The sequence below is a fragment of the Flavobacterium columnare genome (assembly GCF_014844295.1).
Lineage (GTDB): Bacteria > Bacteroidota > Bacteroidia > Flavobacteriales > Flavobacteriaceae > Flavobacterium > Flavobacterium columnare.
Genome location: NZ_CP054494.1, coordinates 2,131,786 through 2,189,456, shown reverse-complemented (window position 1 = coordinate 2,189,456; position 57,671 = coordinate 2,131,786). Strand labels below are relative to the sequence as shown.

Below are 57,671 nucleotides of genomic sequence, written 5' to 3'. Positions count from 1 at the left end.
CACTTGATATGGCAAACAATATGCAATCAGCATCAAGAATGTGTTTTCCTGAAAGTTACCTTATCACAGACCGTTTCCATGTGGTAAAGTTGGTAATGGAAGCTCTCCAGCATTTAAGGATAAAATATCGCTGGGAGGAGATTGAAAAAGAGAATCAAGCTATCAAAAAAGCAAAGGAGCAAGCAATAAAATACATTCCAATAACTTTTGAAAACCAAGACACACCCAAACAACTATTGGCTCGATGTCGTTATATCATTGCCAAGAAACCCAACCAATGGACAGAAACCCAAAAAGTGCGAGCCCAAATATTGTTCCAACATTATCCTCTAATACATCAGGCATATAAACACACCCAAGAGTTTAGAAATATTTATGAATACACCTCAAAAGAAGAGGCTAAACAAAAAATATTGAATTGGATATCCAAAACCAAAGAATTAAAAATGACTGTCTTTAATACCGTTGCCAATAGTTTAAATTATCATTTGGAAACAATTGCAAACTTCTTCGTAAAAAGACATACAAACGCAAATGCTGAATCCTTTAACTCAAAAATAAAACTCTTTAGAGCTAATCAAAGAGGTGTGGTGGATACTAAATTCTTCCTCTTTAGAATGGAGAAACTTTTTGCTTAATCCCCAAAAAATTAATCTGAGCCGGATAATATAGGATAAATTAAAAAAACAAAGAAGATAAAAATTGCTGCATCTATTTTCACATATAATATTTTTATGAAACACAATTTGGTATAAAGTATAAAACGATTTATTAATTTATAAAACCTATTTAAAAAGCAAAGAGCTCGATATTTTATCGAGCTCTTTGCTTTTTAAATTAAATATTTTTTGATCAATATTTTTTAGAATCTATACTGAACAGCAAAATTCCAAGTTCTTCCAAGACCAAAAAAGGCTGTATTAGCTCCATTAATTCCTTTAAAATTTGAAGGAAAAAGAGTACCATAAGTTGAATTAGACCCTGGAACATTTTGGTTATTTAGATAACTTCTTGTGGATTCAGTTATATAAACTGTATCAAAAATATTATTCATAGATAAACCTACATTAACTAGATCATCATTATTAAGTCTTATTTTATACTTTAAACTCGTATCAAACAACAAGAAAGAAGGTAGTTTTAAATCATGTACTGCATAACTTTTTGGATACCAAATAGGATCATATTGTTCCGCCGGAGTATTACTGTAAAAATTATCATGGTATTTTCCTGTAAGTGTAAAAGACAATCTTCTAACAGGCTCTACTAGTACCGAAACACTACTCATCCACTCAGGAACACTTCCAATTCGTGTATCTTTTATATACAAATTTGTTGTTTGGCTATTTTCATACTCTGTATACTGTGCATCTTTAGTATACAAACCTTCTCCAAAGGAATGACTACTGTAAATTGTAAGTCTATCAAAAGGTTTGTAAGTTAAATCTAATTCAATTCCTGAATTTCTTTTACTTAAATCATGAGTAAAACCCGTTACACCGTAACCTGTTTCAAATAATTGTTCCGTTGAATTATCTAGAGAATTAGTATAAGCAACAAAGTTTAAATTAAAAGATTTGCTTAAAAAAGTATACCCTGCCTCAATTGATTTAAAGTTTTCGTTTTTAAAACCTTCTTTAATTTTATTCGTTTCAAAATCAAAAACATAATTTAAGATTGGAACTCTGGATACTAAACCACAATTAAACCAAATATTGTTTTTAGTGTTTATATTCCAGTTTGCACCGAATTTTACATTATACGCTTCTAAATTTACATGCTCAGAAGCTTCTGAACGATTTGTATTAAAGATATCGTATGTTACTTTACTGAAATCATTACCGCTATATCCTCCTTGAAGTAAGAAATTGAAATTTTTCAGATTTAACTGCAACTGTGAATACGCTCCATAATACAAAACTATGTTTTCTTTATAATAATCAATTTTTGTTGCGTTAATGGATTGGAAAGGATTCCATAAATTGTCTTTTAAAGAAAAAGTTTCTGTAGTAAAAATTGATTTGCTTTGTAATTGATTAATTAAATAACCATCAGCACCAAATAGGTCATTTAAATATTTTGTGTTTTTAGAGACAGATTTTCTAATATCAACACCAGCATCTAACTTAAATTTAGAAGTCAGGTTGAGTGAATAGTTCGCTAACCCACCATATATTTGGTTTCTAACAAAGTTTTCTGTCAGAGATACCCCAGAGGTCTTAGTGTTCCATTCACTAGAATTCAAGTATAATTTTTTACCATTTAAATTGTAAGGAATACGAGTATATCCTTCCGGTAAATCATTTTCATTGATACGTACATTAGGTACTAAACCTCTATTATAGGCTGCAATATAATTATAATCAATTGTGCTATTAGAGTTTAACAACTGACTATATTCATTAAAAATTTCGGTTCCTGTGTAATCTTTAAAAGAGGTATTTCCGTAAACACCATAGCCCTTTACAGCAAATATGTTTTTATCATTTATTTTATACTGCCATTCTAGAACCAAAGATGGTGTGTGATTTGTATTAGTATTTAAAGCAAGGTCTTTACCATTGTACTTATTATAAGTAGTATTATAGTTTGTATTTAAACCTAGAGCATTGGTACTATTATCTATAGTAGATATTCTGGTTCTAAAATCAATCCAACTTGGAGCACCTATTAATTTAAAAGTAAACCTGTGTTTATCTGTCTTATATCCCATACCTAGGTAATATCCTGTAGCATTAAAAGCTGTTCCAGGAAAATAACCTCCACTAGAGGTATTAGATAATGATAAATTAAGACCAAATCCCTTATCTAGGTTCCCTGTATTTAGATTCAAACTATATTTTCTATAATCATTATTTCCTGATTCTGCTAAGATATAGTTATCGTATTTTTTAAAAGGATCTCGTAATACGAAGTTAACGGTACCTGCAACGGACGCATTTACTAGTTTAGAGGATCCTAAACCTCTTTGAATCTGAATTGCATCTAAAGCATCGCTTGCAGGAGCGATAAACAACCAACTTACTTCACCACTTTCAAAATCTCTTAAAGAAATACCATCTAATAAAGGAGTTATATTATTCTGATTGTATCCTCTAAGACGAAGCCTACTTTTAGAATAACTTCCTCCTAAAGAGGTTGTATATACTCCAGGTAATAAAGCCGCTCTTTCTATAAAATCTTTATTACTATTATGATTGAATTCAGTACTTTCATAGATTGTATTGGTTGCTGTTGGCGATTTTCTTAAAAAAGCTAAGTCGACTAAAGCAGATTCTGATTCTAAATTTTTTAATAAGTCTTCTTCGAGATAAATAATCCCTACGTCTAACTTATTCTGTGTAAACTCTATAAACTTATAAGTAGTCTTATACCCTGGCAGTTTAAAGATTAATTTGCCTGTTTTTTCTTTTGTATTCAATACAAAATTACCCGATTTATCTGTATGAACTTGATGAATGTATTTTTTTTCGTCTGCACTTGCTAAAATTGCTTTTACAGAAAAAAGGTTGTCATCATTACTATTTCTAATAGTACCAAAAACCTTAAATTGAGCGAAATTGGCTTGATGAAATAGTAAACTCAAAAAGAGCAGGAGTTGTAATTTTTTATTCATAGGTTTATTTTTTTAATAAGAGATTAGGGTTTAATTTGTAAGTTTTTTAGTTAAATAATTAACCAATTTTACTTTGTTAGTATTCTTACAATATAAAATCTTTTTCTTTGAGTTTTCTTCTAAGTTTTTTAGGATAAAGGTCAAAAATTTATTTCCGATTGATAATTCGTATTTAGAATAATATGTAAGGACTTTATCTGCCTCTATATTTGCTGAAGCTAGTACTTGGTAACGGTCAAATTTTTTATCTAAACTAATCTGATGATTTTCTAAATCTTCGATTTTTAGTGGATTAAATTCTTGTTCTATGGTTCCTCCATTAAACAAAGCATAGGAAGCCCAAGCTAATTCTCCGCTGAGATAAATATTTTTCTTATCTCTCATTTCATCATTATAATAATATAGTTGTTTGATATTTTCATTTAACTTTAAAATTTCTGTTTTTTTTGAGTCATCATTTAAAAAAGCTAATTTTTGAAAATCGCTATTTGGTATAACAGTTACCTTAAAACCTTCTTTTTTTGTATAACTACAAAAAACTGTTTCATTGGCATTAATATGAATTAATGTCGCCTCATCTTTATCTTCGTTTTTAAGTAATCCTTCGAAAATATACTGACAACTTTTTTTATTATTTAAAAAATCAATTTTTGAGATATTTTTTAATGAAAGTTCTTTTTGAATATTAACCATTTCCACTTCAGAAAACAAATTTACATCACTAATCAAAAATAATTTATCTGATTCTACATTTTGTTCCAATTTGATTTTTTGAACATTCGTAGTTATTCCTGCTATTATTTTTTTTATTAGACTCGAACGATCCTCCTTAGGATCTACAACAATGGGATCTGACCAAAAACTTTTAAGTTTAAACTCAGCCGTAGCATCTGGTTTAGATTCAATAACAAGTACTTTTATTTCCTTGTTATTAAACTCAATACCTGCTATTTTTTTTTGAGCAAATCCTAAGGATGTTACTAAAAATATAATAAGTAAAAAAAATTTTTTTTTGATCATAATAAAGATTAAAAGACGATCTAAAAACAGCTAACATTAGCTTACTACTGCGTAGTAAACATTTTTTATTTTTTTAAGTATAACAATTATTTAAGCATAAACTTAAAACAAGTTAACTTACTAGATACCCTCTTTAATTAGTTAGTTACCATATTTTCTTTATCTTGTTGGATCTATCTACTATATAAGAAACCAACCAAGCTGTTTGTCCTTGTTTTGCGAAAAATAATTTTTTATCATTAATCCCTGGAATATCTTCTAAACAAACTAAAAGAAGAGCTGAACCAGATATTAGATGTTTCTGAGAATAAGTCTTCAAAACGCGCTCTACTTCTTTATTTTTTTTAGCTAATTCTTCAAATTTTTGAAAATTATTCTTTACAACGGCATCATAATTTATTACATCTTCTAAGGTAAAGCTGTTAAAATTATCCTTCGCTTCTCCCCCATTATAGAGTGTATAAAAAGCCCATACTGCACCACCTGACATATAAACATTTTGTTTTTCTAATGCTTGTGGTTTAGAATTATACATGGCTTTTATTTGTTCTCTTAGCATAGGCGTTACTCCGAATAATTTTTCGTTGTATTCCCCTATACTTTCGGTTTTTGTTTTCTTTTTAACTGTTTCCGTCAAGGTTATACTTCCATAATCAAATGAAAGAGGGAAGAAAACGAAATTATCATTATTAAAAGTGTCTACATACCCTCCTTTTGTATTTCCTCCTCCGATATCTAGAACCGTTGAATTTAGATAATTAACAGGAGGAATACATCCTTTTAGAAGCATTTTACCTTCTGCTTGTGCATCTATAAAATCAAGTTCTTTATTTGTTAATTTTTTTACGGCATCAACCAACTCTTTTGTATTAGATGCCATAGCTACTCCAGAGGATCCTACGATAAAGATATTTTGTTCAGTAACTTTAAATTCATTCTTTATTCTTAAATAGTTTCTATAAACTACCTCTGTCGCAATTTTTATGTCCTCAGGAGCTAATTTACCATCAATAGCAATTCCACGCGCAATACCGACATTTTCTGTCCAGAAGGATTTAATCTCATAATTTCCTTTTTTAATATTGTCTACATCTAGAACAGAAATCTTAATTCCTTTGCTTCCTATTTCAATTCCTCCGAAAAGACTATCATCATAAGATGCGAATGCAAATTGAGCAAAGATGAATGATAGTAATAAAAATATTTTTTTAACTCTCATAGTAAAAATATTATGTTGTTATTTTATAGTAAAAAACAGTACGCAATTTACACGTCTTTATTCATAAATTCATGTAGAAAGAAATCTACAAAAGACAATCTTGGTAAAGTTATACATAAATCATAAAAAAGCAATGTTTTATAAATAGTTTTAAAATCATTACTTTTTTAAATTTTGAATTATACCTTCATTATCTCTGCTTCTTTTACAGCGTAAAGTTCTTCCACTTTTTTAATATAAGCATCTGTTAACTTCTGAACGTTATCTTCTGCTGTTTTGCAAACATCTTCTGAAGTACCTTCTTTTTCTAATTTTTTAATGTCATTATTAGCTTCCTTACGGGCATTCCTAATGCCTATTTTTGCATCTTCAGCTTCTCCTTTTGCTTGTTTAGCTAACTCACGACGACGTTCTTCTGTTAGAGGCGGAACGGATATAATAATAGTATCTCCATTATTCATAGGATTAAAACCAATATTTGCAATCATAATGGCCCTTTCTATGGGTTGAAGCATATTTTTTTCCCAAGGTGTTACCGTTATAGTACGAGCATCAGGAGCGTTAATAGTAGCGACTTGAGAAAGAGGTGTTTGAGATCCATAATAATCTACAAAAATCCCTCCCAACATCTGTGGAGATGCTTTGCCTGCTCTAATGTTTAAAAATTCTTTTTCTAAATGTGCTAAAGAACCTTCCATTGATTCTTTTGTACTATCTAATATAAAATTAATTTCTTCTGTCATTTTTCTACAAATTTATTAATTCAATTTTACCCTAATAAATGAATTACAAAAACTAAATATTAACCACGGTTCCTATATTTTCTCCTTGGCATATTTTTAGTAAATTTCCTTCTTTATTCATATCAAACACAATTATAGGTAATTTATTTTCTTGGCTTAAAGTAAATGCTGTAGTATCCATTACATTTAATCCTTTTGCTAATACATCATTAAAAGAAATACAATCAAACTTTACTGCATCTGGATTTTTTTCTGGATCTGCATTGTATACTCCATCTACTCGAGTTCCTTTTAGTATTACGTCTGCATCTACCTCTATTCCTCTTAAAACAGCAGCGGTGTCAGTTGTAAAATACGGATTACCTGTACCTGCTCCAAAAATTACAATTCTGCCTTTTTCAAGATGTCTAACGGCTCTTCTTTTAATATAAGGTTCTGCTATGGCTTCTATCTTTAAAGCAGTTTGCAAGCGTGTTAGCATTCCTTTTTCTTCTAGAGCACTTTGTAACGCCATTCCATTTATAATAGTGGCTAGCATCCCCATATAATCTCCTTGTACTCTATCCATACCATTACTAGCTCCCGCAACACCTCGGAAGATATTACCTCCACCGATAACGATAGCTATTTCCACACCTAGGTCATGTATTTTTTTTATTTCCTCAGCGTATTCCGCTAATCTTTTGGGTTCTATTCCGTACTGGCGTTCACCCATTAAGGCTTCCCCACTTAATTTTAAGAGTATTCTTTTATATTTCATTACGCGTTAATTTGCTATGCAAATATAAAAAATTAAATCTTTATTTCTTTATTTTCGCGAGTAAAGCAATTTTAACAAAAACTATACAGAAGTTTTTTTTTTATTATTTTTATGACAAAAATCAGTTTTTGTATTTTTTTTAGCCGTAACTTTACTGTTGTAAATAAGCAAATTTGGATTTAATATGGATTTAGAAATCAAAAAACCTTTACCTCTAAATGAAGAGGTCGTTTGGGACACTACTAAAACTATTATGAGTAAAACTGACATTTATGGTACTATTGAATATGTGAATGAGGTCTTTGCAGAGGTTTCTGGTTATCAAGAATATGAGTTAGTAGGTCAACCTCATAATATTGTTAGACATCCTGATATGCCTCAAATAATTTTTAAAGTATTATGGGATAATATCAAAAAAGGCCACAAATTTCATGGAATCATCAAAAATCTTTCGAAATCAGGGCGTTATTATTGGGTGATAACCGATTTTGATTACGTAGTAGATGATAATGCTAATATCACTAAATACATTGCTAGGAGAAAAGCAGTCCCTAGTCAGGTCATTAAAAAAGTAGATGATTTATACACAAAGCTACTACAAATTGAGCAAGTAAGAGGAATTGATGGAAGCGAAAAATTCTTAACTGGATACTTAGAAGAATTAGGAATGACTTATGTTCAGCTAATAACCAAATTAATGATAGACGAAACTAATGAAGCTGAAGAAAAACAAGAATTAGAAGTAGCAAAAACAAATGATGACTTAGAGCATGTTCGCAGCGGATTTTTCTCTAAATTTTTTGCAACTAAACTTAACCTATTCTAATGTTTTATGGAATTTATAAAAAGAAATCGAATACATTTCAACTTAGAAATAAAGGTAATTGCCTTAATCACATTAATTAATAGAATGGGAGCCGTAGTGGTTCCCTTTTTATCAAAATATCTTAACGAAACACTGCATTTTTCCTATTCTCAAATAGGATGGATAATGGTTTGCTTTGGTATTGGTTCTTTAGTTGGTACTTTTACTAGTGGTCGTTTATCTGACAAAATAGGATCTTATCGGGTAATGATTTTTAGCCTTTTTACTAGTGGGATTATTTTCTTCATTCTTAAATATGTGAAGAGCTTTGAAGCCATCTGCTTCTTCGTTTTTCTATTAACCACGATTGCTGATATGTATCGTCCAGCCATGATGCTAACTGTTAACAATTACGTGAGTAAGGAAATGAAACTACAATCTCTTTCTCTAATTCGATCTGCCTCAAATTTAGGCTTAGTATTTGGTCCTGTAATTGGGGGATTAATTATATCGTATTGGAATTATGATATTCTTTTTTGGGTAGATGGAACCACCTGTCTTTTAGCTATTTTCATCTTTTCATTATTAGTAAAAGAGCGAAAGGTTCCGTTTGATCTAAATCTAGCAAAAACAACTCTAGATAAATTGGCTCCTGTAAAGGATATTCCTTTTATATTAAACTGGGGCATTGCAATGATTACAGGTTATTTATTTTTTCAAATATTTACTATTTTACCTTTGTTCCAGAAAAATTCTTTTCACTTAAACGATTTTACAACAGGAATGCTTTTCGGATTTAGCGGTCTTCTTTTCATACTTTTTGAAGTACGTTTGATTAATAAGATGCAAGTCAAAAAAGTAAATGAAACCCTAGCAATTGCAATTGGATTAGCGCTCTTTTCCTTAGGTTATTTTTCGTTATATTATATACACAATAGTTGGATTTTATGGTTTTTTATGGCACTTATGACTTTTGGGAATATGTTAACTTTTTCTTATGCAAGTGGCTTGGTGTTAAAAAGAAGTCATAAAAACCATGAAGGTATATTCATGTCGGCATTTCAAATGAGTTATGGCTTTGCCCATGTTTTAAGTTCAAAAACAGGTTTATCCGTTGTCCAATATCTGGGTTACGAAGCTAATTGGCTGATAAATTCAACAATAGCATTGGTAGGCGTTGGATTAACTTATTTCCTATATTTAACTTTAAAAAAGGAACAAATTTCTTTAAAAGAAAAGATTGCAAAACAATTGTTTAGTTAAATTCTTATTCGTATGATTATAGGTGTCCTAAAAAAGAATTACAAAAGATAGTCAATAAAAAATAGTACCGCCCTTTCTATCCCAATAACACATTCTCTTTTAGGACTCCTTTTTTACAAGTTAATACTTTTCTTGTGTTTATTTAACAATGCCTTTGTCATCGTTAAATTAGCTTCCGAAGCGTCCACTACAAGATAAATTAGAAACTCATGATTATTCGAAACATCAATAACATGATATTGTGAAGTCAAGGTAATAGTTATATCTTGTATTTGTTGATTTTGCTTTAGCGCATGAATTCCATTTAATTTAGCACGAACCATTTCTAAGATATAATTTGAATCAAGATCTATATTATAATCTCCTGAAACAGATTTTGAATGATAAATGATTCCTTTATAAATATCAAGAATACTAACAGCTATAAAGCCAGGTAGGTTTTTAGCAATAGAATCACTAAATTCTGTAAGTAGATCAGCCATTTTAAATTATTTTTTTGGGTAGCAAATGTAAGGAATATGATTTTTTTTTTGGGGCCTAAAATTTTGAATCATTTTTCATGATTTCTTTTTAATGTATTTTCTAATTAGGTAATGACTCAAATAGATTAAAGGTGTTAATAAAATTGCTAAGCTTAATTTGAATGTGTATCCTGTTAAGGCAGAGGATATAAAAGTTTGAAAATCTATTTTTCCTGGTAACCAAAAAGCAATCCCTAAAACAACAAAAGAATCTACAAGTTGAGATATCATTGTAGACCCTGTTGCTCGTAACCAAATTTTAGAATTTCCTGTTTTTTGTTTTACAAAATGAAAAACGCTCACATCTATTAATTGCGAAAAAACAAAAGCTATAACACTTCCTACTATAATCCACATACTTTGTCCGAATACTGCAATAAATTGAGCATCATCAACAGGACTAATTTCTTTAGCAGCAGGAATAGAAATAGCTAGAAAAAGCAGTAAAAACGCATAAACAATAAGACCTGCGGTTATATACGAAAGCTTACGAACTCCCTTTTCTCCAAAATACTCATTGATTAGATCTGTAGTTAAAAAAACGACAGGCCAAGGAAGTATACCAATACTCATTACAAATGGTCCTATTTCAATTAGTTTTCCTCCTATTAATTCTGCTACTACAGCATTCGTTATAAATATTCCTGCTAAAACAGTAAATAGTACTTGCTCTCGATTTTTAAACATATATGATGTAAATCTATAATATTAAGTTGGATAAAAAAAATTTGGCAGTCTATAAGACTACCAAATTTTTTTTACTTTTTTCGAATATTCTGCCACATAAGAAACCAACCAAGCAATATGCCCTTGTTTTGCAAAATACAATTTCTTTTCATCAATATTAGGTATTGCTTCGAGAGCAACTATTAATATATTACTTCCAGATATCAGATGTTTTTGCGAATATGTTTTTAATACACGATCTACTTCTGGATCTTTTTTAGCTAAATCTTCAAACTTTTTGAAATTGTTTTTTAGGATGGCGTCGTAATTAATTACATCTTCTAATTTGAATTCGGTAAAATTTTCTTTAGCCATACCGTTATAAAGTGTATAAAAAGCCCATACGGACCCTCCTGATAGATATATATTAGGTTTATCTAGAGCATTTTTCCCTGAATTATACATAGCTTTTACCTGATCTCTTAATTCAGGTAAAAAACCAAAGGATTTTTCGCTAAATTCGGAAAGTGTAGTATTTTTAGTTCTTTTATTAACTGCTTCCGTAAGAGTTATGGTTCCATAATTTAAACTAATAGGAAAGAAAACGAAATTTTCATTATTAAGAACATCTATATAACCTCCTTTTGTATTCCCTCCTCCTATATCTAAAACCATAGATGTTGCATAGTTTTCTGCAGGAATTAAGCCTCTCATTAACATTTTTCCTTCGTTATTAGCCGTAATAAATTCCAGATCCTTATTAATAACAGCTTTTATTTTTTCTGTTAACTCCTTTGTATTCTTTGCTTGTGCAACCCCTGAAGATCCCACTACAAAGATATTTTCTACAGGTACTTTAAATTCATTTTTTATCTTTAAAAAATCAGCTGTTACGATTTCAACAGCTCTTAATATATCTTCATTTAGCAAATTACCATCTATTGATATCCCTTTTGCTATACCAATATTGTCCGTCCAAAAAGATTTTATTTCATAATCCCCTTTTTTGATATTATCAACATCTATAACAGATACTTTAACCCCTTTGCCTCCAATTTCTATTCCACCATAAAGATTTTTACTCTGTGCTACAGACAAAGTAACACTTGCAAACAAAAAAAAATGGGTAATTAACTTTTTAATTTTCATACTCTTTAATTTCAACCTCAATTTTAAGAAAAATTAGATACAAAAGCAAAAATAATAGTAGAAATATTTCTATGCTTTTTATAGGATTTTACATCATTTCCTTTTTAAATTTGCATAACATTTAAACTTAACTTGTATATGAATTCAATTTTAAAGGACTTCAAAACTTTACCAAGAGAAGTTTGGTTTTTTTTCTTCATGATATTAATTAACAGAATGGGCGCAATGGTTGTTCCATTTATGTCCAAATATCTATATGAAGATTTAAAATTTAGCTACACAGAAATAGGAACCATTATGATGTGTTTTGGTGCTGGTTCTATTGTTGGCACTTTTCTTGTAGGAAAAATTTCTAAAAACATCAGTAGTTATAAACTAATGATTTACAGCATGTTTTTAAATGGTGTAATTTTATTTAGTTTACAATTCGTTAAGAATTTTTATTCTTTATGTTTTACCGTCTTTCTCTTAAATGTTGTCGCGGATATGTTTAGGCCTTCTATGATGGCTACTCTAAAAGATTTTGTTAAAAAAGAAGATCGAATTAAAGCGTTTTCTTTAATGAGAACAGCCTCTAATTTTGGTTTTATAATATCTCCTATCATTGCGGGTATCTCTATTGCCACGGTTGGTTATTGTTTATTATTTTATATTGATGGCGTATCCTCTATTATTGCCGTATTATTTTTTGTGAGTTTTGTAAAAGAAAAGAAGTTATTACACAAATTGACTTTCTCCAATCTTAGTGAAGAAAAATTCGTATTTCTAAAAGACAGGTTACTGCTACTACATTGTTTAATAACCGTTATTACAGGAATTATATTCTTTCAAATATTTTCTATTTTGCCACTATATTACACTGATGTATTAAAACTAGCCACTACTTTTAACACCTATACGTTGGTATTTTATGGATTGATTTTGTTTTTACTAGAAGTAGCAGTTGTATCCTATATCAAAAACAAGGGGATAAAAACATTAAATGCAATTCTCTATGGTTTACTTTTAATGGTTTTTGGTTATTTAGTTTTAGTTATTTTACAACAAACTATAGGCGTTTTCCTTGCATTATTTTTCATTAGTTTTGGCGTTATGCTTACTTTCCCATTTGCAGCTGATTTTGTGCTTGAACGTTCTTATAAGAAAATGGAGGCTAAATTTTTATCCTACTTTCAAATGTGTTATGGAATAGCTCAATTCTTAAGTGCCAAATTAAGTTTGTTTATAATTCATAAATTAGGATATAACACTAATTTTATTTTCAATATTTCATTAGGAATAATTGGAGCTTTACTTTCGTATATTTTGATTAACTTAGTGGTAAAAGAAAGAAAAGACAAAAAAGCTGCTATTGTAAATTCATTCTTTAAGTAATATTCAAAGTTTTAAATAAACTATTTATGCTTGGGGCAATCCATGAAGTAGGAATTCAAGAATTTGACAAAGTTGAAAGTATTATTTTAAAATCAGGTCTTGTCTTAGATGAGTTTTTAGGAGGAGGTAATGGACCTCTCCCTTTACTTCAATATAAATTAGAACGAAATCAATGTAAAATTTATATATACAAAATTGATACACAAATTGTTGGTTTTATTTTATTACTAACTAAAAGAAGCATTATTTCAAAATTAGCATACGATTGGCACATTGCTTATCTATATGTTGACGAAAGCATGAGAAGAAAAAAAATAGGTGAAGCATTATTAGATCACACGATACAATTTGCATCATCAACCAAAGCAAATGAATTATCATTATATACAACTAAAGATAATTTTTCTGCCATAAAATTATACAAGAAAAAAGGGTTTTTAGAAAGTAACTTCTTAGCTAACTACCTTACTTTTAAACTATTTTTAAATAGCTATAGATAAAATTTATATTTAAAAAAAGTAACATTAGACCCTAAAACTTTTTAAGTCACCTTCTTTAAGGTGACTTTTTTATAAAAATATTTTTGTATATTTGATTCACAGCAGACCTAATCATATCTCTAATGAAACCCTTTATCTTTTTTTTGTTCCTAGCAATTGCTACCTCTTCTTGTGGTCCTAAAAGACTCAAATGCGGTCCCAAACGCTGTGAAATTAATACCATCAAAAACAAATGGAATGAAAAAAACATTATTACTTGCTATATTCTTTACGTTTAACTTATCTGCACAAGAGAAGAAAAAAGAATTAAAAGACCAAAAAGTAGAAGCTTCTTGCGGACTATGTCAATTAGGAACTAAAGACAACGATTGTACTTTATCTATTCGTTATCAAAACAAAGTATATCCCGTTATTGGTACCAACATAGATGATCATGGAGACGCACATTCATACAATGGATTTTGTAATACAATAAGAAAAGCCAGAGTTTCAGGAACATTACACAAAGGAAAATTCCTAGCAAAAAAATTTATTTTAATTACTACAAATCAATAATTCTACTTTTTAAAGTCTAAAAAACAGAATCTATATTTAAATGTTACTTTTTTTTCAGAACTTTGCACACCTTTTTCGGTAATTTCCGAAAGATATGTTTTTAACAATGAAAAAGAAGATTGAAATTTTAGCTCCTGCAAAAGATTTAACTACAGGTATTGCCGCCATAAATGCTGGCGCAGATGCTGTGTATGTAGGTGCTCCTCAGTTTGGAGCACGTTCTAACGCAAACAACTCTATTGAAGATGTAGCTGCTTTAGTTCAGTACGCACACCTTTATAATGTTCAAGTTTTTGTAGTAATCAATACCATTATTTATGATGGTGAATTAGAAACTTGTCGTCAATTAATTTGGAAATTGTATGAAATAGGTGTTGATGCGCTTATCATTCAAGATATGGGACTATTAGAACTCGATCTCCCTCCTATCCCACTTCATGCAAGTACACAAGCCAACAACAGGGATCCTAAAAAAATTAAATTTTTAGCTGATGCAGGTATTCAGCGTGTGGTTTTAGCACGCGAATTAAATTTACATCAAATTAAAGAAATTAGTGAAGCTACTGATGTTGAATTAGAATTTTTTGTAACAGGTGCTTTATGTGTTTCATTCAGTGGAAATTGCTACATGAGTGTCGCTAACGGAGAACGCTCTGCCAACAGAGGATCCTGCGCACAAAACTGCCGCTTACCTTATAACTTAATTGATGGAAACGGTGAAACCTTAATTCGTAATAGCCATCTATTATCTATTAAAGATTTTGATGTAACAAATCAAATACCTAATCTAATAGAAGCGGGAATTTGCTCCTTTAAAATTGAAGGTCGTCTAAAAGATGTTGTATATGTAAAAAACAACGTCTCTTTTTTACGTAAAAAATTAGACGCTTTCTTAGCAGACAACAACAACAAATACACCAAAGCCTCTTCTGGAAGTTGTACCTACACCTTTGACTCAGAATTAACGCGTACCTTTAATCGTGGTTATACAGATTATTTTGTAAACGAAAGACACCAGTCCATTGGTTCTTGGGATAGTCCAAAATCCAAAGGACAGTACATTGGCAAACTCATCAAAACGGTTGGCAATTCGTATGTTATTGAAAATGGAGAATTATTAAATAACGGAGATGGTCTTTGCTATATTAATGAAGACAAAATAGCGGAAGGTATTTATGTAAACAAAGCCGAAAATGGCATCATTTATCCTAATGTACTTAAAGAGATAACAGCTGGAACCGAAATTTATCGTAACAATGATGCTGCTTTTATTAAATTGGTAGAAAGAGAAGACAGCGCGATCAGAAAAATAAGTACTTCATTATTACTAAAAGAAAATGAAAATGGTTTCGAGTTGGTTGCTACCGATGAAGACGGTAATATAAGTACTGTTCAATTAGTACACCCTAAAGAAAAAACTAAAAATGGGGAATCAATAGAAGAAAGCTTTAAAATAAATTTAGCCAAAACAGGATTTACTCCTTATACAGCAAATGAAATAACGATTGATTTTTCAGAAAACTGGTTTCTGCCAATTTCTAAAATCAATGAGATGCGTAGAAATGTGTATGAACAATTATCTACAATTCGTTTAGAAAATTACGATCGCAAGGAGTTTCAATTAGAAAAAACATCACACCCTTATCCTGAAACCAAATTAGATTTTACGTATAATGTAGCAAACAAAACCGCTCGTAAATTTTACGAACGTCATGGCGTTACTGAAATAGAAAAAGCTTTTGAATTGCAATGGGATCCAGGAAAATCACGCGTAATGACAACGAAATATTGCATTAAATACGAATTAGAACGTTGTCCTAAATACCATCGTGAAAACATGGATCAAAAACTTAAAGAACCTTTAGTCTTAAAACAAGGCGAATTAGAATACAAGTTAAAATTCAACTGTAAGCCTTGCGAAATGGAAATTTGGGAAAAAGATGCCGAATTTGAAATTGAAGAAGATCATTTTCATTGATATAAAAAACCGATGTTATAACAAGCATCGGTTTTTTTATTGAAAGAATAAACTTGTTTTTAACACAATGCAATCTATTCTTGATAATATTCTCAAATATGTTAGCTTAACCCCATAAGAACTAGAAATTTTTCCATCTAAAATACAAATGCAACGATTTAAAACTAAAAGACTTTTATTAATCCTTAAAAAATCGAGTACTATTTTAGATTTGAAGTCATTCTTATTTATACTAATTTCATAGAGTATAATCTGGTTTTATTTGCTTTTTTCTGGTGTTTTCTTTGTCCCTACAAAAGAACCTATTCATTGTAGTCTTCTTTTTCTTCTATGGATAAAATGTTGTGAGCCTCCATTTTCTTTTTAATAGGTAATTCCTGTGTTCTGTCCCCAACTTTAATATCTAAAAAACCGTAAGGTATCAAACTATCAGCATCGAGAATAAAACTAGGATGAATCAAGAAACGAAGATTTTTATCACTTGCATTGGTATACCTCATAAATTCATTTTTTTATTAGATTTTCATGTTGTATAGATTTATCTCATTTGCATTCCCTCTTGAATACATAAACTGGTTTTATCTTCAACACAATTAGCACAATTAGCACAATTAGAAGCCATATTTTGAACAATCTCTTTCTCCCTAGAACGATGATTTTATAAAAAAACACCGCTTTAGCCTCGAAATAAACTATCAGCTAATGATGTGTTGAATAAATCCTTTTAGAAAACAAGCAATTTTTGAATAGAATTAATCGCTTGTTTTTAATTCTTAAATATATCTTATCTGCGCTTTTGACTATAATATTTATAGTCAATCGGGAAGTTAAATAATAGCTTTTTACTAAATTATCAAGGAGTAACCACTTATTCTTGTTTAACCATAATATTTTTTTTTAATCATTGCATTTTCTTCATCATTACCCCCTTCTATTCAATATGTCTCTACATTATTAGCTGTTGTAAAATTAAAAGTATTAAACAATTTTTTTAATAGACATGAATGTTGTATGCTTATTATATCATCTATACCATGAATTAATTTTATTTTAGATTTTAGGCAGCCTTTTAAATTAGTCAAAGTATTAACTTTAATAAAGTTTATAAAATCTTTATTGGCTCTTGAAGCAATAGTTTTTAAGAAAAAAGCTGTAAAACACTACGCTCAGTATACCTTTCCGTAATTAAACCATGCTGTAACCACATCTGTATTGAATGCCCCTATTTTAGAAATGTTTTTATCAAACCCATAAACATAATAAGAAGTAATCGTCGAATGAATCGTTTAATTTGAATTGGCTAATGAATACATCATTTGATTGAATAAATCATAAGCCCCTGAACATGCTCCTGTATTTCTAATATTCATCCCACTAATAGGATTTCCTTCTATACTTAAAAAAAAAGAAATGGTCACATTAGCTCTTTCAAAAAAAGCATATAAAGACAAGTTCTTGTCATGATTTACCCCTATTAACAATTTCAAGACAGGAAGTCATCATATCTCTACTTTTATATCTAAAATTATATCATAAAAAAGGGATGCTGTATATCTCCAGAATCATTATATCCGATATAATCAGGAAAAATAGTTCTATAGCCCATAGCATAGAAGCAATTAAAAAGGGTTATGTCCTAGAGAGCTGTTATACACATCATTTTCACCAAACATAGTTCTATGTTGGTAACTTAAAACAGAAAAAACATCTGAATAACTTGTTCTTTGAGGAATCAACAACGTTCCTGAAGCAGTAATTCTCCCTTCATCACAATTTTTAGCAGCATAACTTACTCTGTATGCTTATACATCATACGTCACTAAAGGATCCAAGTCATTATTCTGAGACAGGAAATAATTTTATTTTCGTTTTACTAGACGATTTAACCTCTCTAAAAGATGTAGTTCCAATTTTTCTAGAAGAATAAGATAATTGATTCATGTTACTCTATTTCAGTTTTTTCCTTTCAATTTCTTGTTCAGAACAAGAAAGAAACAACCCGAACAGACCTAAATAAATTACAAAAAAGAGGCTTCTAATCATTTCCTATCTATATTAAAATTTTATATCGGCAAATACACCACCTTTTTGGTTTCAAAAAAATCTTCCGAAAAGAAATCTACTATGTTATATTGGATTGACTCTGGAAAATCTTGTAACTCTTCACTCAAATCACCTCCTTTTAAGTATAAAATTCCATTAGCCCTTTCGGGATGATTGTTGTTTTTCTTAGTTTTCCCTTTCACCCATTCTACAAAATCAGGCATATTAGTTACCGCACGACTTACAATAAAATCAAATTTATCGTTAACTGTATGTGCTCTTTTTTGTTCGGCCTTTACATTTTTTAGTCCAATACCTTCTGCAACCGCATTCACCACTTTTATTTTTTTAGCAATTACATCAATTAAATAAAATTGAGTTTCAGGGAACAAAATAGCCAAAGGGATTCCTGGAAATCCACCACCTGTTCCAACATCCAGAATCTTACTCCCTGCTTTAAATTCTTGAATTTTAGCAATTGCCATAGAATGCAAAATATGTTTTTCATACAGTTCATCAATATCTTTTCTAGAAATCACATTGATTTTAGAATTCCAATCTTTGTATAATGCCTCTAATGCTCGGAATTGACTAATTTGTGTTTCAGATAAGTCAGGGAAATATGTGAGGATTTGCTCCATTTTTATTTTTTTTGACAAAATTAAACAATTTACGGTTTAAAAATTCTCTCTTTTCGTTATCAATTCAATTTATTAATAATTAAATTTGAACACATTTTTATAATTATGCAGACAAAAGAACCTATTTTCTCTAGAACCGATTCGATGAAGTTCTTTAGAACCTTAAACACAAGAGTTAATAACTACTTTAAGGAAAATAATATACAAAAAACAGGAAACTGGAAACTTTATTTAAAAACAATTGTTATGTTTTCTATTTTCTTAACTCCCTACTTTTTTTTAATTGGTATGGAAATGCCTTTTTGGGTCTACCTATTGCTAAATGTAGTTATCGGAATAGGAATGGCTGGGGTAGGAATGAATGTAATGCACGATGGCAATCACGGCTCCTATTCCTCTAAACAATGGTTAAACAAAATAATGGGAGGAAGTATTTATATCTTGGCAGGAAATGTATACAATTGGCAAGTTCAGCACAATGTATTACATCATACCTATACTAATATTCCAGGCCATGATGAGGATTTAGAAGCAGGACGTATTTTGCGTTTTAGCAAGCAGGCAAAATGGCATCGTTTTCATAAATTTCAACATTATTACTCTATTTTTCTTTATGGTTTGTTAACTTTTAATTGGGCTATAACAACCGATTTTCTTCAGATGAAACGTTATTTAAAACGCAAACTATCTTATGGTGAATTTATAAACCCAGCTATTCGTTGGACAACCCTAATCATTACTAAAATTATTTATTTTTCTATTTGGTTGGTCATTCCTATAGTTTTAGGGATTACTTGGTGGAAAGTAGTTTTAGGTTTTGTGGTTATGCACTATACCGCTGGATTAATCTTAAGTGTTATCTTTCAATTAGCTCACGTAATAGAAGATACAGAAACACCTGTACCCAATGTAGAAGGCGAAATGGAAAATACTTGGGCTATTCATCAGTTGTTTACAACCGTTAATTTTGCACCTAAAAACTGGTTAATAAATTGGTATACAGGCGGTTTAAATCATCAGATTGAACACCATATATTCCCACATATTAGTCATATTCACTATAATAAAATTGCAGAAATAGTAAAACAAACAGCTAAAGAATGTAATTTACCATATTATGAGTATAAAACAACTAGAGCGGCCATTATTTCTCATTTTAGACATTTAAAAGAATTAGGACAAAAACCTCAATTAGCATAAAAAATCTTAGTCTTTAGTTATCCGTCCAAAGTGATTGGTAAATAATTAAGAATAATAAACTATTTAATTAACTTCTCACCTGTCAAAAAATAAGGATTGATAACTAAATAATATTTCAACACAATGAACAACATTTTATCAGAAAGAATTAATAGCCTAGCTGTTTCACAAACTTTAGCAATGGCTGCTTTAGCAAGAGAATTAAAAGCACAAGGAAAAGACATCATCAGTTTAAGTTTAGGCGAACCCGACTTTAACACACCTGATTTTATAAAAGAAGCTGCAAAACAAGCTATTGATGATAATTTTTCTGCATATCCACCAGTAGAAGGTTATTTAGATCTAAAAGAAGCTATATGTGCTAAATTTAAAAGAGACAATAATCTACACTATACACCTGCTCAAATTGTAGTTTCTACAGGAGCTAAGCAATCATTATACAATATTGCTCAAGTAATGTTAAACCATGGAGATGAGGTCGTTTTGCCAGCTCCTTACTGGGTATCCTATTTTGAAATAATCAAACTTTCTGGAGGTACACCTATAGAAGTACCTACTTCAGTAGCCTCTAATTTTAAAATAACTCCCGCTCAATTAGAAGCCGCCATCACTCCTAAAACGAAAATGATGTGGTTTAGCTCGCCTTGTAATCCTTCAGGTTCTATTTACAGTAAAGAAGAATTAGAAGCATTAGCAGAAATATTAAAAAAACATCCTAATATTTACGTAGTTTCAGATGAAATCTACGAACATATTAACTATACAGGCAATTATTACAGCATAGGTTCTATTCCAGGAATGGAAAACAATGTTATTACGGTAAATGGAGTGGCTAAAGCATTTGCCATGACAGGATGGAGAATGGGGTACATTGGAGCACCCGAATTTATTGCTAAAGCATGTACAAAAATGCAAGGGCAAGTTACTAGTGGGGCTAACACCATTGCTCAGCGCGCAACAAAAGCCGCCGTAGAAGCTAATCCAGAAGCTATCAAATATATGGTAGACTCTTTCGAAAAAAGAAGAGGAATTGTATATCAACTATTATCAGAAATTCCAGGATTTAAACTTACAATGCCAGAAGGTGCTTTTTATTTCTTTCCAGATGTTTCCGAATACTTTGGAAAAATCCTAAGAGGAAAAGAAATAAAAGACGCTAATGATTTTGCTATGTACTTATTAGCAGAAGCTAACGTAGCCACCGTAACAGGAGATGCTTTTGGGAACCCAAACTGTATTCGTTTATCTTACGCTACTAGCGAAGAACTCTTAAGAGAAGCAATTAAACGAATAAAAGAAGCTCTAGTTTAAATAAAATAAAAATAGGCTGTCCTGAAAATATCCAATAATTAATTAGTCACATCATCAATATGATGCGATTGGTTTTGATCCTATACTTGTTTGATCCTACACTGGTCAGGTAGAAGTAAATCAATAAGATAAAACAATTGGAATATTTTAAGACAGCCTCTATAATATCTATCCGTTTTTAGTTTATTCAGCTCACCTAGAATACAAGATAAACAAGAAGAATTATAATGTAAATCCTTCTTTAACGTCTATTTTTTTACTTCTATGATAGAGGCATAATGCCTCAATATAAAGTAATTCTCTTTTTCTACTCATTCTTTCATCACTCTTCTAATTGGTAGCAATAAGGTTACAAGACGAAGTGAGATAACGTAGTTATTTGGGTGCAAAAAGGCTATCTCTATGTCGTTTGATGAAAAAATAGAACAATATGTAAAACAAACTATATGGCACTAATAAAAGAAAATCATGCCAAAATAGACGGATAATTTTCAAGTGCTTTTTCTAGAATAAATTTCATTCTTTTACGCAAACGCTCTGGTTTTAATACTTTCATACTGGCACCAAACCCAAGAATGATACGTTCTAATTCAAAATTTTCTTTTAAAAATAAATTAACAATGATACTACCATCTTCATTTTGCTGAATAATGCGTTGTGTAGCATGAATCGGTTTAGTAATAACATAGGGTGCATTATAAGCATCCACCCAAAGCTGAATGACGCAAGCTTGCATGCCCTTATTTACCGTAACACCTACGACGTTTTTATAATAAGCATCAGCATCAAAAGAATAATCTAAATAAGGAATGCTAAAATCGTAATCAATTTTGATGATTCTATCTAAAGCCAAGTTTGAAATGGGTTGGCTTCCTTTTTTCTTCCCCACAACAAACCATCTATTATTAAATTCTTTTAAAATAAATGGATGAAAATTAAAAGTTTGCGCCTCTCTAGATTTGAATGATTTATAAGTAATAATTAAAACCACTTTTTTAACAATGGCTTGATAAATTGCATCCAAAAAATGCAACCCTTTCAAATTCTCATTTTTATCCAAATGAATGATGGGTTGCGTATGCGTTTTTTCAGCGTAAATTTTGTCTTCAAGACGTTGCAGTATATCCGAAACATCATTAAATAATGAAAAATCTTTAAATTGCTTCAACATCGAAACCGTTTCTGTTAAAACATTAATATCAGTTTCTGTTAACGGAATATCAGTAATACTAAAATCTTCATCCGCATAACGATAGTATTTCTTATCATAGACTTCGATAGGCGCATTGTAGCCTAGTTTTTCACTACGCATCAATTGGATATCCAATTGAATTGTGCGTTTGCTTACGGAGTTTTCCTTTCCTTCATATTCATACAACGCATCAGAACAGGCTTCTATTAAATCATCAAGTGTCCACATACGATATTTGTTTTGTAAACATTTATCGATGGTTTTATATCGAATTAGGGCGTTTTTGTTTTGAGCCATTTTTTTTCAGTATTCAGTGTTCCGTTATCAAAGCAATGCAATTTCTCTTTTAATATTTTCTCTTGCTTGTTTTTCATATTGCATTCGGAAAGTTTTTGTTAAATAGATGGTTTCTTTTTCCAAGAAATGCTCTAATGCTTTTTTTCGACCAGGATTGTACATAAAATTGGGGTAGATTCGATATTCTTTTCTGATTTGTTTAAAGTAAACTTCGTAATCTTTCCACTCTTTTGACAAGATTTTCAAATCAAAATCAATTAGCCAATTTATGTCTTCCACTAAACTATGTTCATGCAATTTTGTCGCCAATATCATTTCAAAAACCAAGTCCTTATTAATTTTTGCGTTTGTTGGTAAAATTGAAACAGCAAATTCCGCACTTTTTAATTCATTTTCTTTACTTGTAGCTTTATATATATAATCGTGATAAAAAATAGAATATAAAATTTCATGAGGAAATTGTAGGCAATCCTTATATTTTTCAAAACATACTATCATTTCTTGTAGGTGATTTAAGTTATGATAATGTCTTGATTTTTGTGTGTAACCCTTTTGTAAATTATCCCAATGTGAGGTTGTTTCTATCTGATTAAAGCCTATTTTAAGTAATAATTCGGAAAAGATATGTTCTAAATACATATTGTTGTTTTACCAAAAATAAAAACTAAATTTCACTACGCAAAATAACTACGCACTTAATTTAAAATCTTTGCAAAAGAAAATAATTAGCCTGATAGCTTCATCGAAAAATCATCAGGTTCACAAAAGAAAAAATTATGAATACACCAATAAACGGAAACGACTTACTAGCATTAGGTTTTCAATCTGGTTCAGCATTAGGAGTTGCATTAAAAATAAATAAAAAGCGATTAGGGTTTACTCGCGAAGAAATGATCGAAAATTATAAAAAAGTTTTGGAATCACCAGAAAACTACCTAGAAGATAAAAATTTCAGCACGTTGGCTTCGGCACTGATAGAACAAGCCAATGAAAAGCCTGAAGATTTCATTTCGTTAAATCCAACTCCAGAATCTTTTGCACTTTACGGAGAAAAACACATTGAGGAAGGCGCAAAAAAGCAAATGGAAATTGCCATGAAACTTCCTGTTACTGTGGCTGGTGCCTTAATGCCTGATGCACATCAAGGGTACGGTTTGCCTATTGGAGGAGTTTTAGCCACAAATAATGCGATAATTCCCTACGGTGTTGGTGTGGATATTGGTTGTCGAATGACATTATCAGTCTATGATATTCCAGAATTGTTTTATTATGAAAACGAAGCTAAATTTAAAAGAGAATTAGTTGCCCATTCTAAATTTGGTGCCGGTCATGGTTATCACGGACAATACAAAAGTGATCATCACGTATTAGAAAATAAAGCATTTAATGAAAATGCCTTTTTAAATAATTTAAAGGATAAAGCTTGGTCGCAATTAGGAACTTCTGGTGGTGGAAATCATTTTGTTGAATTTGGAATCATGGAATTTGAAAAAGACGATGCTGTTTTAAATATTCCAAAAGGAAAATATGTGGCGCTTTTAACACATTCAGGATCAAGAGGATTTGGAGCAACCATTGCGGGACATTATACAAAAATGGCAAAGCAAGTTTGTAAACTGCCCCACGAAGCGAAAAATTTAGCCTATTTAGATTTGAATTCTGAGTTAGGTCAAGAATATTGGATAGCCATGAATTTGGCAGGTAATTATGCCTCAGCATGTCACGAAATTATTCATGATAAAATAGGAAAAGCTTTAGGAGCAACGGTTTTAGCCAAAGTAGAAAACCATCATAATTTTGCTTGGAAAGAAATCTATAACGGAGAAGAAGTAATTGTACACCGAAAAGGAGCAACCCCTGCAGGAAAAGGAGTCATGGGAATTATTCCTGGAAGCATGACAGCACCAGGTTTTTTGGTTAGAGGAAAAGGAGATGAAAAAGCCATTAATTCGGCATCGCATGGTGCAGGCCGACAAATGAGCAGAACCCAAGCTATTAAAAGTATTACCCAAAGTGATATGCAAACCATTTTGAAAGATCACGGCGTAACCCTTATTGGTGCAGGTTTAGACGAAGCCCCTATGGCTTATAAAGATATCAACCAAGTGATGGCATCACAACAAGATTTAGTTGATGTGGTTGCAAAATTCACGCCTAAAATGGTTCGTATGGCCGATGACGGGAGTCGTGAGGATTAATTTTTACACCTGATAGGTTTCCAAAACCTGTCAGGTGTAACCAAATATGGAGGTTCAAATCCTCCCTTAGCAACAGTAAGACTTCGTAGTTTAAATTGGGAAAACATTTAGATAAATATTTAGAAACAAACCGCATATTTCTATACGGTTTTATAGTATTAATTTTATTAAATTTGAGAAACATGCAAACAAATATACTAAACAAACTAAAAGAAATCGAATTAGAAAAAGGAGTAGAAATCCTCTATGCGGTCGAATCAGGCAGTCGTGCTTGGGGCTTTGCCTCACCCGATAGTGATTATGACATTCGTTTTATCTACAAACACGATTTAGACTATTACCTATCCCTTTGGGAACAACCTGATACCATCGAGTTTATGACCACCGACAATTTAGACGGTAGCGGTTGGGACTTACGGAAAACCGTAAGGTTATTAGCAAAATCCAATGCACCTTTGTTGGAGTGGTTGTCTTCGCCTGTGGTGTATTATGAAAATGAAACATTTATAAACCAAATGCGAGCCTTGGCAAAAGATTGTTTTTCGCCAGTGGCGTGTTTGCATCATTATTTGGGAACCACCAAAAATTTCATGGAAGTATGCCAAGCCGAAGAAGTAAAACTCAAAAGTTATTTCTACGCTTTGCGTACGGCTCTAGCAGGAAAATGGATTATAGAAAAGAACCGTTTTCCGCCAGTAGATTTTATGGAATTATTGCCTATAGCACCACATAACCTACAAGAAAAAATAAAAGAATTAATGCAAATAAAAGCCAACCAAGACGAAAAGTATTTGCACCCAAAAGAGGTTTTGATTACTGATTTTTTGCAGGAAACGGTGGTTTTTAACCAAGAACATGCGAATAGTTTGGGAAGTGGTGAGAAGATGGCGGAGGAATTAGATGGGGTTTTTAGGGGAATGATAACTTATAAATAGATTTTTATGCCAAATAAAAAACATTTAAGACTTCTTTCAGAACAACAATTGGAAAAGGTCATTCGTATGAAGTTTAGCCCTTTTTATGTAAAAGAAAATGAAGAAGAAGAGGAAGAGTCAAAAAACTATTACCATGTAGCGCAAACGCTAAGAATAGATAGAGAAAGATTCTTTGCAAATCTTGCTATGAAAAATGATAGAAGAAGTAAAACATTAAATGTTCCGCATTATATAGACCATGTATTATTTACATTCCAGGGACAATTTGTAATTAGTGATTTTTTCAAAATATATTATAATAATTTTGGTTTAGAAGCAGTAGCATTTTATGATTTTGGGAAAAAAGGGCTATTTGCAATTATTGACCGTGTTAAGTTTAAAGTATTTTTAAATGAAGTACATAAATTCATTCAAAAAGAATTAGAACACAAAACAGAATTGGAATATGAAAATTATGTATTGTATATTGCTTCATTCAAATTATTACAAATAAGAGAAATTGTAAAATTTCGTTTAGATCAAATGCAAGGTTTGGTCTATTTATCATTAATGAATGTACCATTAAATTATAGGTTAAAAACGGACATTCTAAAAAGATTATTTACCTATTTAGATGATAAATCAATAGTATTCAAATTTGACGAACCTAATGATAGATTGGAATTAAACAATCCTACACCTGAAATTCTTCAAGAAATTATCGAAAACTTTGATATTATTGAAAGCGCTACAAATTCAGCTTTCACTACTGTTCGCCCAGGAGAGTTTAATACTGTAACACGTGAGCAAGGTATCAATATAGTTAATGCAAATGAAGATTTACCAATTATTGGAATCATAGATACTGGAATTAGCTCAACTTCAGCAATTGCTCCATTATTGATTAATGACAGAACTTTTACATTAAATGGAGACCCATTTATTGATACAGCAAATTTTCAAAGAAATGGTCATGGTACACCAGTAGCGGGTTTAGCTACTTTAGGTAAAATCAATCATCTTAATAAACTTAACCAAGATGTCATCGCAGATGCTAAAGCATTATCAATAAAAATATCAAATAGCGGAACTGGTTTCATTTCTGAAATTGAATTAGTAAATATGCTTTACGAGGTTAAAGTCAAATATCCACAAATCAAAATATTTACATTAACAACTTGTTACGATAGACATAAAACAACAAACGAAACTTTTTCAGATTATACTTTTCTATTAGATAAGTTTGCTTATGAAACGGATAGTTTAATATTCATTTGTACAGCGAATAATAATGATGCTATTAATGATAATAGTTCTTACGATTTAGGATACTTTCATTCTGAAAAAACTAATATATGTACACCTGCCGATAGTATGAATAATTTAACTGTAGGAGCAGCAGCAGATAATATCGCCAATGGACCATTTTGTGGGATTGCAGATGGTAAAGAATTTCCATCCTTATTTTCAAGAAAAGGAAATATAGATTTAAGCTTAATTTTTTCAAGAAACAAGTCCAACAAAAATTATTTCAAACCAGACGTAATTGAAAGTGGGGGTGATTTAGGTTACTATAATGCAACAAGTTTGGATTATATGGATGATGCAATGATTGATTTAATTTCTGCAAGACCTGAAATCGGATTATTTAAAGACGTGGGAACCAGTTTTTCGACTCCATTAGTAGCCAACATAGCGGCTAAAATTCAAAAACAATATCCAGAATTACACCCACAAACAATAAAAGCTTTAATAATTAATTCAGCTTCGTTGAATAAGATTCCTTTTGATGCTTCGGTTTCAAAACTAAAGAATCGTGTTGCAGGGCATGGCTACATTGATAATTTCAAAAGTCTTTTTTCAAATGAAAATTCTGCAACATTAATATTGGAGGACAATATTTGTGATGACAAATTAAAAGTCTATCCAATCAATTTTCCGCAATACTTAACTCAAACCGATTTAGGAAAACAAAGAGGTATTGTAAAAGTTACTGCAACGCTATGCTTTAGCTTTTTACCATTAAAAAATAATCAACTGTCTTACAATCCTATACATATTGCTTTTTCAATTTTCAAAAATCACGAAGCGGAAGATATAATTAAGTCAAATGTTGAAGTAGATTCTAAATTAAAAGCAGGATTGACTTGGTCACAAAATGGAAGATATAAATCAAAACCAATTCCATATGCTAACACTCAAAAATTAGAATTAAATGTAAACGTTAGTGACTTAGTAAATGAAGAAAATACATTCAAATTGGCAGTTCATTGTTTAGTTACAGACCAAATTATTGGAGAATTACCAGCAGGTTATCCAAAAGAATTTCCATTTTCATTAGTAATTAATATCGAAGAAACAACAAGAAATCAAACAGGATTACTATATGATGAAATACAAGTTGTTAATAATCTTGAAGTAATTGGAGATTTAGATGCAGATACTACAATTGAAATAGATTCATTAGATGTTTAATGAATCTATTTCAATTGCTATTAAATTTTTCCAAATAGTAGTATCTATATAAGTAACTAAGCTTTTTGATTGTCCAACAGAAGCAAATAATGATTTTTTTATAGCATTAATCAAAGTCTTTTGAATACTATAGTAAGATAATCCTTTGCAGTCCTTAATAATTTTAGTTACTTCACTTTTATTCTTAAAGGCAAACTTTCCATCTTTTAGAGTAAGATTGATAAGCTCCTTGATTTCTTTTTCCGTTGGCAAGCTAAAAGTGATAATGTTATCAAAACGTCTCAACAAGGCATCATCTAACATGTCTTTTTGATTGGTAGCAGCTATAACTATACTACTTTGTGGTAAATAGTCAAATAATTGTAAAATAGTATTTACAACACGTTTCATTTCACCATGGTCTTGACTATAATCTCTAATCTTACCTATACTATCAAATTCATCAAGGAAAATTATACAATCTTCCAAAGCTGCTTTTTTAAATATCTTAGATAAGTTTTTACTTGTTTCACCAAGTTTAGAAGATACGACGGCTCCTAAATTAAGAACAATCATCATTTTCTTTAATTCACCAGCAATAACATAAGAAGCTAATGTTTTTCCACAACCAGATGAACCATGTAACAACAATTTATTGGATACAGGTAAGTTAAATTGTTGAAGTAAATCAAGCCTATGGTGTTCCTCAATAAAAAACTCAAGTTCTTGCTTTACTTTATCTTCAATCACAATGTTAGACAAAGAATAATCAGAAGTTATCTTCTCCAAAATTAAATCTGAAACTTCTTTGTCTTCTAATCGATTAAAATATTGGTCACTACCTACTTTAGTTATACTGTTATGTTTTTGTAAACGAATAGAATCTTTTAAAATAGATTGTAATTGAATAGCAAAGTTTAACTTCTTAGTGTTTTTAGAGTGTTCAATCAATTCGTTTAATACAGTCAATAACTTTTCCTGATCGTTTTCTAGACCATATTTAGCAATATCCTTTATGTAATCAAATTGACTCATTATTACAACAAAAGTACATTTTTTTTATAAATAGGTTTAAATTTGATTAAAAAATAAGAATCTAAATTACCAATGACCATCCAAGACCTCCGCTCCCAAAACCTCATCCTCCTCGAAGTCATTTCGGGAAGTAAATCGTTTGGGTTAGACACACCCTCATCAGATACCGATATCAAAGGCGTATTTTATTTACCTAAAGACAAATTCTTTGGGTTGGAATATATTCCGCAAATTAGTAACGAAACCAACGATATTGTGTACTATGAATTGGGTAGATTTGTGGAACTGTTGCTCAAAAACAATCCGAATATTCTTGAAATTCTAGCCACTCCAGAAGATTGTATTTTATACAAACATCCTATCATGGAGCAATTACGATTAGAAGACTTTTTATCTAAATTGTGCAAAGACACATTTACAGGTTATGCCATAACTCAAATTAAAAAGGCAAAGACCCTTAAAAAGAAAATCGTTAACCCAATGAAAAAAGAACGAAAATCATTGTTGGATTTTTGTTTTATACTACAAGGTCCTACTACAATTCCGTTAAAAGAATGGTGCAAAACCAATACTTTTTTACAAGAACATTGTGGCTTACTCAATATCCCCCATTCAAAAGGAATATATGCCGTTTTTTATGACAAAAATCAAACCTTTCAATACAAAGGAATCATAGCAAACGAAAGGACAAATAAACTCCTCCTTTCCCCTATTCCAAAAGAAGAAAAACCAATAGGCTACTTATATTATAATCAAGAAGCCTATTCAGTGTACTGTAAAGAATATAAAGCATACTGGAACTGGGTAGAAAAACGTAATAAGGCACGTTATCATGCAAATGAACAGCATGGCAAGCATTATGATAGTAAGAACATGATGCACACCATTAGGTTATTACAATCCGCATTACAAATAGGTAAAACCGCTCGTCTTACGATTCGAGTTAGTAATAGGGAAGAATTATTAGCCATAAAAACAGGATCAATTAATTATGATCAATTAATGCAATCCGCTGAAACTCTTTTACAAGCCATAGAAGAGGTTTATGATAACGTAAATTTGAAAGAAAAACCTAATTATAACCAAGCAGAAGACCTACTTATTAAAATGCGAAATACACTATATACCTAATTTTTTTAGATTTTTTTAACAATTAGGTACAGTTCTTGTTGTAGACATACTAACTAAAAACAATAGATTATGAGCGAAACAAGAAATTCCTTTGGAAGAAATCCTATAACTCGTAAATGCCAAAATCGTAACCCAAGAGTAGACCTTACTGCTATGGTAAGTATTTCTTTTTTATTAATTGTGTTCTTTATGTTGACCTCTTTTTTATCACGTCCGAACGGATTAAGTTTAGGAATGCCTAGCAAAAGAAAATGTATTTATGATAGATGTCCAACCACTGCCTATAATAGAGAATGTACCATATTATTAAAAGAGGATGCTATTATTTTATATCAAGGTCTTTTAGAATCACCTCTTGAAAAACCAAAAAGGTTTTCATATAAAAATAACGGTTTAGCAAAAGAAGTAATGCGTAAAAACACTCTCATACAAAAACAATCGGGTAATTCTAAAAAAGGACTTATTCTTTTAGTAAAATCATCTAAACAATCCAATTATGGAAATTTAGTGCACGTATTAGATCAATTAACGATAGCTAAAACAGCTATTTATAATGTTATGGATATTACACCGGCAGAAGAACTATTTTTAAAAGACAAATAAACTTCGCTTTTTTAAAAATCATTATACATCTGCTCTATAAAAACCTCAAAACAATCCATCTGTTTAAACAAATTGGTCCTAAAACCATATTAAGGATCTATTTCATATACCATCAAACAGATATTCAAATGTTTTGAATCTACGGCATTATAAACAATCCTTTTTAAAATAAAAATATTCCCAGCGTCCTCACCAAAAGGACGCTTTTTTTATACTGAAAGTCTACCTCATCTATACTTATAAAAGATACATACAAAACACGAATAAGTTTCTTTTAATACCTAGTTTACTCCTGTCTTAAGAATATATATATTATTATTCTAGCCCTTGCTTTTAATCTAAAAAAGAACCTATAGAACATTATTTAAAAACTACGCAAAATAATTACGTAGTTTGTTTTGAATCTTTGTTCAACGAAAAAAGTTCTTAGAAATATAAAAAATATGTATCAAAATATCAAACAAGTCCAGTTGGGTGTTTCTGTATAGCACTAATGTGGTAAGAGTTACGCTTGCTGCGTATTACAACTTACTATGCAACTTGATTTGATGGTTTAAGTATTTGCCAAAAAATACTGATTTTGTAGGTTCGAATCCTATTTCTTCCTTTAGCTGAAGAATGGCGGATTCTGTAATCAAAAGCATCGGTTCGAATCCGATACGCAATTCATTGCGTTAGCTCAGTTGGTTAGAGCACTACATTTTTTATGTAGCATTATTGAAAGAGTAGGAATCTCTCTTTAAAAAGATTCTCAATTCAAAAAAATGTTCTGAACGGAACAAGTTTATACCTCTTTATACAATTTATCCAATAAATAGGTATAAACACTTTAGAAAAAGCTTGAATTAGGCACGTTTTTACGGAACGATTGATTAGCTTTTAGATTAAAATGTATGCTTTTTTTAATACAAAAAAAGAGTACTAAAATAATTTGAAACCTTTTAAATGAGGACAGTAAAACTACTTATTTCCGCTTTGATAAAAGCCCTTCCGTTCAAACATTTTTAAACCCATATTAAAAATTTATTATAGATAAAATGACTTTGGATTAAAAAAATACTTCATTTTTTATCTTCAATGTAGTAACACTACAGTTGCGGAAAAAAATCTGTGCCTTTTTATTCTTTGCCCTTTTGTCTTCATTATAAAATCCAATACATCATCTAAGTCAAACACAGATAAAAAAATAAAATATGATACAAAAAATTAACATCAAAACCTTTCAAGTAGGTTTGGTTTTTAAAAATGATAAACTAACAAAAGTCTTGACAGAAGGAAAACACTTTTTGTTTGGAACACAATTACAAGTACTCTATTTTGATATGCGCACTCCGTTTGAAACCACATGGGATCTAGATCTTTTATTAACAAACGATTCCTTAGCTCAAATGTTAGAAGTGGTTGAGGTAGCGGATTATGATGTAGTATTGCAATTTGTTAATAAGAATTTTCAAAGTGTTTTAAAAAAAGGAAAATACGCTTTTTGGAAAGGAATTTACCATTATCAGTTTATGACTTATAACATGATGAATGAGTTTATACCGCCAACGAATTTAGATTTGTTATTAGAACATCCAGATTTAGCAACTTTACTAAATATAATAACAGTTAAGGATAACGAAATCGTTTTGCAATACGTAAATGATAATTTCAAAGAAGTTTTAACCGCTGGTAAATACGCCTTTTGGAAAAGTTGTACCCAATATGATTTTAAATGGTTTGATTTGAATGCAACTGAAACGATTGAAAAAATAGATAAAAAATTATTAGAGCATCCTAAAATAAGATCCTTTGTTCAAAAAATAGAAGTTTTAAATTATGAAAAAGGCTTATTATTTATTAATGGAAAATGGACTGAAGTTTTAGAATCTGGAATTTATAATTTTTGGAACAACGGAAATCTATTAGAAGTAAAAGTAGCAGACCTCCGTCAACAACAAATGGAAATTTCAGGGCAAGAAATACTGACTAAAGACAAAGCAAATTTAAGAATTAACTTTTTTGTGAAATACCAAGTTACAACTATTGAAAAAGCCTTAATAGCTAATAAAGATTACGAAAAGCAATTGTATATTGTAATGCAATTAGCCTTAAGAGCGTACGTAGGCGGATTTACCTTAGATGAATTGTTGACTAAAAAAGAGGAAATCACACAAACTCTTTTAGTAGAAACCAAAACAAAAGTAGAACCATTAGGCGTTGAAATTTTGGATGCAGGTATTCGAGATGTAATTTTACCAGGAGATATGAAAGAAATCATGAACCAAGTTTTAGTTGCCGAAAAAAAAGCCCAAGCAAACATGATTATGAGACGTGAAGAAACGGCTTCTATGAGAAGTATGTTAAACACAGCTAAATTAATGGAAGAAAACGAAATGTTATGGAAATTAAAAGAAATGGAATACGTCGAAAAAATAGCAGATAAAATAGGTGAAATTACGATTTCAGGAAGCGGAAATATTATAGGACAACTGAAAGAAATTTTTGTAAAATAATATATTCTTTACTATCACGCAAATATAAAAATTAGCGTGATAGTTTTCAGCCATAAGAGGATACGATTAAGCAGAAAAAGTGGCTATTTCTTTATTGATTTTGTTTACTAATCCTACTAATACTTTGCCTGGCCCTACTTCCGTAAAACTAGTTGCCCCATCTGCAATCATCTGGTTTACAGACTGAGTCCATTTGACAGCACCTGTTAACTGAGCAATTAAGTTCTTCTTAATTTCAGTTGGATCGCTTACCGCGTTAGCCGTTACATTTTGATATACAGGACAGGAAGGAGTATTAAAAGGAGTTGCCTCAATAGCCGCGGCTAATTTTTCTCTTGCAGGTTCCATCATAGGAGAGTGAAAAGCTCCTCCTACAGGTAAAATTAAGGCTCGTTTTGCACCTGCTTCTTTCATTTTCTCACAAGCTATTTCTACAGCTTTTAATTCGCCTGAAATAACCAACTGCCCAGGACAGTTGTAATTAGCAGCAACTACCACACCGTCTATAGAAGCACAAATATCCTCAACAACGGGATCTTCTAGGTTTAAAACCGCTGCCATTGTAGAAGGAGTAATTTCACACGCTTCTTGCATAGCTAAGGCACGTTGCGAAACTAATTTTAATCCATCTTCAAATGACAATGTTCCATTAGCTACTAAAGCAGAAAATTCGCCTAATGAATGCCCTGCTACCATATCAGGTTTTACATCTAAAACTTTGGCTAAAATGACTGAATGTAAAAAAACAGCAGGTTGCGTTACTTTCGTTTCTTTTAATTCTTCTGTAGTCCCTTCAAACATAATGTCTGTAATACGGAAGCCTAAAATTTCATTCGCTTTTTCAAATAATTCTTTCGCTAATTCGGAAGATTCGTATAAATCTTTACCCATTCCGGTAAATTGTGCTCCTTGACCTGGAAAAACGTATGCTTTCATTAAAATATTTTTTTATGTTTAAATGTAGAATTATTGAAAATAATTCGAAACAAAAATACATAAAATTATTGAAACCAATTTTTGTAACTATTCTCTATGAATTGCGTCTAACAGCTAATCAAAAAAATGTGTATGAATCATTTTATAAAAGGATTTATCCTAATTGTATTGGGTTGCCTACTTGTTTATTTTAATTTACCAGTATTAAATTACGGTTTTGTTGAACTTCCTTTTTTACTTTTAATTTTAGTTTTTGTATGGATGATTCTTTCTACAAAACTTCAGATTTCTCGCGATGGAAAGCAAGTTAAAATGATAAATCTACCTTCAAGTATATGGTTGTATGTTATAGGAATACTGTTAGTATATCTATTTATATTCCCTATTTTTAGTTCCCGTTTGATACAAACTAAAAAACATCAAGAATTAATAGGTAAAGTAGCTAATGGCGATAAAATTTCAAAACATATAGCCCCTATTTCATTAAATGAAATTCGTGTAGTAGATGAAGATCTTGCCTATTTATTAGGCGAAAAAATACTAGGCTCGCAACCTGCTTTAGGAAGTCAAGTACATTTAGGCGAATTTTATATTCAAAAAATAAACAATAAATTGTACTGGGTTGCTCCTTTACTTCATTCTGGTTTTTTTAAATGGTTAAATAATACAGAAGGAACCGCTGGTTATGTAATGGTTTCAGCAACAAATGAACGCGATGTACAATTGGTACAAAATAATAGTGGAAAACCTATTAAAATTAAATATCAACCAAGTGCTTATTTGGGCAATGAAATACGCAGACATATTTATTTTAATGGCTATACGTCTACTGGATTAACAGATTTTACTTTTGAAGTAGATGATACAGGAAAACCATTTTGGGTGGTAACTAAATATGATAAAAAAATAGGATTTACGGGAAATGATGCTACTGGTGTCTTGGTAGTAGATGCACAGACAGGCATTATAAAAGAATATACTATAGCCAATACCCCTCAATGGGTAGATCGTATACAACCCATTGGCTTTATTGAAGACCAATTAAATGACTGGGGCGAGTTAGTACATGGCTATTGGAATTTTTCTAATGCAGATAAACTAAAAATTACCGAAGGGATGAGCTTAGTGTATGGTAAAGATAATAAGTCCTATTGGTACACGGGTTTAACTTCTGTAGGAAAAGATGAATCATCTGTAGGGTTTGTATTAGTAGATACTCGTACTAAACAAGCTACATTTTATAAACAAAGTGGAGCAACGGAATTTGCCGCACAAAATTCAGCCCAAGGAAAAGTACAGGAGAAAGGATATAACGCGTCATTACCTATTCCGTATAATATTAACAATATCCCTACTTACGTTATGACGTTAAAAGATAGAGGCGGTTTAGTAAAAATGTTTGCTATGGTTTCTATTCATGATTATACTATTGTTGGCGTAGGAAATACGATGCGTGAAACTCTAATGGCTTATAAAAATGCTTATAATATGTCAGGTGATGGGATAAAATTAGAAACCGCAACAGATAAAAAAACGGTTAAATCCGCAGTAACTCGTATACAAAACGATGTGAAAAATGGCAATAGTTTTTACTACTTTACCATACAAGGAGAAAATAAAATATTTATTGGTTCTTCACAGTTGTCTAATCAATTACCCATTACACGCGTAGGAGATCAAGTAGAAATTACTTATGATGCAGACAATGAAGAAGTCATAGATGTCTCTAGTTTTAAAAATTTTTCGTTAGAAAAATAAAGAATAACTCCAAACAGAGTAATATTACAACGTTTAATTTTTGATTTCAATCTTAAGGAGAACTTAAGCGATCCGAGTTATCATCTGATTAATTTTGGCGGTTCTCCTTTGGCTTGTCTAGGGAAAAATGAGGAATGAAGTTTCAGAATTAATAGACTCTTTTAAAACGGTCTGTAATTTAAAAGACTAATAAACACTATTCTCCCATGAAGTATTTTTCATTAGGATTCTTGTCATCCCGACATAAGGAGGGATCCGATAAAGTGAGCAACGCAACGTTTTTTTTTAAAATTCTGGTTATGATACTCCCCTTTCATGAAGTGTTTTTGATTGGGATTATGCGACTCCTCCTACCGTCGGAGTAACAAATGGGGCTGAAAATAAAACCTAAGAGGTTAAAATAACATTATCTCATTTTTTAAAATTTCATCATAATATCCTGTCTTTTCGGAATTAGAAACAGGGTCAAAAACTACCGTTTGGGTCTTTTTTACTCGCTCTCGTAGAATTTTAAAATGAAATCTTAAAAAGTGGGTGCCTAAAAGTAATCGTTTAACGTCTAGCTTGTTACTTCGGCGACAGGAGAAGCACATTATTAGTACTATGTAATTTCTCCTTTTAGTGTCGAAATAACAAGATTGCCCTCTTTTTTTAGGACACCCTCTTTTATGTTTGATTATCCTAAGAAAGGATATCTATAATCTACTGGTGTTACAAAAGTTTCTTTGATTGTTCTAGGAGAAACCCAACGTAATAAGTTTTGCGCAGAACCTGCTTTATCATTGGTTCCAGAAGCTCTAGCTCCTCCAAATGGTTGCATTCCTACTACTGCTCCTGTTGGTTTATCATTAATATAGAAGTTACCCGCACAGTTTTGCAACGCTATTGTGGCTTCTTCAATGGCATAACGACAACCACTGAAAACGGCACCTGTTAACGCATATTCTGAGGTAGCATCTACTAATTTTAAAGTATCTGTCCAAGCGGCATCTTCATATACATAAATAGTCAATACTGGACCGAATAATTCGGTTTCCATAGTTGCGTATTTTGGGTTTGTTGTTAAGATAACCGTTGGTTCTACGAAATATCCTTTTGATTTATCATACCCTCCACCAAAAATAACTTCTGCATCGGCATCAGCCTTAGCTTGGTCAATATATTTGGCTAATTTATCAAATGATCCTTCATGAATAACTGCCGTTACAAAGTTGGAGAAATCTTCTGGCGAACCTTGCTTGAATGTTGCTAATTCTTTGCCCATTTCTTCTTTGATAGCAGACCATAAAGAAGCTGGAAAATAGGCTCTTGAAGCGGCTGAACACTTTTGTCCTTGAAATTCAAAGGCACCACGTAATGTATTAGCTACTACTTGTTTTACATTAGCTGTAGGATGTACTAAAACGAAATCTTTCCCTCCGGTTTCTCCTACAATTCTCGGATATGTTTTATAGGTATGGATGTTTTCTCCGATTTTCTTCCATAATTCTTTAAAGATAAACGTAGAACCTGTATAGTGAATACCCGCAAAATCAGGAGAGGCTAATATTGTGTCTGTTACCATTACAGGATCACCAAAAACGACATTGATTACACCGTCTGGCACGCCTGCTTCTTTAAAAACATCAATGATTATTTTTGCTGAAAAAACTTGGCTATCGGATGGTTTCCAAACTACTACATTCCCCATTAAAGCTGCACTTGCAGGCAAATTAGCCGCAATAGCTGTAAAGTTAAAAGGGGTAATAGCATATACGAACCCCTCTAACGGACGGTACTCTACACGATTCCATACGGACGAATCAGAAGCGGGTTGATCTTTATAGATTTGCACCATAAATTCTACATTATAACGCAAGAAATCTATTAATTCGCAAGCCGCATCAATTTCGGCTTGATGAATTGTTTTGGATTGTGCAATCATAGTAGCTGCATTAATTTTTGCACGGTAAGGCCCTGCAATTAATTCAGCCGCTTTTAAAAAGATAGCCGCTCTTTGCTCCCATGCCATGTTAGCCCATTTTGTACGGCTTTCTAAAGCATTGGTAATAGCTTTTTGTACGTGTTCTTTCTCTGCTAGATGATAGGTTCCTACTACATGTTGGTGATCATGTGGTGGAGTCATATTGCGTGTATTACCTGTACGAATTTCTTCGCTACCGATATATAGAGGAACATCTACTTTTGAATTCCACATTTCTTGATAAGCTGCTAATACAGCAGCTCTCTCTGGAGAATTTGGAGCGTACGATTTTACGGGTTCATTAACCGCTTTTGGTACGTTAAAAAATCCTTTAAGCATTGTATTTTTATTGTTTAAATTATACGTTCATTTTATGTAATACTAACAAAAATACAAAATGCCTTTTAAAAAAGGCATCGTATCTCTTTTTTTTTAAATTTTATAAAATTAAACTGTATTTTATGTACACCAAACTAACTTAGCGCAAAAGGTGCATTTAAGTAAAAAACAGGTATTACAACATTAAATTTTTTTGTAGTAGCAAAATTAATCATCGTAAAATATCCTGTCATACTACCATGTGGGGAAGAAAGTAGACATCCTGAACTATAGGTATACTTTTCTCCTGACTTGAGTATGGGTTTTTCTCCTACTACTCCTTCTCCTTCTACGGTTTCGTGATAATTGAGTGCATCGTATATATCCCAATGACGAGATAGAAGTTGTACTTGGTCTTTACTATGATTTTCTATGGTAATATGATATGAAAATGCAAAATGCACAGACTGGTTTTTGAAATAAGTTCCTTCAAAAATTGTCTCTACCGAAATTTTGATCCCTTTTGTAACTTGAGTAACCATTTTACCTTTTGTTGTAAGCGCAAATTTAGCAAAAAATAAAAACATCTTTGTTTTTAATATTTGTTAAATTTAATTAGTAATATTTTGTGAACTTGCTTCTCCTACGCCTATTATTCGATCAAAACGTTCTCCGTTAGCTCGATAATATACAAAAACCTGGTATTTATTTTCTGTTTGATAATAATTTCCGTCAATGGCGTTCTTATAATCTATTTGATTTTTTGGGTTTATTAAGGTATAATTATAGTTTACAAATCCTTGTTTAATCATAATGGCTTTTTCATACATTTCTTTACTTGCATTATAGTCCATTTTGTTTTCATCTGTCATTTGATAATTGTTAAATAAGCCTGTTACATAAATAGTGGCATCTTTTGGATAATTAGGTGCAAATAAGGAAAAGTAAACCCAAGTATAATCTGTTTCTACATCATTATTGTCTCGTGCAAAAATGTTTCTATTCTGAAAAATTCCGTTGATATCAGGAAAAAAGGTATATCCTTTATCTTTTCTTACTTCATTAGAATATAACAAGGTTTTGTACAAACCTGAATTTGAATCTACCCTTGCTATATTGTTGGTAGGTGTTTTTATGTCTTTATTATCGTAATAATAATATTCATTTCCTGCCCAAAATTGTGTTTCAGCGTTGTAACGATAGATCAATTCATTACCAATGGTATATTGTGGTTTTATATTGTATTTAGCCGTATTCCATCGCCCATTTTGAATGAGTGCAATTTTTATATTTTGTAATGGATTTTGAAAAAGGATATTTTTAGATTTTATGGCAAATTCAACATTGTGTTTTTCTGCTATATCATTTAGAGTCCTGGAGCGTTTGATTTGAATGGGGACTTCTACTCTTTTTTCATAAATTATAAACTTTCTTGAAAAGATTATTTCTTTATTTTTATTTAAAATAGAAAGTATGTAATTCCCGCTTTTTATAATTTGACAAAAATTATTCGGAAAATTCAAACGATAATGGGAATAACCTTGTAGGGTATTGAATGAATTTTGATAGTCTTGAATTCGTTGATTATCATTCCCATTTAAATATTCATTTCTAGTTAGATCGGATATTTCCCAATCGTAATTGCAGTGAGTTAAGGTAAAATAATAGTCTTCTTCATTCCCGTGTAAATCATCAAAACTAAATTCAAAATCTTCTCCTAATTCAAAAAAAGGAAACACTACATGATCCCCTTGTTTAAATGCAATGGTTTTAATATTAAATGGCGCAACATTTTCAACTAGTTGACACCAAGCACAATGATTAAAAAGCAATACTATGAAGAGGGAAATTGATTTCATGGTTTATGGTTTAATTAAAACTACATTAATTTGCATAATTGGAAACTAAATTACTATTTTAAACCTATTATTGTTTAATTTATTGCAAGAAATATGCTAAATTTTCGGTTATTGATTCGGGGATAACACTTTCATCAATAATACTGTCAGATAATTCTTTTTTATTTTGTTGCAATTGTAATATTTTTTCTTCAATTGTATTTTGTGTGATAAAACGAACGACATTTACTTTGTTTTCTTGTCCGATTCTATGAGCTCTTGCTATGGCTTGTTTTTCTGCAAAAGGATTCCACCAAGGATCTAATAAAATGATATAAGAAGCTTTTGTTAAATTAAGTCCTACTCCTCCTGCTTTTAGGGAAATAAAGAAGAATACGATCTCTTCATCTGTTTGAAACTGTCTTACACTATTTTCTCTTTGTTCTACGGATGTAGTGCCTGTTAATGAACAAAAACGAATATTATTTTGAACACACCAATCTTCATAAATAGCTAAATGACTTACAAACGAGCTAAATATTAAGGTTTTATTCTTTGCTTTTGCCAAAGTATCTAAATATCCAGTTACATCATAAAACTTACCCGATGCCATTGTTAGAGTGGGATCAACTAACTTAGGATGATTGCTCCATTGGCGTAGTTTCATTAGCACATTTAATATATGTATCATAGAAGATGAATCTTCTAATTTAAGGAGGTAGTTACGAGCTTTGGATTTTTCTTCTTCGTATTGTTTTTCTTGTTCTTCATCCATTTGGCAGTATACTACTTGTTCTATTAAGTCGGGAAGATCTTTTAATACTTCTGTCTTGGTTCTTCTTAGGATATAAGGATTGATAATATTTTTTAGCTCACCTATTTTACTTTCATCTTTATATTTTTCAATTGGTTTTTTAAAATATTGATCAAAAAAAGGAAATTCACCTAATATAGATGGATTTATAAATTGCATTTGTGACCACAGATCTGCTAATGAATTTTCAATAGGTGTACCACTTAACGAAATTCTATGTTCTGCTTGTAAGGTGGTTAAGGCTTTGAATATTTTAGAATTTCGGTTTTTTATTTGTTGGCTTTCATCTACGATTAAATAATGAAAAGGGATTTTTTGTAGTGATACGCTGTCTCTACTTAGTATAGAGAAGCTGGTAAATATAAGATCGTAACGATTTAACTTTTTCCCCAATATCTTTCTATCTGTTCCTACGTATTTTATACATTTGAAATGGGGTGCAAATTTTTTAGCTTCATTGTACCAGTTGAATACTAATGAGGAGGGCACTACAACTAATGCTTTTAATGGTTCTGCTTCTTGTGTTTTTGAATCCGCAAATAGATCCATTTCAGAGGTTGCAACTGATGCTTCTGATCGTTCGTTTTCTTGTACTGCAATAAGTAAGGCTAATGTTTGTAAGGTTTTACCCAACCCCATATCATCTGCTAGACAAGCTCCTACTCCGTTTGTATAATGATTCAAAAGCCATTGTACCCCTTGAATTTGATACGGTCTTAAAGTGGCTTTTAACAAATTCGAAGGCTCATAAATTAAGGTTTGTTTTGAGGTGTTTTCTGTTTCTAAAATAACATCTTCTAAATTTAAATTCTGGAAATGACTTTTAGGCAAACTAATCCCTCCATCCGTTTGCTTTGTTCCAAATTGAGCTAGTGTGCCATAGCGTTTCATCCATTCACTAGGAATAATAAAGTACGTTCCATCTGGGAGTAAAAACCATTGATTTCCATTTTTAATATTAGATACAATATCTGAAAAAGGGAAATTATGAGTTCCACAGGAAATAGTCATCTTCAGATCAAACCAATCGGCTTGTTCAGTACTTTGTAAAGAAAGTGTTATTTTATTGGTTTGAATTTTTTTATGATCAATTAAAAATGGATCTAAAAGGAAGCCTAGTGCTTGTAAATTTTCTTTTTGTTTCAAGATAAATTCTATACTATCTAATTCGGCAGAGGAATTAGATAAATAAAAGTTTCCTTCTCTGTTTTTTTCAAATCCAAAGTCAATTAATTTTTTTTCTATTACTAACTCTTTTGAGAAATCTCTTTTATATTGAATTACTTTTACGGCATCATCTGCTTCAAATGCTATAGAAGAATCTTGTTTTTTATCCATATTCGATGAAAAAACATATCCTTTGTAATCAAAGAGAATCTGAATAAAAAACTGTTTATTTAAAAAATCATGATTTCCTTTTAAATCATAAGAGACTATTTCATCAAAAGTGTCAATTATAAAACCTTCGGTTTCTATTGTTACTTTTTTTATGATATCACTAATAAATTTTTTAAAATACTCCGTTTCCATTCGTTTAGGAATGTGTACCGATTGATTTTTCAGGAATGGTTTTAACTTTAATCCATCTATTTCTGGAATTAAAATTAGCTGTTTGTTAAAAACAATCCAGCAAGGAAATTGAGTTAAGATACTTATATCGTTTTGATAGGGATGTACTGTTTTTCCTTTATCAGTTAGAGTAAGTGTATACACGATTCCTTCTTCATTTTTAGTAAAATGTAATTGAGCAGGCATTGTTTTATTAGTAAAATGCACCTGATTAATATAAAACTCTTTTTTTGAATTTAAGTTTACACTAAAGGGGAGTTCTAAATCTTGAATAGCCTTTAAAATAGCTTCTGTTTTTCTATTTAAGTACTCTTGTAAAAGTTTTTTGATAGTCTTATCTTCTTTTAGTAAACTTAATGAAGTTATTTTTTTATTCTTTGTAAATTTTTTAAGAATATTTTCTGTTTTCAAATCAATTACTAGAAGCCATAATTTCTTTTCTTCTGAACTTAATTCTTTTGAAATGCTTTTTAAAGTTTCTTCATTGGCTGTTTTAAAAACATACAAAGGAAGTTGGTTTGTATTGATTAAATACAAAAAGGGAACCCAACGTTCTTCTGCTTCATTCCATGATAAATCGAGTGCTAACGAAAAAGACATTCTTTTTAAATTTATAATTGTTATTATTCTATAATTTAAAAAGGAGGAATCTCATCATTTTCAACAAGACTCCTCCTTTTAGATAATTTATTTTTCTTTTTATTTAAAACAAACAGGAATAATTTCTCCTTTTGCTAAACAATATTTTTGAACCAATGAGTCTTCTAATGTTTTGGTATAATCTATTTCTTTAACAGTAAAACCTATGCTTCTTAATTTATCAAAATAGTCTAGCCCATATACACGCACATGATCATATTGTCCGAATATTTTTGCACGTTCTTTTGGATCTGTTATTGTATCATCAGCAAAGGTAGTTTGTCGTGAATAATCCTGTGGAATCTGAAAAATCCCCATTCCTCCTGGTTTAAGTACACGATATAATTCTTGCATGGCTTTTGTGTCATCTGGAATATGTTCTAAAACATGATTACAAAAAATAATGTCATACGAATTATCTTTAAACGGAAGATTGCATATATCTGCTTTTACATCAGCTAATGGCGAAAACAAATCGGTAGTAACATATTCTATATTCGTTTGTTTTTTAAACCGTTTGTAGAACTCTTGTTCTGGAGCAAAATGCAATACTTTTTTTTTATTCTTAGCTATAAAAAAATCAGTTTCATTTTGAAGGTATAACCACAACAAACGGTGTCTTTCTAATGAAAGTGTACTAGGTGAAAGAACATTATTCCTTTGATTACCATAACCATAGGGAAGAAACATTCTGAAACTTTTTCCGTCTATAGGATCTGTAAATTGGTTTCCTTTTAATACAAATGCTAATATAGGGCGTACTATAAAACTAATTCTTATCAGAATTGGTCTTGGGATTACATTTAAAAAGAATTTAAATATTTTTTTCATTTTTTGTTTTATGCTAATTTAAAATCGTAGTACCGTTTTGTTTGAACTAAAAACATGTATGAATGTTATTTTGTTTTCATAAAAATTATTAGTTTGGATACTGTTTTCTAAATATATTTTTAGTATTTTTTGATTGTTTGAAAAATTTTAGAAACAACTTCCGTAATTTTTTTCCAATTATGAGTCAGATTGCAAACTCTTTCATCTTTAAATTCAATTAAAAAAACATTACCTTCTTAACCATCTAAAGCGTCAACTGTACTGTTATTAAGAGATCTAATTATCCCATTTATAACATTTTTTTATTCCACGAGATTTTTTACAGAACGAGTATGGTCTTGATGTTGTTTGTTCAAACTTAACTCTAAAATCGTTTTACTAAGAATAGTCTCATCTAATACCAATTTTATTTCTTTATTGAAGCTCGTTTTCTAGAACAGATATTTCAACAAAAATATTTTTTTATACCATCACTATCAAGTTCTAAATTAGCAAAAAAAATTAACAGATTCTATCCAACTTTTGTCTATTGATTTTGTTTGGAATACATCAATGAAGAACTATCGAATTTGTTAATTTCTTGAAAAAATCAATGATAATAATATGTTATCAATAATAAATTCCCTTCATCAAAAGAATTTTTACCTTGATTAAATCCTTTGATTATTGAGTACACAACTTTACTTACAGTACTTTTACTAGAATCATTTTGTCCAGCTATTAAGGTAATTCTGTCTATAGTTATATCCGCCTTTCTATTATAGCAATATTTTAGAATTTTAACTTCATTGTATTTTACTTAAAAACAATATTTATTTTTTAAATTTGATATAGAAAGATTTGAAGGAATCATCAAATCACTAATTTATTGGCTCTAAACTCATCCTCTTCATTAGTTTGTATACCTAATGCTTGATAAATGTATGCAAAGGTTGAAAGGAGTTCAGGTTTTCCATCAATTATGGCTACATCGTGTTCAAAATGGGCAGAAGGTTTACCATCAGCAGTCGTAATAGTCCAGCCATCTTTATGTTGTTTGATATTTTTAGTTCCCATATTAACCATAGGTTCTATAGCCACTACCATTCCTTCTTGCAATAGTTTACCTCGTCCTTTTTTACCATAATTAGGCATTTCGGGTGCTTCGTGCATTGTTTCCCCTATACCATGCCCTACCAGTTCACGAACCACACCGTAACCATGACTTTCACAATATTTTTGGATTGCATGACCAACATCTTCTGTTCTGTTTCCTGCTTTTAATTCACGAATACCAATATACAGTGATTCTTTTGTGGTTTTTAAAAGCATTTTAGTGGCTAGATCCACCTCTCCTACTTCAAAAGTATAGGCATGATCTCCATAAAACCCATTTTTTAAGGCTCCACAATCTACTGAAATAATATCGCCCTCTTCTAAAGGCTTATCCGTTGGAATTCCGTGAACTACCTGTGAATTCGGACTCATACAAAGTGAATTTGGAAAACCATACATTCCTAAGAATGCAGGTGTAGCACCGTGGTCACGAATAAAGGTTTCTGCTAATTTATCTAAATATAAGGTACTTACTCCAGGCTTGATTTCTGAAGCTAACATCCCTAACGTTTTTGACACAATTAAAGCACTTTCTCGCATTAATTCTATCTGCTCTCGTGTTTTTACTATTATTTTACTCATTTCTTCAAAGTAAGTGTGCAAAAATACAATAATAGTTTAATAAACGATCTAATTTTAGGCATGAGATTTATCATATTACGATCCTTACTAAATACTTAGATTTGGGGGTAAAATTTTAGGTTATGAGTAAATATGTATCCGCAGCGGAAGCTGTAAAAGTAGTTAAGTCTGGTCATCGAGTTTATGTACAAGCGGCGGCGGCTACACCCAGTGTGTTAACAAAGGCTTTATCAGAAAGAGCATCAGAACTAAAAAATGTAGAAATATGTCATTTGCATACAGAAGGAGAGGCACCGTATGCGGACCCTTCTCTATCGGCTAGTTTTCATGTTAATTCTTTCTTTATAGGCGCTAATGTACGTCATACGTTAAAGGAAGGCAATGGCTCTTATACGCCTGTTTTTTTGAGTGAATTACCTAATTTATTCCGAAAAAAGGTAGTTCTATTAGATGTTGTTTTTATTCACGTATCGCCACCAGACAAACATGGCTATTGTTCATTAGGTACTTCTGTGGAAGCTACTTTAGCAGCTATAGAAAATGCCAAAATTGTTGTTGCTCAAGTAAATCCTCAAATGCCAAGAACTTTTGGAGATGGAATCCTACACGAAACCGAAATAGATTATATGGTAGAGGTCAATCATCCTATATTTGGTCATAAGATAGCTCCTATTTCGGCTGAAGAAGAAAAAATAGGAAGTTATGTAGCTAGTCTGATAGAAAACAAAAGCACCTTACAAATGGGCATTGGTTCTATCCCTAATGCTGTATTATCTAAACTTACAAATCATAAAGATTTAGGATTACATACTGAAATGTTTAGTGACGGGGTAATTGACTTAATTGAAAAAGATATTATTAATTGTAATTACAAAGGGATATTACAAAGAAGGGTATTAGCTACTTTTTTAATAGGTTCTCAACGATTGTATGATTTTGTAAATGACAATCCTTTTATTGAAATGAAAGAATCTTCATTTGTAAATGACACGGCTAGAATACGAAAAAACAAAAGAATGGTAGCTATTAATTCAGCTATTGAGGTGGATTTAACGGGGCAAGTTTGTGCTGATTCTATAGGAATGAAAATGTATTCAGGAGTGGGTGGACAAATGGACTTTATTCGTGGAGCTTCACTTAGTGAAGAAGGAAAAGCAATTATTGCCTTACCTTCTATTACTAAGAAAGGGGAGAGTAGAATTGTTCCGTTCTTAAAACAAGGAGCTGGTGTAGTAACTACTCGTTCACATGTGCAATATATTATTACAGAAAATGGCATAGCGGACCTATACGGAAAAACGCTCAAACAGCGCGTAAATGAAATGGTAAAAATTGCACATCCTACCCATCAAGAACGCATTGAAAAAGAATACACAAACTATTTAAAAACTATATAATAATTAAAGAAAGAAGGTGTCCAAAAAATAGATAATCTGTTATCTAACGTTGTTCAGTCGTCTTACTCTAACCAACCCAAAGGAAACCTAGGCAAAACAAAATTACATACTTTTGATAATGAAATGCCTCTTTCCCTCAGAGTAACAAACTAAATCTTGATTCTTTACTTTTTAGGACACCCTCTTGATTCTTCACTTTGCTTATAATTATTAAAAATAAACATTTTACACCAACTACTCCCCAAAAATTTCAGGTAAAAGGAAGCTTTATTTGCTTAGAAACTTTTTTCAAAATACCACTATTCTCTGGGTTCATAATTTCAAATACTATAAGTCTCTTTTATCTTTACTCTTTCTAAACTAAGATTTATTCTTTGTTTCTAGCTTTTTTTTTTATTAATTTGTACTGATGAGATTGCTATATATCATATTATCCGTTTATTTCCTCATATTGTCAGGGTTGCCTTGTCTCGATATGATAGAAGATGAACGATCTATGGCTCAATCTATCACAACTAATCTACAGGATAAAAATCATTCGCATACTGATGATGATTTGTGTTCCCCTTTTTGTGTATGCAATTGTTGCGGTACTCAAATATTAGTCTACCAATCAATTATTTCCTACGATTTTGAAACCTTTTCTATTATAAATACTAAAAATAAAGAATCACTTTACAAGTCGGTTTTTTATACTAATTTCTACAACAGTATTTGGCAACCACCCAAAATAGTATAATAAGTTTTATAGTGTAGCGTAGTTAAGAACTACGCAAATACTTTTCTAATAGCAACTCTTTTGTTTGCTCATTATTAACTTATTATATATTTTCGATGTTAGATAAAATTATACAATTCAGTATAAAGAACAAGTTTCTTATACTGCTTTTTACCATTATATTATTAGCTTGGGGAAGCTATTCGGTAAAACAATTACCTCTTGATGCCCTACCAGATGTAACAAATAATCAGGTACAAATTATTACTACCGCCCCGACTCTTGCTAGTCAAGAAGTAGAACAATTAATCACATATCCTTTAGAACGATCTGTAAAAACGATCCCTAAAATTGTAGAATTACGCAGTATTTCACGATTTGGACTATCTGTTGTAACGGTTGTTTTTAAAGATGACGTTGATATTTATTGGGCTCGTGAACAGATTTTTCAACGCTTAAAAGAAGCACAAGAAAACATCCCTGATTATGCGGGTTCTCCTAGTTTAGCTCCTATTTCTACAGGACTTGGCGAAATTTATCAATATGATGTATATGCTAAAAAAGGGTATGAAAACAAATACGACGCCATACAATTACGAACGATTCAAGATTGGATCATTGTACCTCAACTACAAGGTATAGAAGGCGTTGCAGAAGTTAGCACTTGGGGAGGCAAATTAAAACAGTATGAAATAGCTGTTAATCCTAACACCCTTAATAGCTTAGGCGTTACTATTTCAGAAATTTTTCAAGCTCTTGAAAAAAACAATCAAAATACAGGAGGCGCTTATATTGAAAAAGATCAATACGCCTACTTCATTCGTGGTGTAGGAATGGCTACAGGCATTCAAGATCTACAAAACGTTGTAGTAAAAAATCGTAATGGCGCTCCTGTATTAATTCGTGATGTAGCTACAGTACGCGAAGGTATTGCGTTACGATACGGAGCTTCAACTAAAGATGGGAAAGGCGAAATTGTTAGCGGATTAGCCCTAATGCTTAAGGGCGAAAATTCAAGTGCCGTGGTTAATCGTGTGAAAGAAAAAATGGAACAAATTAACAAAACACTTCCAGAAGGTGTCGTAGCTGAAGCTTTTATTGACCGAGGAAAACTCGTAGACAATGCCGTTGGAACAATTACCAAAAATCTGATAGAAGGTGCTCTTATAGTTATTTTTGTATTAATTCTGTTCTTGGGTAATCTGCGTGCAGGACTCATTGTAGCTTCTGTAATCCCTCTATCAATGCTTTTTGCAGTAATTCTAATGAATTATTTTGGAATAAGTGGTAACCTAATGAGTTTAGGAGCTATAGATTTTGGAATTATTGTAGATGGAGCGGTAATTATTGTAGAAGCCACAATGCATCATTTACTTCTTACTAAACGAAAAAAACCTCTTACTCAATCCGAAATGGATGAAGAAGTTTATCAATCTGCTTCAAAAATTAGAAGTAGTGCTGCTTTTGGCGAAATGATTATCTTAATTGTGTATTTACCCATTCTTGCCTTAATAGGTACTGAGGGAAAAATGTTTAGACCCATGGCTATGACCGTTGGATTTGCTGTTATTGGAGCATTTACTTTATCCCTTACTTACGTACCTATGATGTCTGCTTTATTTTTATCAAAAAACACAGAACATAAAGAAAATTTTAGCGATCGAATGATGGCATGGCTAGAAAGCAAATACATTCCCATCCTTGAAAAAGCGTTAACTTTTAAAAAAATAATTTTAGGGATAGCTATCGGACTCTTTGCCTTTACCTTATTAACTTTTCAAAACATGGGAGGCGAATTTATACCTACCATTGAAGAAGGGGATTTAGCTATAAATGCTACTATTATGACCGGAAGTTCTTTATCTCAAATGGTGGAAACAACCACAAAATATGAACAACTATTAAAAGCCAAATTCCCTGAAATTAAAACCATTGTAACGAAAATAGGAAGTGGCGAAATTCCAACCGACCCAATGCCTATAGAAAGTGGGGATTTGATTATTGTTCTAAAAGATAAAAGCGAATGGGTAACCGCTGATAATTGGGAAGATTTAGCGAACATGATGAAGGAGGAAATGGAAGCTATTCCAGGCGCAAACATCGAAATATCTCAACCAATTCAAATGCGTTTTAATGAGTTAATGACCGGAAGTCGTAGCGATATTGCTATTAAAATTTTTGGCGATGACCTAGAAGTATTAGATGTAAAAGCAAAAGAGCTGATTTCTAAAATTAATACTATTGAAGGAATTGGCGACCTGAAAGCCGAAAAAGTAAGTGGTTTACCACAAATAACTATAAAATATGACTACAATAAAATAGCTTTATACGGTTTGAATATAACAGATATTAACAAAATCATCCGCGCCTCTTTTGCTGGTGAAAGTTCTGGCAAAATTTACGAAAACAGTAAGCGTTTTGATGTTGTTGTCAGACTAGACAAAAACTTCAGAACAGATATAACGGATGTTAATAACTTATTTATTCCATTAAACAGTGGACAACAAGTACCTCTCTCTCAAGTTGCATCAATAACCTACGAACAAGGTCCAGTACAAGTTTCTCGAGAAAACGGAAAAAGAAGAATTACCGTTGGCCTGAACGTAAGAGGTCGTGACATTAAGAGTGTCGTAGAGGAAATCCAACTAAAAGTAAATAAAAACTTTAAACTTCCTCCTGGTTACTTTATAACCTATGGCGGACAATTTGAAAATCTAGTAGAAGCAAACAAACGTTTGTCAGTAGCATTACCTATAGCTCTCGCATTAATTATGGTTTTATTATATTTTACATTTAACAGTATTAAGCAATCTTTGCTAATCTTTACAGCCATTCCTCTTTCTGCTATTGGAGGCGTTTTTGCTCTTTGGTTACGAGGAATGCCTTTTAGTATTTCTGCGGGCATTGGCTTTATAGCGTTATTTGGTATAGCCGTTTTAAACGGAATTGTACTTATTTCGTACTTTAATCAGCTTAAAACAGAAGGAATTAGCGATCCTGTTAAACGTGTGTTTTTAGGTACTAAAACAAGATTACGTCCTGTACTTATGACTGCCGCAGTAGCTTCATTAGGTTTTATGCCAATGGCTCTTTCTAGTAGTGGTGGAGCGGAGGTACAAAAACCTCTAGCAACTGTAGTTATTGGAGGCTTAATTTCAGCCACTTTATTAACCTTAATTGTTTTACCTATTCTTTATTTAGTATTTGAAAAGGGAATCAAACACAATAAAAACATAACTACCACTTTTATCCCTAGTATCTTATTTCTTTTTAGCACACTAAGTTTTGGACAAAACACACAAAACATCACGCTATCAGGAGCTATTGAATTAGCTAAAAAAAATAATACTGAATTAAAAATTGCCGATAAGGAAATTGAAAAACAAAAAATATTGAAAAAAGCCGCTTTTCAACCCGATCCTCTACAAGTTCAGTATCAAGGAGGGCAATTTAATGCTAAAGAATTTGACCATAATGTTACTATTCAACAATATTTCCCTATTGGAGGCATTACTAAAGCAAACAAACAATTACAAGATGAGTTGGCTAAATTAGCTGAAAAACGAAAAGCAATTACGGAATATGAATTAGAAAAAGCTGTAACACTTGCTTTTTATCAATATCTCTATGGCATTGCTACTCAAAAATTAAATACCGATCTAAATAATATTTATACTAATTTTTTAAAAAATGCAGAGCTCAGACACAAAACAGGCGAAACAGGCAGCATAGAAGTTATTAGCGCTCAAGCCAAAATGAAAGAAATTGAAACTCAAAAAAAACAGATCATTCATGATTTATCTATTTACTTAAAACAGTTACAATTTTTTTTACAAACAGAAGAAACAATCACCCCTGATGTTCTAACTCCTTTAGAATACAAATTAGTATCAAACGAAAGTAACAAGATAGAAAATCTAGTTACAGACTATTATAAGCAACAAATTCTAGTAAACCAAAAAGAAACGGCTGTATACAAAGCACTAACAATTCCTAAAATAGGAATTGGTTATTTTTTTCAAACTATTCAGTTACAATCTCCTTTTCAAGGTTTTACAGCAGGCCTACAAATTCCATTATTTGGAAATGTTAATATTTCAAAGGCAAAAGCTTCTGAAATAAATGCCGCACAATCAGAATTATCGTTAAATAAGAGCAAATTAATCATTCAGTTGCAAAACCAAGAACTAATAGAAACCTATGAAAAGCATAAAAAAAGCTTGCAATATTATCAAAAAGAAGGTTTACAATATGCAGAACAAATCATTATAGCTGCACAAAAAAGTTATGCAAATGGAGATTTAAGTTACTGGTCTTATATTAATTTTTTAAACCAAGCAATTGATATTAAAAGACAAGCTATAGAAGTAACAAACGCTTACAACCAAAGTGCTATTTCTCTACAATACCCATCAATTCCTAACAACTAATAGATATTAAAATGAACAATATAAAATCACGATTAAAATTTTTCTTACTTATCAATACTTTTATTTTAATTCTCCTTACTTCTTGTAAAGAAAACAAAACAGATGGATCTAATGAAGAAAAAAAATCAGAAAATGAAGTAGCTTTAACTCTAGTTCAATACAAAACCATTGGCATTGAAATAGGTAAGATAGAACATAAAAATCTAAATAGTGCTATAAAAGCAAGTGGTTATACAACTGTTCCTCCACAAAACAAAGCAGATGTTTCTACTTTAATCAATGGTGTCATAAAAGACATTTTTGTTCTAGAAGGTACTTATGTAACAAAAGGAAAAGTTCTAGCTACTATTCAAAACTTAGAAGTAACTAAAATTCAAGAAGATTACCAAACTGCTATAGCTAATATTGAATACTTACAATTAGAATACAATCGTCAGAAAACCTTAAGTGATGAAGATGTAAATCCTAAAAAAACTTTTCAAGAAGTAAAATCAAAATTAGCTGTCGAAAGAGCCAAAGCACAAGCTGCAAAAAACAAATTACAAGCTTTAAACATAAGTTTAAAAGGAAGCACTTCTCTAATTCCTATTCTGGCTCCCATTAGTGGTTATGTTGGAAAAATAAATATCACTAAGGGGTCTTTTGCTGACACAGGATTAGCCTTATTTGAAGTTGTTAACAACAGTGAAATGCATCTAGATCTTAATGTATACGAAAAAGATTTAGATAAAATTGCAATAGGTCAAGAAGTTGATTTCATCTTGACCAATCAATCCAACCGAATCATCAAAGGAAAAATATTTGGCATCAACAAATCATTTTCCAATGAAAGTAAAACCGTTGCTGTACATGCTAAAATCAACTCTAGTGACAGTAAAGAACTAATTACGGGAATGTATGTTAACGCCAATATAAACGTTACCAATCAAACCGTTCAAGCTTTACCTAAAGATGCAGTAGTTAGAAACGGTGAAAAATATTACATCTATCTCCAAGAAGATTCTCATCAAGAAAATCCAAAAGAAACACATCAAAATAAAGAAGAGGAAGAAAATGAAATTCACTTTAAAGCAATAGAGGTCGTTCCAGGTCCTACCGATTTAGGCTATACTGAAATAAAACTGATTGACCCCGTTCCTAGTACTGCTAAAGTTGTTACAAAAGGAGCTTTTTATTTATTATCACAATCTAAAGGTGGAGGAGAACACGAACATTAAAATTTATACAAATGAAAAATCATAATAAACACAATCCCAACAAAAAACAAACTTGCTGTACCCTAAAGGACGATGTACATCAACATTCCGATAACAAATCGGAATGTTGTACTCCTGAAAAAAATCATTCGGATAATGATGGTCATAACCATGATACCAACATTGTGCCTTTTAATTTGTTTTTCCCTATTATCGTTTCATTCGTTTTATTACTAATTGCTATTGGCTTAGATAATTATATTCCTCAATTATGGTTTACGGAGTGGTTAAGGATAAGTTGGTACCTGTTAGCTTATTTGCCTGTAGGTTTTCCTGTTTTAAAAGAAGCTTTTGAAAACATTGCTAAAGGCAACTTTTTCTCAGAATTTTTACTAATGTCTATTGCTACAGTAGGCGCATTTGCTATAAATGAATTTCCAGAAGGCGTAGCCGTCATGCTATTCTATTCAGTAGGTGAAGTGTTTCAAACCTTGGCTGTAACCAGAGCTAAAGCCAATATTAAGTCATTATTAGACCAAAGACCTGATGAAGTAACTATTATTGAAAATAATAGCTCAAAAACAATAAAAGCTTCCCAAGCAAAAATTGGAGACATTATACTATTAAAACCAGGTGAAAAATTAGGTTTAGATGGCGAACTCCTTTCTGAAAAAACATCTTTTGACACAGCCGCTCTTACTGGTGAAAGCAAACCCAATACCAAAACAAAAGGAGAAACTGTTTTAGCAGGAATGATAAATCTAAATAGCGTTGCACAAATTAGAGTTACAACGGATTACAAGGATAGCAAACTATCAAAAATCCTTGAATTAGTACAAAACGCTACTACCCAAAAGGCTCCAACCGAATTATTCATTAGAAAATTTGCTAAAATTTACACTCCAATTGTGGTTCTTTTAGCGATTCTAATTTGTAGTATCCCCATCTGTTTTGTTTCTAATTATGTATTTAGCGATTGGTTATACAGAGCATTAGTCTTCTTGGTTATTTCATGCCCATGTGCTTTGGTTATAAGCATTCCTCTAGGCTATTTTGGAGGAATTGGAGCTGCTTCTAAAAACGGAATTTTATTCAAAGGAAGTAATTTTTTAGATAGTATAGCGGACATCCAAAATGTAGTAATGGATAAAACAGGAACTATGACCGAAGGGGTTTTTAAAGTACAAGAAGTTTCTTTTAATTCTAATTCTAATAAAGATAAAATCCTACAAATGGTGAATGCTCTCGAAAGTCAAAGTACACATCCTGTAGCTACTGCTATTCATGAATTTGTTGGTCCAATTGACTCTAACATTGCATTGAAAGATGTTGAAGAAATAGCGGGACATGGATTAAGAGCCATTGTTGATGGAAAAGAATTGTTAGTAGGAAATTTTAAATTAATGGACAAATTTAACATTACATATAATATAAATCCCGAATATATTATCTATACTCTAATTGCAGTGGCTTATGACAATAATTTTATAGGTTATCTAACAATAGCCGATAATATCAAAAAAGATGCACAACTCACCATTAATAAACTCAAAACCTTAGGTGTCAGAACTACAATGCTTAGTGGCGATAAAAGTACAGTGGTAAAATTTGTAGCCTCTAAATTAGGAATTACTAAATCATTTGGTGATTTATTACCCGAAGATAAAGTAAATAAGGTAAAAGAAATTATAGCCCAAAATGAAACCGTTGCTTTTGTGGGTGATGGTGTAAATGATGCCCCTGTAATTGCGCTAAGCAACATTGGGATAGCCATGGGAGGTTTAGGAAGCGATGCTGCCATAGAAACCGCAGATATAGTTATTCAAGATGATATGCCAAGTAAAATTCCAATGGCAATAGAAATAGGAAAACAGACAAAAAAAATTGTTTGGCAAAATATTAGTTTAGCATTTCTGGTAAAAGGTCTGGTTTTAATCCTTGGTGCTGGTGGCTTAGCTACTATGTGGGAGGCTGTTTTTGCCGATGTGGGTGTTGCCTTATTAGCTATTTTAAATGCTATTAGAATTCAACAAATGAAATTTACAGCATACTAATAAGTCTGAAAATACCAACCCAAAAAGTGCCTACATTGTATTTTTTACATCATATTTACTCGTATATCCTTCCAAGGAACACATCTAAGAGATCATAATATTTAAGAATACTTTTATAGAATAATATTAAAAAAACCATTTATAAAAATGCCCCAAAATAGTGTCTCCCTTTTTGGGGCATGTTCATTATAACGGGGTTTTTCGTTTTATCCCAGATTATGCGTTCGCCTTTGTCATGAAGATAAAAAGGACAAAGAAGGTAAAATGCTCGGAAATTTTTTACCGCAACGGTCTTCTTTTTACATTCAGGACAAAAAATGGAGTATATTGTTTAGATTCAAAGTCCTTTTTATCTGTAATAAATTTCTAATACGTAATCTGGTTTATAACATTAGTCCCTTTTATTCAAAAATATTTATCTTCTTAATAAACAAAACAAATACAAGTTTAAAACAGTATTTTTGTTGTTTAAAAATCATCTAACAAACTCATAGATACGTTTTTTATAATAAAAAATAAAAAAAACTACAAATTGTCAAATTAAGCTTATTCTAAGTGTTTCAATGAATTATAGAAAAACCAAATATATCAATCTATAAAAAAAATAAAAAAAAATATTTTTAATAAAAAAAATACATATATTGTAAAAAAATAAACATAAACTAAAAAACATTATTTTTTACTTAATCTATAATAAACATTAAAATCCGAATTAAAAAGGGTCTTACTAAAAAATGTATGTGATGAAAAAGATATTGTTTTTATTCATGCCGTTGCTGAACATAAATATTAGTTCTGCTCAATCTGAGTCCAAAACAATAGACCCTAGATTTGTGGGGTGTTGGGAAGGTTCGGAAGTTGAACAATTAGAAAAAGGGATTAGTAAACACTGGAAAACTTGTCGTTTTTCTAATGGTAGCTGTGTGTTTTCTTTTGTTTCTATAGACGAAAAAGATAATGTAAATGAAGCAACTTATAAAGGAATATGGTGGATTGAAAATGGTAGATTTTATGAAATCATTAATGAATATAAAGAGGCAGATGAGTATGAGTTTGAATTTGTAGGAGAGAGTATACGATTTACAGGCACCAAAGTTTCAGGCTATAAAAACACCTATTACACATTTATGGATCATAAAATAGATTAAATTCAATTATCGTTGAAACTAAGAAATAAATTATATAAAAAAACTGTCCCAAAGTACACTCTTATTATTTACTTCAAAGGGAGAATTGCATAATACAAATAACAACACCTCCCCTCACCAAAGCAACAAGCTAAATAGTAAGTTATTACTTTTCAGACAGTTTCTTTTTTTTATAAAATTAAATTTTTTTACGCATTCTAGCAACAGGTATATCTAATTGTTCACGATACTTAGCCACTGTCCTCCTTGCAATAGGATAACCACGCTCCTTTAATATAACCGCTAGTTGATCATCCGGAAGAGGCTTATTTTTATCTTCTTCCTTAATAACTTGCTGAAGGATTTTCTTAATTTCTATCGTTGAAACTTCTTCTCCTTGATCATTCATCATTGCCTCACTAAAAAAATCTTTAAGCAATTTGGTACCATAAGGCGTGTCAACAAATTTACTATTGGCAACACGAGAAACTGTAGATATATCTAAACCAATCATATCTGCAATATCTTTTAGAATCATTGGTTTTAACTTCGTTTCATCTCCCTCTAAAAAATATTCTTTTTGAAAAAGCATAATAGCATTCATGGTAACATACAAAGTTTCTTGACGTTGTTTGATAGCATCAATAAACCATTTGGCAGAATCTAATTTTTGTTTAATAAACTGAACCGCATCGCGTTGTGCATTGGATTTATCTTTAGAAT

At 31.2% G+C, this 57,671-nt stretch carries 44 protein-coding genes (2 of these 44 only partly in view); 22 read left to right on the top strand and 22 right to left on the bottom strand.

Annotated elements, in window-relative coordinates; translation table 11 throughout:
* Positions 1 to 638, top strand: partial view of an ISAon1 family transposase gene (locus HUE53_RS09490; protein ID WP_317171812.1) — the 3' portion only. It extends 322 nt beyond the left edge of the window; only the last 638 of its 960 coding nucleotides appear in the window; its start codon lies off the left edge, out of view; its stop codon occupies positions 636 to 638.
* Between the two features lie 224 nt (positions 639 to 862).
* Here the strand turns inward: HUE53_RS09490 and HUE53_RS09485 are convergent, their stop codons facing one another.
* The 5 genes from HUE53_RS09485 to pyrH form a co-directional block, all read right to left on the bottom strand.
* Entirely contained in the window at positions 863 to 3,616 is a 2,754-nt protein-coding gene (locus HUE53_RS09485) for a TonB-dependent receptor plug domain-containing protein (RefSeq protein WP_065213754.1), read from the bottom strand.
* A 30-nt stretch (positions 3,617 to 3,646) separates the two neighbouring features.
* A complete protein-coding gene (locus tag HUE53_RS09480; protein WP_192188438.1) occupies positions 3,647 to 4,636 on the bottom strand; it encodes a hypothetical protein in 990 nt (329 codons plus the stop codon).
* Between the two features lie 145 nt (positions 4,637 to 4,781).
* The gene (locus HUE53_RS09475; RefSeq protein WP_014164761.1) at positions 4,782 to 5,855 is read right to left on the bottom strand and encodes a Ppx/GppA phosphatase family protein; all 1,074 of its coding nucleotides are present in this window, start codon (positions 5,853 to 5,855) and stop codon (positions 4,782 to 4,784) included.
* Positions 5,856 to 6,034: 179 nt separating this feature from the next.
* Positions 6,035 to 6,598 carry a ribosome recycling factor gene (gene frr, locus HUE53_RS09470; protein ID WP_014164760.1) on the bottom strand — a complete coding sequence of 188 codons (564 nt, stop codon included), beginning with the start codon at positions 6,596 to 6,598 and terminating at the stop codon, positions 6,035 to 6,037.
* 52 nt (positions 6,599 to 6,650) lie between these two features.
* Positions 6,651 to 7,358, bottom strand: coding sequence for a UMP kinase (gene pyrH / locus HUE53_RS09465; protein WP_014164759.1), 708 nt, complete (start codon positions 7,356 to 7,358; stop codon positions 6,651 to 6,653).
* A gap of 184 nt (positions 7,359 to 7,542) precedes the next feature.
* Between pyrH and HUE53_RS09460 the strand changes: the two genes are divergently transcribed.
* Both HUE53_RS09460 and HUE53_RS09455 read left to right on the top strand, forming a co-directional pair.
* Positions 7,543 to 8,184 carry a PAS domain-containing protein gene (locus HUE53_RS09460; protein WP_107317313.1) on the top strand — a complete coding sequence of 214 codons (642 nt, stop codon included), beginning with the start codon at positions 7,543 to 7,545 and terminating at the stop codon, positions 8,182 to 8,184.
* A 6-nt stretch (positions 8,185 to 8,190) separates the two neighbouring features.
* Positions 8,191 to 9,426 carry an MFS transporter gene (locus HUE53_RS09455; RefSeq protein WP_014164757.1) on the top strand — a complete coding sequence of 412 codons (1,236 nt, stop codon included), beginning with the start codon at positions 8,191 to 8,193 and terminating at the stop codon, positions 9,424 to 9,426.
* Between the two features lie 113 nt (positions 9,427 to 9,539).
* On the opposite strand, the gene HUE53_RS09450 is transcribed toward HUE53_RS09455, so the two are convergent.
* From HUE53_RS09450 to HUE53_RS09440, 3 genes are all read right to left on the bottom strand, one after another.
* Positions 9,540 to 9,908, bottom strand: a complete 369-nt coding sequence (locus tag HUE53_RS09450; RefSeq protein WP_014164756.1) for a hypothetical protein — start codon at positions 9,906 to 9,908, stop codon at positions 9,540 to 9,542.
* 75 nt (positions 9,909 to 9,983) lie between these two features.
* The gene (locus tag HUE53_RS09445; RefSeq protein WP_014164755.1) at positions 9,984 to 10,634 is read right to left on the bottom strand and encodes a queuosine precursor transporter; all 651 of its coding nucleotides are present in this window, start codon (positions 10,632 to 10,634) and stop codon (positions 9,984 to 9,986) included.
* A gap of 57 nt (positions 10,635 to 10,691) precedes the next feature.
* Positions 10,692 to 11,762, bottom strand: coding sequence for a Ppx/GppA phosphatase family protein (locus tag HUE53_RS09440; RefSeq protein ID WP_014164754.1), 1,071 nt, complete (start codon positions 11,760 to 11,762; stop codon positions 10,692 to 10,694).
* A 138-nt stretch (positions 11,763 to 11,900) separates the two neighbouring features.
* Between HUE53_RS09440 and HUE53_RS09435 the strand changes: the two genes are divergently transcribed.
* The 4 genes from HUE53_RS09435 (at position 11,901) to HUE53_RS09420 (ending at position 16,169) form a co-directional block, all read left to right on the top strand.
* Positions 11,901 to 13,136 (top strand): MFS transporter, encoded by a 1,236-nt coding sequence (locus tag HUE53_RS09435; RefSeq protein ID WP_014164753.1) that lies wholly within the window; start codon positions 11,901 to 11,903, stop codon positions 13,134 to 13,136.
* Between the two features lie 26 nt (positions 13,137 to 13,162).
* Entirely contained in the window at positions 13,163 to 13,636 is a 474-nt protein-coding gene (locus HUE53_RS09430; protein WP_014164752.1) for a GNAT family N-acetyltransferase, read from the top strand.
* A 237-nt stretch (positions 13,637 to 13,873) separates the two neighbouring features.
* The gene (locus HUE53_RS09425) at positions 13,874 to 14,191 is read left to right on the top strand and encodes a DUF6370 family protein (protein ID WP_065213756.1); all 318 of its coding nucleotides are present in this window, start codon (positions 13,874 to 13,876) and stop codon (positions 14,189 to 14,191) included.
* A gap of 106 nt (positions 14,192 to 14,297) precedes the next feature.
* Positions 14,298 to 16,169: a peptidase U32 family protein gene (locus HUE53_RS09420; RefSeq protein ID WP_014164750.1), complete on the top strand. Its 1,872-nt coding sequence runs from the start codon at positions 14,298 to 14,300 to the stop codon at positions 16,167 to 16,169.
* A 302-nt stretch (positions 16,170 to 16,471) separates the two neighbouring features.
* Here HUE53_RS09420 and HUE53_RS09415 read toward each other — a convergent pair whose 3' ends face one another.
* From HUE53_RS09415 to rsmG, 3 genes are all read right to left on the bottom strand, one after another.
* Positions 16,472 to 16,669, bottom strand: coding sequence for a hypothetical protein (locus HUE53_RS09415; protein ID WP_192188437.1), 198 nt, complete (start codon positions 16,667 to 16,669; stop codon positions 16,472 to 16,474).
* Between the two features lie 786 nt (positions 16,670 to 17,455).
* Complete coding sequence (locus HUE53_RS09410) at positions 17,456 to 17,650, bottom strand: hypothetical protein (RefSeq protein WP_123906879.1); 195 nt, start codon at positions 17,648 to 17,650, stop codon at positions 17,456 to 17,458.
* 582 nt (positions 17,651 to 18,232) lie between these two features.
* Positions 18,233 to 18,853: a 16S rRNA (guanine(527)-N(7))-methyltransferase RsmG gene (gene rsmG, locus HUE53_RS09405; protein ID WP_041253171.1), complete on the bottom strand. Its 621-nt coding sequence runs from the start codon at positions 18,851 to 18,853 to the stop codon at positions 18,233 to 18,235.
* Positions 18,854 to 18,958: 105 nt separating this feature from the next.
* Here rsmG and HUE53_RS09400 point away from each other — a divergent pair, with 105 nt between their 5' ends.
* Both HUE53_RS09400 and HUE53_RS09395 read left to right on the top strand, forming a co-directional pair.
* Positions 18,959 to 20,053, top strand: coding sequence for a fatty acid desaturase family protein (locus HUE53_RS09400; protein ID WP_014164746.1), 1,095 nt, complete (start codon positions 18,959 to 18,961; stop codon positions 20,051 to 20,053).
* 123 nt (positions 20,054 to 20,176) lie between these two features.
* Positions 20,177 to 21,364 (top strand): pyridoxal phosphate-dependent aminotransferase, encoded by a 1,188-nt coding sequence (locus tag HUE53_RS09395; protein WP_014164745.1) that lies wholly within the window; start codon positions 20,177 to 20,179, stop codon positions 21,362 to 21,364.
* Positions 21,365 to 21,830: 466 nt separating this feature from the next.
* On the opposite strand, the gene HUE53_RS09390 is transcribed toward HUE53_RS09395, so the two are convergent.
* Together HUE53_RS09390 and HUE53_RS09385 are read right to left on the bottom strand one after the other, a co-directional pair.
* Positions 21,831 to 22,853, bottom strand: a complete 1,023-nt coding sequence (locus HUE53_RS09390; protein WP_192188436.1) for a helix-turn-helix transcriptional regulator — start codon at positions 22,851 to 22,853, stop codon at positions 21,831 to 21,833.
* 27 nt (positions 22,854 to 22,880) lie between these two features.
* Positions 22,881 to 23,492 carry an HD domain-containing protein gene (locus HUE53_RS09385; RefSeq protein ID WP_014164743.1) on the bottom strand — a complete coding sequence of 204 codons (612 nt, stop codon included), beginning with the start codon at positions 23,490 to 23,492 and terminating at the stop codon, positions 22,881 to 22,883.
* Between the two features lie 137 nt (positions 23,493 to 23,629).
* On the opposite strand from HUE53_RS09385, the gene HUE53_RS09380 reads away from it, so the two are divergent.
* From HUE53_RS09380 to HUE53_RS09370, 3 genes are all read left to right on the top strand, one after another.
* Positions 23,630 to 25,051 carry an RtcB family protein gene (locus HUE53_RS09380; protein ID WP_014164742.1) on the top strand — a complete coding sequence of 474 codons (1,422 nt, stop codon included), beginning with the start codon at positions 23,630 to 23,632 and terminating at the stop codon, positions 25,049 to 25,051.
* Positions 25,052 to 25,233: 182 nt separating this feature from the next.
* Positions 25,234 to 25,986 (top strand): nucleotidyltransferase domain-containing protein, encoded by a 753-nt coding sequence (locus tag HUE53_RS09375; RefSeq protein WP_014164741.1) that lies wholly within the window; start codon positions 25,234 to 25,236, stop codon positions 25,984 to 25,986.
* 6 nt (positions 25,987 to 25,992) lie between these two features.
* Positions 25,993 to 28,440: a S8 family peptidase gene (locus tag HUE53_RS09370; protein WP_107317317.1), complete on the top strand. Its 2,448-nt coding sequence runs from the start codon at positions 25,993 to 25,995 to the stop codon at positions 28,438 to 28,440.
* Here the strand turns inward: HUE53_RS09370 and HUE53_RS09365 are convergent.
* Positions 28,429 to 29,454 carry an AAA family ATPase gene (locus tag HUE53_RS09365; protein ID WP_014164739.1) on the bottom strand — a complete coding sequence of 342 codons (1,026 nt, stop codon included), beginning with the start codon at positions 29,452 to 29,454 and terminating at the stop codon, positions 28,429 to 28,431. The two genes, HUE53_RS09370 and HUE53_RS09365, sit on opposite strands and share 12 nt — an antisense overlap.
* Positions 29,455 to 29,526: 72 nt before the next feature.
* Here HUE53_RS09365 and HUE53_RS09360 point away from each other — a divergent pair, with 72 nt between their 5' ends.
* The 3 genes from HUE53_RS09360 (at position 29,527) to HUE53_RS09350 (ending at position 33,683) form a co-directional block, all read left to right on the top strand.
* Positions 29,527 to 30,585, top strand: coding sequence for a DNA polymerase beta superfamily protein (locus HUE53_RS09360; protein WP_192188435.1), 1,059 nt, complete (start codon positions 29,527 to 29,529; stop codon positions 30,583 to 30,585).
* Positions 30,586 to 30,654: 69 nt separating this feature from the next.
* Positions 30,655 to 31,188: an ExbD/TolR family protein gene (locus tag HUE53_RS09355; protein WP_014164737.1), complete on the top strand. Its 534-nt coding sequence runs from the start codon at positions 30,655 to 30,657 to the stop codon at positions 31,186 to 31,188.
* 1,193 nt (positions 31,189 to 32,381) lie between these two features.
* Positions 32,382 to 33,683: a slipin family protein gene (locus tag HUE53_RS09350; protein ID WP_014164736.1), complete on the top strand. Its 1,302-nt coding sequence runs from the start codon at positions 32,382 to 32,384 to the stop codon at positions 33,681 to 33,683.
* Between the two features lie 66 nt (positions 33,684 to 33,749).
* On the opposite strand, the gene fabD is transcribed toward HUE53_RS09350, so the two are convergent.
* Positions 33,750 to 34,619, bottom strand: a complete 870-nt coding sequence (gene fabD / locus HUE53_RS09345; protein ID WP_065213763.1) for an ACP S-malonyltransferase — start codon at positions 34,617 to 34,619, stop codon at positions 33,750 to 33,752.
* A 132-nt stretch (positions 34,620 to 34,751) separates the two neighbouring features.
* Here fabD and HUE53_RS09340 point away from each other — a divergent pair, with 132 nt between their 5' ends.
* Entirely contained in the window at positions 34,752 to 36,377 is a 1,626-nt protein-coding gene (locus HUE53_RS09340; RefSeq protein ID WP_192188434.1) for a hypothetical protein, read from the top strand.
* A gap of 676 nt (positions 36,378 to 37,053) precedes the next feature.
* Here the strand turns inward: HUE53_RS09340 and pruA are convergent.
* The 6 genes from pruA to map form a co-directional block, all read right to left on the bottom strand.
* A complete protein-coding gene (gene pruA / locus HUE53_RS09335; protein WP_192188433.1) occupies positions 37,054 to 38,679 on the bottom strand; it encodes an L-glutamate gamma-semialdehyde dehydrogenase in 1,626 nt (541 codons plus the stop codon).
* A 134-nt stretch (positions 38,680 to 38,813) separates the two neighbouring features.
* The gene (gene apaG, locus HUE53_RS09330) at positions 38,814 to 39,200 is read right to left on the bottom strand and encodes a Co2+/Mg2+ efflux protein ApaG (RefSeq protein ID WP_014164732.1); all 387 of its coding nucleotides are present in this window, start codon (positions 39,198 to 39,200) and stop codon (positions 38,814 to 38,816) included.
* 69 nt (positions 39,201 to 39,269) lie between these two features.
* Positions 39,270 to 40,517: a type IX secretion system plug protein gene (locus HUE53_RS09325; protein WP_014164731.1), complete on the bottom strand. Its 1,248-nt coding sequence runs from the start codon at positions 40,515 to 40,517 to the stop codon at positions 39,270 to 39,272.
* A 79-nt stretch (positions 40,518 to 40,596) separates the two neighbouring features.
* Positions 40,597 to 43,479 (bottom strand): DEAD/DEAH box helicase, encoded by a 2,883-nt coding sequence (locus tag HUE53_RS09320; protein WP_014164730.1) that lies wholly within the window; start codon positions 43,477 to 43,479, stop codon positions 40,597 to 40,599.
* A 99-nt stretch (positions 43,480 to 43,578) separates the two neighbouring features.
* Positions 43,579 to 44,349 carry a class I SAM-dependent methyltransferase gene (locus tag HUE53_RS09315; protein ID WP_014164729.1) on the bottom strand — a complete coding sequence of 257 codons (771 nt, stop codon included), beginning with the start codon at positions 44,347 to 44,349 and terminating at the stop codon, positions 43,579 to 43,581.
* 852 nt (positions 44,350 to 45,201) lie between these two features.
* Positions 45,202 to 46,026 (bottom strand): type I methionyl aminopeptidase, encoded by an 825-nt coding sequence (gene map / locus HUE53_RS09310; RefSeq protein ID WP_014164728.1) that lies wholly within the window; start codon positions 46,024 to 46,026, stop codon positions 45,202 to 45,204.
* Positions 46,027 to 46,148: 122 nt separating this feature from the next.
* Here map and HUE53_RS09305 point away from each other — a divergent pair, with 122 nt between their 5' ends.
* The 6 genes from HUE53_RS09305 to HUE53_RS09280 all read left to right on the top strand — a co-directional run bounded on the left by HUE53_RS09305 (position 46,149) and on the right by HUE53_RS09280 (position 56,969).
* Positions 46,149 to 47,423, top strand: coding sequence for an acetyl-CoA hydrolase/transferase family protein (locus HUE53_RS09305; protein ID WP_014164727.1), 1,275 nt, complete (start codon positions 46,149 to 46,151; stop codon positions 47,421 to 47,423).
* Between the two features lie 409 nt (positions 47,424 to 47,832).
* The gene (locus HUE53_RS09300) at positions 47,833 to 48,162 is read left to right on the top strand and encodes a DUF6660 family protein (RefSeq protein WP_225556131.1); all 330 of its coding nucleotides are present in this window, start codon (positions 47,833 to 47,835) and stop codon (positions 48,160 to 48,162) included.
* Between the two features lie 95 nt (positions 48,163 to 48,257).
* Complete coding sequence (locus HUE53_RS09295) at positions 48,258 to 52,571, top strand: CusA/CzcA family heavy metal efflux RND transporter (protein WP_014164726.1); 4,314 nt, start codon at positions 48,258 to 48,260, stop codon at positions 52,569 to 52,571.
* An 11-nt stretch (positions 52,572 to 52,582) separates the two neighbouring features.
* On the top strand, positions 52,583 to 53,788 hold the full coding sequence (locus HUE53_RS09290; protein ID WP_014164725.1) for an efflux RND transporter periplasmic adaptor subunit: 1,206 nt from the start codon (positions 52,583 to 52,585) through the stop codon (positions 53,786 to 53,788).
* A gap of 11 nt (positions 53,789 to 53,799) precedes the next feature.
* A complete protein-coding gene (locus HUE53_RS09285) occupies positions 53,800 to 55,821 on the top strand; it encodes a heavy metal translocating P-type ATPase (RefSeq protein WP_014164724.1) in 2,022 nt (673 codons plus the stop codon).
* A 743-nt stretch (positions 55,822 to 56,564) separates the two neighbouring features.
* Positions 56,565 to 56,969 (top strand): hypothetical protein, encoded by a 405-nt coding sequence (locus HUE53_RS09280; protein ID WP_123906706.1) that lies wholly within the window; start codon positions 56,565 to 56,567, stop codon positions 56,967 to 56,969.
* A gap of 178 nt (positions 56,970 to 57,147) precedes the next feature.
* Here HUE53_RS09280 and rpoN read toward each other — a convergent pair whose 3' ends face one another.
* Positions 57,148 to 57,671, bottom strand: the 3' end of a protein-coding gene (gene rpoN, locus HUE53_RS09275) for an RNA polymerase factor sigma-54 (protein WP_192188432.1). 946 nt of this gene lie beyond the right edge of the window; the window shows 524 of its 1,470 coding nt (coding positions 947-1,470); the start codon falls outside the window, past its right edge; the stop codon is at positions 57,148 to 57,150.

What these genes read in the sequence shown, in the direction of transcription:
- HUE53_RS09485 (WP_065213754.1), bottom strand. Translation starts at nt 3,616, where the DNA reads ATGAATAAAAAATTACAACTCCTGCTCTTTTTGAGTTTACTATTTCAT.
- HUE53_RS09480 (WP_192188438.1), bottom strand. Translation starts at nt 4,636, where the DNA reads ATGATCAAAAAAAAATTTTTTTTACTTATTATATTTTTAGTAACATCC.
- HUE53_RS09475 (WP_014164761.1), bottom strand. Translation starts at nt 5,855, where the DNA reads ATGAGAGTTAAAAAAATATTTTTATTACTATCATTCATCTTTGCTCAA.
- frr (WP_014164760.1), bottom strand. Translation starts at nt 6,598, where the DNA reads ATGACAGAAGAAATTAATTTTATATTAGATAGTACAAAAGAATCAATG.
- pyrH (WP_014164759.1), bottom strand. Translation starts at nt 7,358, where the DNA reads ATGAAATATAAAAGAATACTCTTAAAATTAAGTGGGGAAGCCTTAATG.
- HUE53_RS09460 (WP_107317313.1), top strand. Translation starts at nt 7,543, where the DNA reads ATGGATTTAGAAATCAAAAAACCTTTACCTCTAAATGAAGAGGTCGTT.
- HUE53_RS09455 (WP_014164757.1), top strand. Translation starts at nt 8,191, where the DNA reads ATGGAATTTATAAAAAGAAATCGAATACATTTCAACTTAGAAATAAAG.
- HUE53_RS09450 (WP_014164756.1), bottom strand. Translation starts at nt 9,908, where the DNA reads ATGGCTGATCTACTTACAGAATTTAGTGATTCTATTGCTAAAAACCTA.
- HUE53_RS09445 (WP_014164755.1), bottom strand. Translation starts at nt 10,634, where the DNA reads ATGTTTAAAAATCGAGAGCAAGTACTATTTACTGTTTTAGCAGGAATA.
- HUE53_RS09440 (WP_014164754.1), bottom strand. Translation starts at nt 11,762, where the DNA reads ATGAAAATTAAAAAGTTAATTACCCATTTTTTTTTGTTTGCAAGTGTT.
- HUE53_RS09435 (WP_014164753.1), top strand. Translation starts at nt 11,901, where the DNA reads ATGAATTCAATTTTAAAGGACTTCAAAACTTTACCAAGAGAAGTTTGG.
- HUE53_RS09430 (WP_014164752.1), top strand. Translation starts at nt 13,163, where the DNA reads ATGCTTGGGGCAATCCATGAAGTAGGAATTCAAGAATTTGACAAAGTT.
- HUE53_RS09425 (WP_065213756.1), top strand. Translation starts at nt 13,874, where the DNA reads ATGAAAAAAACATTATTACTTGCTATATTCTTTACGTTTAACTTATCT.
- HUE53_RS09420 (WP_014164750.1), top strand. Translation starts at nt 14,298, where the DNA reads ATGAAAAAGAAGATTGAAATTTTAGCTCCTGCAAAAGATTTAACTACA.
- HUE53_RS09415 (WP_192188437.1), bottom strand. Translation starts at nt 16,669, where the DNA reads ATGAGGTATACCAATGCAAGTGATAAAAATCTTCGTTTCTTGATTCAT.
- rsmG (WP_041253171.1), bottom strand. Translation starts at nt 18,853, where the DNA reads ATGGAGCAAATCCTCACATATTTCCCTGACTTATCTGAAACACAAATT.
- HUE53_RS09400 (WP_014164746.1), top strand. Translation starts at nt 18,959, where the DNA reads ATGCAGACAAAAGAACCTATTTTCTCTAGAACCGATTCGATGAAGTTC.
- HUE53_RS09395 (WP_014164745.1), top strand. Translation starts at nt 20,177, where the DNA reads ATGAACAACATTTTATCAGAAAGAATTAATAGCCTAGCTGTTTCACAA.
- HUE53_RS09390 (WP_192188436.1), bottom strand. Translation starts at nt 22,853, where the DNA reads ATGGCTCAAAACAAAAACGCCCTAATTCGATATAAAACCATCGATAAA.
- HUE53_RS09385 (WP_014164743.1), bottom strand. Translation starts at nt 23,492, where the DNA reads ATGTATTTAGAACATATCTTTTCCGAATTATTACTTAAAATAGGCTTT.
- HUE53_RS09380 (WP_014164742.1), top strand. Translation starts at nt 23,630, where the DNA reads ATGAATACACCAATAAACGGAAACGACTTACTAGCATTAGGTTTTCAA.
- HUE53_RS09375 (WP_014164741.1), top strand. Translation starts at nt 25,234, where the DNA reads ATGCAAACAAATATACTAAACAAACTAAAAGAAATCGAATTAGAAAAA.
- HUE53_RS09370 (WP_107317317.1), top strand. Translation starts at nt 25,993, where the DNA reads ATGCCAAATAAAAAACATTTAAGACTTCTTTCAGAACAACAATTGGAA.
- HUE53_RS09365 (WP_014164739.1), bottom strand. Translation starts at nt 29,454, where the DNA reads ATGAGTCAATTTGATTACATAAAGGATATTGCTAAATATGGTCTAGAA.
- HUE53_RS09360 (WP_192188435.1), top strand. Translation starts at nt 29,527, where the DNA reads ATGACCATCCAAGACCTCCGCTCCCAAAACCTCATCCTCCTCGAAGTC.
- HUE53_RS09355 (WP_014164737.1), top strand. Translation starts at nt 30,655, where the DNA reads ATGAGCGAAACAAGAAATTCCTTTGGAAGAAATCCTATAACTCGTAAA.
- HUE53_RS09350 (WP_014164736.1), top strand. Translation starts at nt 32,382, where the DNA reads ATGATACAAAAAATTAACATCAAAACCTTTCAAGTAGGTTTGGTTTTT.
- fabD (WP_065213763.1), bottom strand. Translation starts at nt 34,619, where the DNA reads ATGAAAGCATACGTTTTTCCAGGTCAAGGAGCACAATTTACCGGAATG.
- HUE53_RS09340 (WP_192188434.1), top strand. Translation starts at nt 34,752, where the DNA reads ATGAATCATTTTATAAAAGGATTTATCCTAATTGTATTGGGTTGCCTA.
- pruA (WP_192188433.1), bottom strand. Translation starts at nt 38,679, where the DNA reads ATGCTTAAAGGATTTTTTAACGTACCAAAAGCGGTTAATGAACCCGTA.
- apaG (WP_014164732.1), bottom strand. Translation starts at nt 39,200, where the DNA reads ATGGTTACTCAAGTTACAAAAGGGATCAAAATTTCGGTAGAGACAATT.
- HUE53_RS09325 (WP_014164731.1), bottom strand. Translation starts at nt 40,517, where the DNA reads ATGAAATCAATTTCCCTCTTCATAGTATTGCTTTTTAATCATTGTGCT.
- HUE53_RS09320 (WP_014164730.1), bottom strand. Translation starts at nt 43,479, where the DNA reads ATGTCTTTTTCGTTAGCACTCGATTTATCATGGAATGAAGCAGAAGAA.
- HUE53_RS09315 (WP_014164729.1), bottom strand. Translation starts at nt 44,349, where the DNA reads ATGAAAAAAATATTTAAATTCTTTTTAAATGTAATCCCAAGACCAATT.
- map (WP_014164728.1), bottom strand. Translation starts at nt 46,026, where the DNA reads ATGAGTAAAATAATAGTAAAAACACGAGAGCAGATAGAATTAATGCGA.
- HUE53_RS09305 (WP_014164727.1), top strand. Translation starts at nt 46,149, where the DNA reads ATGAGTAAATATGTATCCGCAGCGGAAGCTGTAAAAGTAGTTAAGTCT.
- HUE53_RS09300 (WP_225556131.1), top strand. Translation starts at nt 47,833, where the DNA reads ATGAGATTGCTATATATCATATTATCCGTTTATTTCCTCATATTGTCA.
- HUE53_RS09295 (WP_014164726.1), top strand. Translation starts at nt 48,258, where the DNA reads ATGTTAGATAAAATTATACAATTCAGTATAAAGAACAAGTTTCTTATA.
- HUE53_RS09290 (WP_014164725.1), top strand. Translation starts at nt 52,583, where the DNA reads ATGAACAATATAAAATCACGATTAAAATTTTTCTTACTTATCAATACT.
- HUE53_RS09285 (WP_014164724.1), top strand. Translation starts at nt 53,800, where the DNA reads ATGAAAAATCATAATAAACACAATCCCAACAAAAAACAAACTTGCTGT.
- HUE53_RS09280 (WP_123906706.1), top strand. Translation starts at nt 56,565, where the DNA reads ATGAAAAAGATATTGTTTTTATTCATGCCGTTGCTGAACATAAATATT.